This window comes from Chryseobacterium sp. MMS23-Vi53, assembly GCF_047651245.1.
Classification (GTDB): Bacteria; Bacteroidota; Bacteroidia; order Flavobacteriales; family Weeksellaceae; genus Chryseobacterium.
The window spans coordinates 2,074,384-2,131,932 of sequence record NZ_CP180265.1 but is presented as its reverse complement, the minus strand read 5'-3'; the positions used below and the strand labels follow the sequence as shown (position 1 = coordinate 2,131,932).

The following is a 57,549-nucleotide window of genomic DNA, read 5'->3' as shown; positions in this document are numbered from 1 at the left end:
CTCTATGGCTCTTTTATATCGTAAAAAATGAATATCCACCATGTCATATATGAATTTTGTAGGCGGTAAAATACTTTTCATCTTTTTGTAGAATAAATTCAAGGCAAGAGGACCATTAAGCCAAACAAAATCTACATTTTTAAAGGAAGATAAAAAATTGTAAATCGTTTTGTATTTATTATTTTCCACAAACACAATCACATTATGCTTCTGATAAAATTTTACATAAGAATCATCCTCAAACATATTTGGCGCAAACAAAATGCAGTTATATCCCAATCCTTTATAAATTAAAATAATTTCCTTAAGTCTGTTGGATCCGGAATCTTTATCATGACTAGGAAAATCTCTCGAAGCAAAAAGAATTGTTTTTTTTGAAGAATCATACAAACTGATGTTTACAATATCCTGTGTTTTCAGTTCTTTAAGTTTTTCTTTTCTTCTAAAGTGTTTTTTCAGTTTTTTTAAGATTCCCATTTGTTAGTTTTTATTACCAAGTTCAAAAACTTTGCTTACCCAACAGTCCAAAGTATAACTGTAATAGATTTCTTCCGGAATTTTTTCATAAGGTATTTCAAAAAAAGATTGATCCAGATTACTGCAAGTTTCATTCAAAACCAAGATGTTGTTCGGATTATAAAAATCATAAGTTTTAATAAATTCGTTGTCTGTGATAATCTTTTTTTCCAACGCCATTGCTTCAAAAACTCTAAAACTTAAACCGTATTGATTTTCGCGCGTAAGATCCAGCAAAGCTCTGGAATTTTTATAAAACTTAGGTAGTTTGTCATGATTTATTTTCTTGATACTGAAAATAATGTGAAGATTTTCAGGAACTGAAATGAAAATATTTTTAAGCTGATGTTTCCAGCCTTTTTTTCCAATTACAATAATTTGAAATTTTAAACTTAATTCAAGAAGCCTTTTTGTAAGCAATTTTATAAAAGCAACTCTTTTATTATCATAAGATGTAATATAAAAAAGATCCATTTTTTGATCTTGCTTAGTATTACAGAGGTGAGGTAAATAAATATAATTGGTTAATTTTTCAAAACCATATTTTTGAACATCAGCAATATCGAAGGAAAAAATTTTATCAAACAGCTTCAGCTTTTCTTTTTCAACGTGTAATCTGTCGAGACTGTCGTACAAATAAGTGATTAATCTATCAGAATATTTTTGGATTTTTTCCAGAGTAGACAAATCAAAAGTATCAGGGTTTAATACAAGAATCTGATCCTGATGTCCTAATTTCTCCAAAGAATCCAAAACAAATTTTTGTCTCTTTTCTGTTTTTAAGTTTTTATTGAGGAAGATCTTACTTACAGCATTGGTCGCCCTTTCACTAAAGTTTGAATGCGTAACATCCGCTAATTTAATATGATAAGCTTCAATGTTTTTGGAGCGCAACGTATCAACGATATGTTCATCATATCCCCAAAAATCGAAACTAATAACGCAAATCTTCATCCAACTAATTTTGCTCTTTTTTTAATGATTCATATGTTTCAAAAACGCTTAACGATTGCAGGTAAGAAAGCTGATATCCTTCTTTTCCGTCCAAAACACCAAGTCTCATTATATAAGCCTTAAAGAATTTAAATGCAGTTTTAATATATTGAATTAAAACATTGAACTTTTTACCCTTTGCAGCCAATTCCTTTCCTTTTAATACACCGTAATGAATCATCTTTTTACGATAAGATTCATAATCTGAAACGGAGTAATGCAACAGTTTATTTCTCAAAACTCCAATAGTTCCTTTCACGTCCAGTGTTTCATGTACTTTTTTATCGGCAATATATCTTGCCTTTGATTTTCGGAACAACCTGAAATTTTTATCAGCCTGAGTCCCCGAAAAATTAATCGGTTTGCCTGCAAAAAAGAATTTCCTGTAAAAATAGTAGGCATCTTTTTTTGTGGGGCTATTCAGTTCTTTTATAATCTCTTTTCGCAATTGCGGGGTTATTCTTTCGTCTCCGTCCAAAAATAACACCCAGTCGTTCTTCGCCGCATCTAAAGCCAGATTTCTCTGCTTTGTAAAATCTTCAAATTTGTGCTGAACAATTTTTACATTCGGAAACGTCTTGGCAATTTCTACGGTTCTGTCCGTACTGAAGGAATCCACCACAATTATCTCATCACAAAAATCAAAACAACTTAATACTTCTTGTATATTTTTTTCTTCATTTTGTGTTATGATTAAACCACTTATATCCATCATAACGTTTTCTTTGATTCAGATATTAAATCTAAAATATCTCTCTAAAACAGTTTTAATCTGCCAAAGATAAGTTTTAATTTGAATTTTATTAACGAATCTTTGCCTTTTATATCGATTCTACACAGCTCGAAAGGTTTTTGTGTAGGAATATAATTCACCTTATTCCCAATTCTTACTGCAAATTCGATTCCTAACTTCTCTAAAACTGAAAAAACTTTCATTTTCTCAGCTCTTTTCTTTGGAAATTTTCCGTATGGGTACGCCAAAACTTTAGAATATCCTATATTTTCGTTATCCAGAATCTGCATGTTGGTTTGAAGGTCATTTTCTATAAAATCGACCGAAATATTTCTGAAATTCTGATGATCGTGACTGTGAAGGGCAATCTCGAAATAATTTTTATCCAGATTTCTGATATCTTCAAAGTTCATCATCATATAATTTTTATATCCTTCCTGAATAAATTTAGTAGGAATAAAAATCGTTGCTTTCAGATCGTATTTCTCCAGCAAAGATGGTAAAAAATTAAAATTGTTTTTATATCCGTCGTCAAAGGTAAGAATAATGCTCTTTTTTCCCAACGGGTTGAGTTCAGAAAAAAACTTTGATTTGTAGTTTTTTTTTCTTAAATACTGGAACTGTTTTTCGAGGTTTTCCAAACTTACCGTAAGATCTTCATCGGTTTCTCTTTCCACCTGATGGTACATGAGAATGGGCAGTCTGTTTTTTGGAAAGAGAAAAAAATACAGCCTGAAATAAATTACAATGAAGATTATTAATGAAAATAGGAGCGAATATAAGATCATGTTACTTTAATGTTCTTTTTTTCAAGTTCTAGTAATCTGATTTTCTCTCTTAGCTTTATATATTTTAAAAATGTATAATAAGACATGGTCTTAGCAACATAGAATCCTGCAAAGCCGTCCAAAAATCCTAGTTTAAAGATAAAAACTTTTATAAATTCAAAGATAGGACTCACAATAATTTTAAAACGGTTGATTTTCTTACCTTTTTCAAACATTTTTTCTGCCATCATATCCGAATATTTATTGATTTTCGCAACATGATGCTGAATGCTTTTGTAGGTGTAATGATTTATCTTTCCGTTTAAAATTCCTGCTTTTTTATCATAAATTAAAAATTCATGAACATTATCATCAGAATATTTTACACAGTCTTTCCTGAAAAGTCTCTCACGGCAAACATTTCCCCATCCTCCGAATTTTATGAGATGTATCCCAAGGTGGTTATTAAACTTTACTTTGTAAACATTTTCTCCGGAGTTTTCTGATGTTATAATCTTTTTTATGGATTGTTTTAAATCTTCATCAGGAACTTCATCGGCATCAAGGAATAAAATCCAGTCGTGAGAGCATAAAGAAAGGGCATGGTTTTTTTGTTCACCATACCCGTTAAACTTTTTCTCAAAGAATTTTACCTGAGAATATTTTTGTGTACAAATCTCTTTTGTTTTATCGGTTGAAAAGCTATCAACGATAATAATTTCATCAACAGTGTCTGTAATTGAGTCTAAAAGCCTTACAATATTGTGTTCTTCATTGTAAGTAATGACTGCAAGGGAAAGGGGCATTTTTATTTAAATTCTTTTATTGTGTTTTCGATAATTCTAACGCAATCAATTAATTGCTCTTCAGATATTACCAAAGGGGGTGCCAATCTTATAATATTTCCGTGAGTCGGTTTTGCAAGAAGTCCGTTTTCTTTCAGTTTTAAACACAAATTCCACGCAGTTGAGCTGTCCGGAGTGTCGTTGATTAAAATTGCATTTAATAATCCTTTTCCTCTTACTTTTGTAATAAGATCTGTTTTTTCTATAATTTTTTCGATTTCAGAACGGAATAATTTTCCTAATTCTTCTGCTCTTTCAGAAAGTTTTTCTTCTTCAACAACATCCAAAGCAGCAACTGCAACCGCACAGGCGATAGGATTTCCTCCGAAAGTAGAACCGTGTTGTCCCGGTTTAATCACATTCATAATCTCATTGTTCGCCAAAACTGCTGAAACAGGATACATTCCACCGGAAAGCGCTTTTCCTAAAATCAAAATATCAGGCTGAACATCTTCGTGATGACAAGCAATTAATTTTCCGGTTCTTGCAATTCCGGTCTGAACTTCATCTGCAATGAAAAGAACGTTGTGTTTTTTACACAATTCTGAAGCGTTTTTCAGGAATCCGTCATTAGGAACGTAAACTCCGGCTTCACCCTGAATAGGCTCAACCAAAAAGGCTGCAATATTTTCTGCTTCTCTGTTTAAAACTTCTTCTAAAGCTGCAATATCGTTATATGGAATTTTGATAAATCCAGGTGTAAAAGGACCATAATTTTGGTTTGCATCAGGATCATTTGAGAAAGAAACAATGGTTGTTGTTCTTCCATGGAAGTTATTTTCGCAAACGATAATTTTTGCAGCATTTTCCGAAATGCCTTTCACTTCGTAACTCCATTTTCTGGCTAATTTTACCGCCGTTTCTACTGCTTCCGCGCCGGAGTTCATGGGCAAAACTTTATCAAAACCAAATAGGGTAGTGATCTTTTGCTCATATTCTCCCAATTTCGAGTTGTAGAAAGCTCTTGACGTTAAAGCTAATTTCTGAGCCTGCTCAACCAATGCTCCTACAATTTTCGGATGAGAATGACCTTGGTTTACAGCAGAATATGCTGAAAGAAAATCATAATATCTCTTGCCCTCTACGTCCCACACAAAAACGCCTTCTCCTTTGTCTAAAACAACCGGAAGGGGATGGTAGTTGTGAGCACCGTACTGGTCTTCAAGGTCAATGAAATACTGTGAATTTTTTACTGTTTCTACTGTTGACATAATTTAGGTTTTCCACAAATTTAAACATTATAAATGAGATGTATAAACAGAAATCCAGCACTGAAAAACGACCTGAACTAAGTACATTTTGAGGGTGATAAAAAGGGTTTTAGAAATTATTGCTTACACAAAATATATGTTGCAGGTATTATATCTTTAAAAAGATGAATTTTATTAATGTTAATTTAATGATAAATAAAAAAACCGCCTCCAAAAGAGACGGTTTAAAAATTTATTTAAATATAATCTTAGTGATTATCATATTTTCTGTCCATTACAAAATCCTCCATGAATTTTGTTGTATAATTTCCTGAAAGATAAGCTTCATTATCCATCAATTGTCTGTGGAAAGGAATTGTAGTTTTTACACCTTCAATATAGAATTCTTCCAAAGCTCTTCTCATTTTTGCGATCGCTTCTTCACGCGTCTGAGCTGTCGTGATAAGCTTAGCAATCATTGAGTCATAATTAGAAGGGATTGTATATCCTGCATAAACGTGAGTGTCAACTCTTACCCCGTGCCCACCAGGAATGTTTAGTCCTGTGATTTTACCAGGAGACGGTCTGAAATCCATGTATGGATTCTCAGCATTGATTCTACACTCGATTGAATGTAATTTTGGATAATAATTAATTCCTGAAATTGGTGTTCCTGCAGCCAAAAGAATCTGCTCTCTGATCAAATCATAATCAATAACCTGCTCAGTGATCGGGTGTTCTACCTGAATTCTCGTATTCATTTCCATGAAATAGAAATTTCTGTGCTTGTCTACAAGGAATTCAATCGTTCCAACTCCTTCGTATCCAATGAATTCCGCTGCTTTTACAGCTGCTTCACCCATTTTTTCACGAAGCTCGTCTGTCATGAAAGGAGATGGAGTTTCTTCCGTTAATTTTTGATTTCTTCTCTGAACTGAACAATCTCTTTCGGAAAGGTGACAAGCTTTACCAAATTGATCTCCTGCAACCTGAATTTCGATGTGTCTAGGCTCTTCAATCAGTTTTTCCATGTACATACCTCCGTTTCCGAATGCAGCCACAGCTTCCTGAATTGCAGATTCCCAGTGATCTTTAAGGTCTTCAGCTTTCCAAACAGCTCTCATTCCTTTTCCACCACCACCGGCAGTTGCTTTAATCATTACAGGGTATCCAGTTTCTTCAGCAACTTTTACAGCATGTTCGTAAGACTCGATCAAACCGTCGGAACCAGGTACACATGGTACACCTGCAGCCTTCATCGTAGCTTTAGCGTTGGCTTTATCTCCCATTTTTTCAATTTGCTCAGGAGAAGCACCGATAAATTTGATGCCGTTTTTCTGGCAGATTCTTGAGAAATTAGCATTTTCAGATAAGAAACCATAACCTGGGTGAATGGCGTCTGCGTTGGTAATTTCTGCAGCAGCAATAATGTTAGGGATTTTTAGGTATGAGTCTTTACTCATCGCAGGACCGATACAAACTGCTTCATCAGCAAATCTTACGTGAAGACTGTCTTTATCAGCAGTTGAATAAACCGCAACGGTTTTGATCCCCATTTCTTTACAAGTACGTAAAATACGCATTGCAATTTCGCCACGATTGGCTATTAATATTTTTTTGAACATCTTCTTCAATTTGAAAATTAGATAATTTGAAAATTAGATAATGTTATTTTAATGTAGAATTTAATCTAACATCTAATGTCTAACATCTAACTTCTAATTAAGATGGATCTACTAAGAATAAAGGTTGGTCGTATTCTACAGGAGTAGCATCATCAACTAAAATCTTAACGATTTTTCCGCTTACTTCAGACTCGATTTGGTTGAATAACTTCATTGCTTCGATTACACAAACCGTTTTACCGATAGAAACTTCGTCACCTACGTTTACGAATACGTCTTTATCTGGAGATGGCTTTCTGTAGAAAGTTCCGATCATTGGAGATTTAATAGTAACATACTTGCTGTCGTCAGAAGCAGCCTCAGCTTTTTCAGCAGGTGCAGCAGCAGGCGTTGCTACTTGTGCAGGAGCAGCTACTTGTTGTGGAGCAGTGTGGTAAACTGCAGGTTGAGCATAAGCAACTTCGCTTCCAGCTAATGGAGTTTTAATAGTGATTTCGAAATCTTTAGTCTTGTATTTCACTTCAGAAACCTCTGCCTTAGATACAAACTTGATAAGATTTTGTATGTCTTTAATGTCCATAAATTTGATATTTGATTTTGAGCCAAAGATACCAAAAAAACATAAAAAACAACAAAAAACCGCCAAATTTTATCAAAATTGGGCGGTTTTTGTATTAAAACGAGTGTTTTTCAGTGAAAAGCGACTCTTAGTTTTCTTCAGTAGTTGCTACTTCTTTTTCCAATACTACTTTTCCTCTGTAGTATAATTTTCCTTCATGCCAGTGAGCTCTATGGTATAGGTGAAGCTCTCCTGTTGCTGCATCTTTTGCTAATTGAGGAACTACAGCTTTGTAGTGAGTTCTTCTCTTATCTCTTCTTGTAGACGACTGTCTTCTCTTTGGATGTGCCATTTTGTAATAACTTTTTTAATTGATGAGCGATGAGATTCATCATCTCATCATTAAACTATTTAATTTTTATTCTTTAAATTTTTTAGTGCGTCCCATCTAGGATCGCTTTCGTGTTCTTCCTCTTCCTCAATTTCTTTCGGACTGAACTTATCAAGAATTGCCAGATCTTCTTCACTTACGTTGGGTGATATCTTTTTCATCGGAATGGAAAGAGCCACATTTTCGTAAATTAAATGAGAAATATTAAAAGCATGGTCGCTGGTTGGAATGGTGATTACATCTTCTTCGCTGTCATCGTATTCTTCGCCAAACTTTACCAATACTTTGATTTCATTTTCAATGGGATGATCGAAATTTTCGTTTGTAATATCACAAACCAATTCCACTGTCCCACTTACTTTGATCTCAAATTCTAAAAAAGTAGTGTGTTTATCAAGCAAAACATCTACTGCAATTCTAGGATTTGCAAATTCCTGTTCAGTGTCAAATAATTGAAAGAACTCTTTATCTATCTCAAACCTGAACTCGTGTTTCCCGGTTTTCAGTCCGGAAAAGCTAATATCATAGTTTCTTAACTTGTCCATAAAATGAGTGTGCAAAAATATGCAATTTTTTTATAATAACAAATAAATTCTCTAACAAATTAATTTAAAATTTGATTTAAAAAATTAACCCTCAGTTTCCTCAGGCAGATCTTCGTCGATTCCGTTATCCACTGCCATTTTTCTGGGCTGAAGGCGGTTGCTCATCAAATCGTTGTACTCGCTTCTGTTTTTGTAAACTTTAATCGCAGTGAAAATAGCTTCCATAAAACTCTGTTCATCGGCAATATTTTTCCCTGCGATATCATAAGCAACACCGTGATCGGGAGACGTTCTGATGAAAGGAAGTCCCGCTGTGTAATTCACACCTTCTTCATAAGCTAAAGTTTTAAACGGAGCCAAACCTTGATCGTGATACATTGCTAAAACCGCATCGAAACTTCTATATTTGCTCGGCTGGAAGAAACTATCGGCAGGGAAAGGGCCAAAAGCCAGAATCCCGTTGTCTGATAATTCTTTAATTGCCGGAGCAATGATTTCGATTTCTTCGTTTCCGATGACTCCGCCGTCTCCTGCGTGTGGATTTAAACCTAAAACAGCAATTTTTGGTTTAGAAATATTAAAATCTTCAATCAAAGTTTGATTTAAAACCCGAATCTGCTTTTTAATTTTCTCTTTAGAAATATTTTCGGCAACCTGAGCGATCGGAATGTGGTGTGTAGAAACTGCTACTTTCAGATCTTCCGTTACCAAAAACATCAATCCTTTTTTATTAAATTTCTCTTCAAAATATCCTGTGTGACCAGCGTGTTTGAAACCCATTTTCACCATCTCATCTTTATTGATCGGTGCAGTTACCAAAACATCGATCTCTCCTTTGATTAAGGCTTCTGTCGCTGCTTCCAAAGAATCGATTGCCATTTTTGTGGATTCTTCCGTTGGAGTTCCCAATTCTACCATCGAATTTTCTTTCACAAGGTTTACCATATTCAGTTTTCCTGCCTGTGCCTGTGAAGCCTCGTTGATGTAGTTGAAGTTTAAATTTAATTTAAAAATATTTTTCTGATAAGTAAATAATTTCCCCGAACCAAAAATCACTGGCGTGAAAAAATCCGTAATGGTTTTATCTGCAAGGGATTTCATGATGATTTCGGGACCGATGCCATTGAAATCTCCGATTGAAATTCCTACTCGTACTTTATGGTTTTTTGGGCTCATTTTGATTATCTTTGAAGATTATAATTTACAAATTTAGCAAAAAATAATATGTTCACAGGAATAATTGAAGCAGTTGGAGTAATTGAGAAGATCGAAGAAAATGGAAGCAACATTGATTTTACTTTAACCTGCCCTTTCACAAATGAATTAAAAATAGATCAAAGCTTGGCTCATAACGGCTGTTGCCTTACGGTTGTAAAGATCGACGGAAACCAATATGTCGTTACAGCAATCAACGAAACACTGGAAAAAACAAACCTTGGAAAATGGGAAGTGGGAACGGTCGTAAATCTTGAACGCTGCATGAAAATGGACGGAAGATTAGACGGGCACATTGTACAAGGTCACGTTGATAAAACGGGTGAAGTGGTAAGCATCGAAAATAAAGACGGAAGTTATTTTATTACCATGAAGTATGAGGATAACGCAAATTTTGTAACAGTTCCTCAAGGTTCTATCACGGTAAACGGAATTAGTTTGACGGTTGCAAAAAGCGAAGACACTCAGTTTTCGGTAGCAATTATTCCATATACTTGGGAGTTTACAAACATGAAATATTTAAAGGCAGGAGATAAAGTTAATTTAGAATTTGATATAATTGGTAAGTATATTGCTAGGTTAATTAATAAACAGAATGTCAATTAATATATACAAAGGATATAGCTTAAGAAATAGGGTCTTTTTCGGCTTCTTATTGGTTTGCCTTTTAAGTGTTGTTGCTTCTTCGTTGGTGCCATACTTTGTTTTAAAGCAAAATTACGAGAAACAAAGCGAAATCGATATGCAGACCAAAACAGGTGCTGTAATGGGCTATTTGGATTATGCACTGAGCAGCACCCGCGTAAAAACAGAGGATCTGAAAAAGGTTTTGGAAAGTAAAATTTTCGAGGTTGCCGACATCAATCATCATGATATTTTTCTTTATGATCTTAAAGGGAATTATCTCTTGTCGAATAGGGAAGAGAGTCTTGTAGAGCAAAAGAAAGTACCCATTAATATTGTTAATAAAATTTTATCAACCAATGCAAGAGTTGATACAAAGGGTTACGATCCTACGAAAGATGCAGTTCTTACTTCGTCTTATTTGTTGTTGAAAAATAATGATTTAGAGCCGGTTGCGATTGTTTATATTCCACTTTATTATGATGAAGGAGCTTATTTTGATGTTTTAAATACGTATATAAAATATATTGTTTTAGTTGATATTTTATTGATTTTATTCAGTATTTGGTTCAGTTGGGTGATGTCTAACAGTTTAGCAAAAACCATAACTAAATTCTCTGACATGATTACGCGTATCACCTTGTTTGAGAATGAAATGCGCCCAATTAGATATTATAAAAACGATGAATTAAATGCTTTGGCGAGAGCTTACAACAGGATGATTCTCCAAATTCAGGATCAAAAGGAAAGGCTTCGCTTTAAAGCATCTGAAGAAGCTTGGCGTGAAATGGCAAAACAGGTTGCCCATGAGGTGAAAAATCCTTTGACGCCAATGAAATTGACGATTCAAAATTTTGAAAGAAAATTCGATCCGGAAGATCCAAATATCCGAGACAGAGTAAAACAGATGAGCAAAACAATGGTGGATCAGATCGATCTTATTGCAACGGTTGCTTCTGCTTTCTCCGAATTTGCCAAACTTCCGGAAAAAAATAATGAAGTCATCAATCTGAATAATGAAGTTGAAGATATTCTTCGTGTCTTTAATGATGATAGTATTTTTATGCATTGCAATAAGAATAATATCATGATCAATATGGATAGAATTTATCTCTCCAGAATTATCACAAATCTTGTTACCAATGCGAAGCAGGCGGAAAGTGAGGAAAGGAAACTCATCATCAATGTCGATGTCGAGCAGCATCAAAGAAGGGTTATGATTTCTATTCAGGATAACGGAATCGGTATTGCTGAAAATATGTATGAAAGAATTTTCGAACCCAATTTTACCTCTAAAAACAGCGGGATGGGACTTGGTTTATCCATGGTCAGAAAGATGATTGAAGATTATAAAGGAGAAATTACCGTGAAATCTGAATTGGGTAAAGGTTCAACGTTTACTATCACTTTACCGACCAATTTATAGTGAAGCCTTTTACGTTTAAACAATTTGAAATTCAGCAATCAAAAAATGTCTTCCGTGTTGGGACAGACGGTGTTTTGTTGGGTGCTTTAGCAAGTGTAGATGATGCTTCTGAAGTCTTAGAAATCGGAACAGGAACGGGCTTGATTTCATTAATGTTGGCTCAAAGAAATCCTAATGCAGAGTTTTTAGGAATTGATATTAATGAAGAAGCGGTTAATCTTACAAAACAGAATTTTGAAAATTCACCTTTTCATTCAAGGTTAAAAAATATTCTTCAAGATTTTAAAACGTTTCAAGTTGATAGTCAATTTGATTTAATTGTTTCAAATCCACCTTATTTTGAAATTTCGGATTCTGTTAAAGATAAAATTGCGAGACAAACGGTTGAATTAAATTTCAGTCAGTTGATTTCCAAATCATCAAAATTACTTTCCAAAAATGGAATTTTCTCTGTGATAATTCCTGTTGAAGCCGGAAATGATTTTATTAAACTGACTCAGGAAAATCAATTATTTTTAATTCGAAAAATCAATATAAAAGGTATTGAAACTGCCTATACAAAAAGGCTTATTCTTGAATTTTCTTTAACTGACAAAGATCTAAAAGAGTCTGAGTTTGTGATAGAAAAAAGTCCGAGACAATACTCGGACCAATATCTTGAACTCACTAAAGAGTTTCATGTTTTTCGTAAATAAATTATATTTTTAAACCATTAAGTTAATTATTAAGGAATTAAGAATATTAAGTCTAGCTTTGCTTTAAAAATTAAAAATCTATTTGATTTTTGCTTAAAGAAACTTAACTTCTTAAATGTTCTTAATGGTTAAAAATTATTTACTCAAATAATTCCGCAGTATCCAAAACAGAAACTTTTCCATCCTCACATCTGATTGCTTCCCCAGGGAAATTCTGGATCATGTGATAATCGTGAGTTGCCATTACCACAGCTGCGCCATTTTCAAGGGCAACCTGCTTCAATAATGTCATAATTTCGTTGGAAGTTTCAGGGTCAAGATTTCCTGTAGGCTCATCCGCTAAAATTAAGTCAGGATGATTTAATAAAGCTCTTGCAATGGCCACACGCTGTTGCTCTCCACCAGAAAGTTCGTGAGGCATTTTGTGCTTTTTGCTCTTCATGTTTACGCTTCCCAAAACCTCGTTGATTCGGTCTTCTATTTTTACTTTATCGCTCCAGCCTGTTGCTTCCAAAACGAATCTTAAATTCTTTTCAACTGTTCTGTCAGAAAGCAATTGGAAATCCTGGAAAACAATTCCTAGTTTTCTTCTAAGATTCGGGATATCTGAAGTTTTCATTTTTTCAAGATCAAAACCTACAACCGCTCCGTGTCCTGAAGCCAAAGGAATATGTCCGTACAAAGTCTTTAAAAGTGAACTTTTTCCTGAACCTGTTTTCCCGATAAGATAGCAAAATCTGCCTTTTTTGATGTTAAGATTAACATCAGAAAGAACAGTGAAGTTTTTTTGCGCAATCTTTGCGTTTTGCAAACTTATGATATTATCTCCGGCGATATTTGTATGTGGCATAATTCAATGTTAAAGTGCTGTTTTTAAAAATATTTTTCAACTTTTAAAAATAGTAAAAAGAACTGTAAGGAAGGTAAATTTTAGTAAATTTTAACAACAAAAAATGCCTGAAAAAGTTCTTTTCAAGCATGATTTGTATATGATAATAAAAAGATTATCTCTTAGCGCGTGATGCACTTACAGTTAAGCTCTTTCTGCCTTTAGCTCTTCTCGCAGCCAAAACTCTTCTTCCATTTGGCGTAGACATTCTTTCTCTGAAACCGTGTTTGTTTCTTCTTTTTCTTTCTGATGGCTGGAATGTTCTTTTACTCATTACTATATGTTTAAATCGTAATTATCTATTAATTTTCAGGTTGCAAATATATGCATTTTTTTAAAGGTTGCAAACTTTCCATACCTTTTTTTGTGAAATTTAATCTGTTTTTTTATCTAAATATTTGGAAAGCCCGATGGGAAAACGACTTCCGCGATATTCAAAAATAATGTTAAATGATTTATTTAAAAGCTCTATCTTTGGAAACTCAAATTTAAAGAAAAAATAAACATCATGATGTTTACACCCGCTGAACTTTTAGAAATCAATACATTACTGAATCCAGAAAACAAAATTGTAATCCTTACCCACTACAATCCGGATGGGGATGCTATTGGTTCCAGCCTTGGTTTAAAACATTATTTAAAAGCAAAAGGGATTTTTGCTGAGGTTATCGTTCCCAACGATTTTCCTAAATTCCTGAAGTGGATGCCGGAATCTAAAAAGGCTCTGATTGCCGAATACAAAAGAAAAGTTGCTTTTGAATTGATAAATGAAGCGGATGTTATCTTCTGCCTTGATTTTAATTCTCCTTCAAGAATCGGTCTATTGGGAGATTGGCTGACGAATGCAAAAGCTAAAAAAATTCTTATCGATCACCATCAACAGCCGGAAAAGTTTGATTTCGTTTATTCTGATACGATCATTCCTGCTACCTGTCAGATGATTTATCATTTTATTGAAGCGATGGGTGACGAAAATTTGGTGAATCAGGATATTGCAGAATGCCTTTATACAGGAGTCATGACCGATACAGGAGGTTTTCGTTTCCGTTCTACAAGCGCAACGACGCATAGAATCATTGCTAATTTAATCGAGCATGGAGCAGATCCTGCAATGATTACTTCCAATACTTGGGATACAAATACGGTTTCTCGTCTTCAATTATTGGCTTTAATTTTAGGTAGGATTGAAGTGGTGAAAGATGGTAAGGTTGCCGTTCTTTATCTTACAAGAAACGAATTGAAAGAATATGGCTTCCAAAAAGGTGATACAGAAGGTTTCGTGAATTACGGACTAAGTATCTTAGGCGTAAAAATGGCAGCATTTTTCATGGAAGATTTATATGAAGATTTTATTAAAATTTCTTTCAGAAGTAAAGATGATATGGATGTGAACCAGTTTTCAAGAAAATATTTTAATGGAGGAGGGCACATCAATGCAGCCGGCGGAAAATCTTTTGAAACGCTACAAGGAACTATTGAGACTTTTAAAACTAAGATAGAAGGGGAGGAAAGTCTGTAATTTAGGTTGAAGCTAAGATTCAGATTAGTTTGAGGTAATAGTATTTGGTTGTCATTCAGAACGAAACGAGAAGAATCTACATAAAAGTTTTATGAATAATACTGTTAAGATTCTCACGGAATGACAAACTGTATGTTTATACAAAAAGAGAAGAGATTGCTTCGTTTTTGGTAATGACACAAAAAACACTCAAACACTAATACATTCCAACTCTCAAACGCAAAAACTCTACAACGCAAATCGCGAATATCCTTTGTTTTCCAACTCTTTGCAGGTATATTCGTAAACTTCCTGAAACATCGTATCCAGAAATTTTTTATTAAATAAACTGAATTTCGTCATCTTTGGAGGATCTAAGAAAATATCACACGATTTTACTTTAGAATAGACAGATTTTGCGATGGCTAGGTGTAAAATTCTGTCAAATTCTTTCATTAAGCTCATGTTTTCAAGGCTGTCGAAGCTGATGGAGTTTACATGAGAAGCAATTAAAAAATCACATTTATCCACTATCGGCTCGATCGGTAAATTGTCTAAAACTCCGCCATCAACATAAATTTTTTCACCCATTCTTACAGGTGGCAGAATAAAAGGAACGCTCGAAGAAGCAAGTAATGGTGCGAAAAGTTCGCCTTCCGAAAAGAAATCTACAATTCCATGAGTCATTTCTGTGGCAGCAACGTAAACCGGAATTTTTAAAATTTTAAAATCATCTTCAGGAAAATGATCGGTAAATAATTTAACAATAAATTTCGAACTGAAAATTCCATTTTTGGAAAGCTTTAAAAACGATCTCGAAAAAAATGTGGTTTGTCTTACAATTTCCATCATTTCATCGGGAGATTTTCCGAAAGAATAAAAAGCTCCAACGATCGACCCTGCGCTGGTTCCGGAAATAATATCCGGTTTTAAATTATATTCTTCAAGAGCCTTTAAAACAGCAATGTGGGCGATTCCGCGCATTCCTCCGCCTGAAAGAGTCAGGCCGATGATTGGTTTCTTTTTTTTGAAATTGAAAATCCCCATTCAGATTGTTATGCTTTACTAAGATACAAGTTTTTTCGAGAAAATTTTACTAAGGTTCGTCGCATTCTGAATCTATTTTAATGAAAAGTGATTCAAATTTTTTATACATATTTTCATCAGCTGCATCTTTGCCGATTTTATCATTCACGCAGTTCCCCCAACCGAAAGTAATGAGATCAATAGTGGCATAATCGTTTTTGTCGGATGAATTTAAATGGCTTTCAAACTCGCTCATAATTCTTTGCGGATCGCTGTTTCTTTTGCTCATTTCCTCACGAAGTTTTCTCCATGTTTCTACCATGTAAGCATTGTTGGAATTTAAAGCTTTAGCGTAATTTTCGCAACCTTTCGAAAGTTTATGATTCATTAAAATAGATGGATCTGAAAATGCCAGAATTTCAGTTTTCTTGAGCTCATATTCATCTTTCAATTCTTGCAATTTGTTGGTTCTGAGATTTTCCCAATAAGGATCTTTTACCACTTTTAAATTTTCTAAAATCTTTTTAGTTTCAGAGAAATCTTTATCAAGCTGAGATAAAATTTTATCTTTTTCAGTTCTTACTTTTTGAAGACTGTTCAAATTAAAGACGGAAGGTGAACTCAACATTGTACCACGCATGTGAAACCAAAGCTTAAAAGTGCCTTCTAATTCTTCTTTTGAGTATTTATTGGCATCAAAATGACCTTTATTGTTACAAAGTTCCGTCTCGAAATTGAAAATTTCTTCCTTGATTTGTTGAGGAGCTGCAGAAGAATCTGCCTTAATATTTTTAACAAAAACTTTCGCAGAATCTTTTGGTTGAGACGCTGAAGTTGTATTTTCTTTTTTACAGCCTAAAACAGATAAAAATAAAGCACAAAAAATCCAGTTTTTCATAAATTCAATTTAAAAAACCAAATGTTTTGGCATATTGTGAAGAAGTTCTGTATTAATAATTTCCGCGCAAATGCTCGGTTTTTCCCAATGCCCGTTGTGTCCGCAATCGAGAATATAAGATTTGATATTGGTTTTATCCGGAAGATTTTTAATCAATAATTCTGTTTTCACAGCATTGTCGTGTTTTCCGGCAATGACTAAAATTTTGGCATCCAGATTTTCCAAAATATGCTTTTTATCGGTTCTTTCTACCATTCCTTTTACTGAAGCTAAAGCTCCAAGATTGTTGGTGGAAAGGGCAACTTCCAAAGCGGTTTCTATTTTTCCTTCGAGAATATCTCTTTCATTGGGGTTGAAAAGATTCGGAACTCCGGCTCTTACGTAATGCGCGAAAGCGTCTTTAATAATTCTGTAACTTTTAATTCGTTGCGCTTTTTTCTCGGCATCATCGGGAAAATAAGTAGAGAAAAATAAGGTTAAGCTTTTCAGGTATTCAGGATATTTTTCAGCAAATCCAAGAGAAATATAGCCTCCCATTGAGTGTCCTAACAAATGAACTTTCTCTAGTTTTTGGTCGTCTAAAACTTTTTTTACTTCTTCTGCTATCAAATCCATTGTTTGAACTTCCGCGATAATATCCGACTGTCCGTGACCCGGAAGATCGATTTTCAACAATGAAAAATTTTCAGAAAGATGCGGTTCCATATCGCTCCAGATGGAAAGATTCTCCATAAAGCCGTGGAGCAGAACCAAAGTTTCCTTTCCGGTTCCTTTTTTCTCGAAGTTTAACATGATTTTAAAATTAAAAGTGGATATCAATATATTCAACAAATCCCGAACCATTTACCATATCCTGAAGTCTGTACGATTTTCCGCCGTCTTTGGACATGAAGGTTTTTGTTCCATTTCTTGTATAAAGTTTTCCGTTGTCGTTGGCAGAAATACTTTCTGTAATTTCTCCTGTAAAATTCATATGCTTGTCGGAAACTACAGCCATAAACCCTTTAATTTCTACTGTATTTTTACCGGATTTAATACTTCCTGAAACATCGTAATGATCTCTTTCTCCTTCAATTTTTTTGAATACAACAGATCCTGAATTGTTAATCGAATTGTGTGTGAATTTATGGATTCCGTTAAAATCTTTAAAATGATTTTTAGACTTAATGCTATCATTTATTTTTGTTCTCGCGGCATTGATGGAATCAACGATTTTCGTACTGTCTGTCTGTGTTGATGTAGAAGTCGTTTCCTTTTTAGAGCAGGAAATAAGCAAAGCTGTAACAGCAAAAGCGGTTAAAAAGTTTTTCATTAATGAATAAAATTATACTCAAAAGTAAATAAAAAAGAGCATTTTGAAAATGCCCTTTATGATTTATTTAGTTAATTCTTCGTAAACTTTCTTTTCCCAAGGTTTGATGTCGGTAACTCCGTATCGTTCTTTTTTGGAAATGGCGATATTATCCAGAACATCTACAAAGTTTTTATAATTTGCATCATCTGTTGGTTTTATAATGATTGTAAACTTATCTTTTGCAGCAGCGTTATTATAAGCTTCAGAAATAACTTTTGAAATATTAATTCCACTAAAGCTGGTTTCTTTTAAATTATTTTGATTTAGATCTTCCGCAGATTGTTGATGATAAAATACTCTATTATCCTTACCTAAGATGAATGTCACTTGATTTTTTGTGTTTATTACTGCATCATCAATTATTGGATGTGGATTGTGATCTTTCGCCGGCAATCCTAAATCCATCACATTGGGTTTTGTAAAGTTTGTGGTAAACATAAAGAATGTGATCAATAAAAATCCTAAGTCTACCATTGGAGTCATGTCTACTCTGATGAGTTTTTTTCTTTGTTTGCTTCCTCCTTGCTTCTCTTGTGCAATTACTTCAGCCATAATTAATAGTTTTTAAAATGTTAAACGGTATTCATGAAAAGTGAAAATTCACTATTTATTTGTTGGAAACTATACAAAGTTTATACCTAAAATTTGAAAATGATATTAATTTAACATTTTAATTATTGGTTTAAATTTAAAAAGGTTTAAAATCAATGCATTAAAAAAGCCCTATCCACAAAAAACGTTGATAGGGCGACTATTAGTCAAAGATTGAATTTTGCCGGATTTAATAATTATCTATATAAATCCTGTTTTTCAGAAATCTTGCATGGGTTTTAGGATAAATATTTAATTAAATTATAATTGATTGATTTTCAATGATTTTTTTTGTTGTGATGGACTTGATTTAAAATCAAAGCATAAAAAAAGCCTCGTGAAGTTTTATTTTCATAAGGCTTTTTGATATTTTAATATTGAATATTTATTTCTTGATTATCAGTTTTTCAGAAAGAACGGTTTTTCCTTTATTCTCTACTCGAATAATGTAAGTTCCTTCTATAAGCTGAGACGTATTTATGGTAATATTTTTCTCGTTATATTTCTGACCGGATAATTTTTTTCCTGATATATCGATAATACTGACAACCGATTCTGCAGGAATATTTTTTAAATTAACAAAATCTTTTGCAGGATTCGGATATACCGTAAGTTTAGCAGATAATTCTTTTTCTGATGTATTTAGAGTTGATGAATTTAGCTTTATAATCCAGGCATCATCATTATTGTCTGTTGTGAAGGATTGTGTACTCCCTGCAATAATATATCCGTTGTCCGAAGTTTGATGAACAGCTCTTGCAATATCATCTTGCGCTCCTCCGAATGTTTCCTGCCATTGAACATCACCCGTTGAAGTTATTTTTGTAATCCAATAGTCATGACGTTCGGTAGTAGGGCTTATCATAGTACCCCAAATTCCTAATACTGCATAACCTCCGTCTGAAGTTTGGCAGATATCGTAGCAATAGTCATTATTAGCTCCTCCATAGGATTTTTGCCATAGGATATTTCCTGTAGCATCTATTTTTACGATCCATGCATCGTATCCTCCATGGTTACCTGTAATCTGTCCATTTGTGGATTGCGAATGCCCGGCAATAATATATCCGTTGTCTGTAGTTTGCAGGATCTTTGATGGATTTTCAGTTGCACTTCCGCCATAAGATTTTTGCCATTGAATAAAACCTGATTGATCGAGTTTTATAACCCAATAATCGCCACCTCCAAATGATTGGGTAATCTGCCCATTGGTAGAAATAGTATTTCCACAGGCAATATAACCTCCATCGCTGGTTTGCTGAATAGATGAAATATTATCTGTACTGCTTCCACCATACGTTTTTTGCCATTGAATATTTCCGGAAGCATCTGTTTTTATGATCCACCCGTCGCCACCTCCATATGTGATGGTGACATCGCCGTTTAAAGAAAGGGTTCTTCCGGCAATAATATATCCACCGTCGGTAGTTTGTCTTATTTCACTTACACCTTCTGTGCTACTTCCTCCGTATGTTTTCTGCCATTGAATATTTCCAGATTGATCGAGCTTTATAACCCAAATGTCAGATACCCCTCCATGATAACCTGAAACGTCACCATCTACAGAACTTGTTGAACCTGCAACAATATACCCACCGTCAGCGGTTTGTTGAATTGAGTTAGCTGCTTCTGTGCTACTTCCTCCATATGATTTCTGCCACTGAATATTTCCTAATGCCGACATTTTTACGATCCATACATCATTTCCTCCATGATTCGTCGTAACATCTCCATTAGAAGAAAAAGTATTTCCTGCAATAATATATCCTCCGTCGGAAGTTTTTTGTAAGTCGCTGGCTCCATCGGTATTACTTCCTCCTATTCTTTTTTGCCACTCAATGGAAGGTCCTTGAGCGAATAGTAATGAACTTCCAAGCGAAATTAAAAATGCTTTCGCCAGTAAAAATTTTTTCATGGTTATTTAATTAAATATTTTTTAGTCAGTCATAAAAAACTCACACCTTTCAGTATGAGTTTTTTTATAATTTTTTGAATTTTTATTTATTCTTTTTAAAATAATCTACACCACATTCCAGGAATTTTTTAAATTTTTCTTTTTCCATATACCCTGAAACCGGAGTATTGATTACTTTTCCATCCGGTGTTAATAAAACATAATGAGGTTGAGAATTATTATTAAAATTAACCTGTTGGAACAAGCTCCATCTGTCACCGATTGTCTTTACTTTTTTCACTTGTCCATCACCCAAATCGATTTTTGTTTTCTGATCTTCAGGAAGCTCTTCTTTGTCATCTACATAAAGAGAAGCCAAAACAACATCGTTTTGAAGGATCGGTAAAATATCCGGTTCACTCCAAACAAATTCCTCCATTTTTCGACAGTTTTCACAACCATAGCCTGTGAAGTCAATTAAGATGGGCTTGTTTTCTTTTTTCGCTATTTCAATAGCTTTAAAGAAATCATGTTCTGGATGCATTCCCAAAATTCCATCTTTTTCGTCATGGAAATAACTTACATTTAATGGAGGTAAGATTCCGCTTAATAATTGTAGTTTCGGACGATCGGATGGCATTAATCCTTGAACCAAATATACTACAAAACCAATTCCTAAAACTCCTAAAAGTTTTCTTGCAATTGAGATTTTCGGTTTTTTATCATCATGCGGGAACTTAATTAATCCAAATAAATATATCGCCAAACCTATCGCAACCACGATCCAGATTCCGATGAAAAGTTCTCTTTTAATTAAAAAAGTTTTAGAAACTAAATCTGCTTTTGATAAGAATTTTAATGCTAAAGCCAGTTCCACGAAACCTAGAACTACTTTCACTGTATTCATCCAGCCTCCTGATTTTGGAAGACTTTGCAATGCTTGCGGAAATAAAGCCAGCAATCCGAAAACAATCGCCCAAGCCAATCCGAAACCAGCCAAAGCAAATGTCAACAACATCGGAACGTTTGCCGAACCTGTAATTGCGCTTCCCAATAAGCTTCCCAAAATAGGACCTGTACAAGAGAAAGAAACGATCACCAAAGTCAGTGCCATGAAGAAAATACCGATAATTCCACCTGCTTCTTCCGCCTTTGAAGATTTATTGGCAATTGAGCTAGGCAAAGTGATATCGTAATATCCAAAAAAGCTTCCAGCAAAGAAAATAAAGATGATGAAGAAAGCGATATTCAGCCAGACATTGGTAGAAATCTGGTTAAAAATATTTCCTGCAATTCCATCAATTAAATGGAAAGGAACACTTAATAAAACAAAAATTAAAAGGATGAAAAATCCATAAATTAATGCATCTCTTTTTCCTTTTGCCGGGTTTTTATTTCCTTTTGTAAAAAACGAAACTGTCAACGGAATCATCGGGAAAACGCATGGAGTCAATAATGCGATTAAACCTCCGATAAATCCTAATAAAAGATAAGTCCAATAATTTTCATCAATTTTTGAAGATCCTGTTCCGCAGTCCGTTAAAGGTTTTTGGAAATCAATCGATGCAATTTTTAAATTTTTCGGATCTAGTTTTGCCGTTTCAGTTACGGTGATTTCTCCTTTTGCGGGGTTTTCAACAACAGTTTCAGTCGTAGCCGGAACTATGGCAGAATCTTTAGCCGTTTCTGGTTTGTCATCTGTTTTTGTTTCTTCAGTTGCACCTTTTGGAGTAACCTGCTTGTTGAATTCTAATGTATTCGGTGCAAGACAAACTCTGTCATCACAAGTCTGATATGTAATTTCAGCAACAACATCTCCCGGTTTTGTTCCGTCTTTTAGTTTAAATTTTTGTTTAAAACCTGCCGAATTGGAATAAAAAATAATCTTTCCACCAAAAGCTTCAGAAAATTCTTCGTGCTTTTTACCAACTTCGGTAAATTTCCCAATCAATTCGATATTTTTTCCTGAAACTTTATATTCGGTCGGAATTCCTGTATCTTCCGGAATATCTTTGGAATAAATATGCCAACCGCTTTCCATGGTTGCATTCAATACAGCTTCGTATTGATTGTCGCCTAATTCGTTGATTGTAAATTTAAATTTTACAGGATTTTTGATTTGTGCATTAATTCCTGTCGCTAAAAACAGCAGAATTAATAAAAACCAGTTTCTAAATTTCATCTTACTTTTCATTAATAATTTTGAGAATTTTACTTGACTTCTCATCCCTCGCATATCGTCTATCTTGTCTGAAAGGAACAACCCCAAGAACGGAATTTTCACTATCAGTTAATATCCATATTTTTTGCCTCGCTAAAATAGATAATTTTTCGTCCCTAAAAAACTTAGAAACTTTCTTTTTCCCCGAAAAACCTGACGGATAAAATTCATCACCGTCCTGTTGTCTTCTCAACCGCAGTGGATAGTGGAGTTTCTGGGCATCAAAATCCCATTCGAGACTTTTATTGATTTCGTCGATTTCTCCTATTATATTTTCGAGATTGATGGTAATTTGGTTTTCTGAAAAGTCAAATTTTTCAATTAAAAAAACTTCATCCAATTTTTCCCCATCATTATTAAACTTCCATCCTCTATCTTCCATCTTCCCACTCAAAATCAATTCATCATAATTAACCGTCAATTGATAATCTTTTGAAAAAAATGTACTTCCATTTTCAGCTTTAAAAATTTTCGAAATTTCTTCTTCCTGATTAAAGCCATACTTTTTTAAAATCTCAAACTTCACAAAATCGCTTTCCTGACTGAGCTTTTCTTTGGATAAAATTTTGTGGTACTTGTTAAATATTGTGATGCGATTTTCTATTTCCTGAATTTGCTGTTGAACAAAATCTTTGGTCTGATTGAGATAAGAACTGCTCTTTTTAAAATTATTTAAAAAATTTTCGTTTGTTTCCAATAATTTAGGAACAATTTCATTTCTGATTTTATTTCTCAGATAATCATTTTTTTTATTGGAAATATCTTCGCGGTATTGAATGTTATTTTCTTTTGCGAAGGTGTAAATTTCTTCTTTTGTGAAGTCTAAAAGTGGTCGCAAAATATTGTTGTTATTTGCAGGGATTCCACTCAAACCATTGATTCCCGACGCTTTAGAAAGGTTAATGATAAACGTTTCCAGTTGATCATTCAAATGATGTGCGGTTACCAAAAATTCCAGATTTTCCTCTTTTTGAATTTGTTTAAAAAAAGAATATCTCAATTCTCTAGCCCAAAGCTGAACTGAATTTTCAGGCTTTTTGTCTTTATCAGAAACTTCATATAAATGAAATTTAATATGATTTTTTTCACAGAAATCCTGTACGACCTTTTGATCGAGATCAGAATCTTCACCACGAAGTTTATAATTAATATGAGCAACCTGAAAACTGTATCCCGAATCGCGTAACTCATTAAACAGATGCATTAAAACCATGGAGTCTGCACCGCCACTCACGGCCAGAAGATAGCTGTGGCTTCCCGGTGAATGAACGAGATTTTTCAATTGTTTTTTTAAATTTAGTTTTCCGGGCATCTATGTGAAGAATTTCTTTTATACAAAGATAATTCATATAATTAAAATGAATTTTCTACCTTTGGTTCGTCTAAAAATGATTATTTATGAAAATTTTTAAAATCTTAGCAGTCTCTGCGATGGTATTGGGACTTACGTCTTGTATCAGCAAAAAGCAGTATGATGCGCTAAGCTCGAATTACAAGCAGTGTATTGAAAACGTAGGGGAAAGACAAAGAGAAATTCAGGATCTGAAGTCTCAGAATTCTGCTTTAGCAAGTGAAAATAATTTACTAAAAAGCCAACATGATGCTTTAAAATCTTCACTTGATGCTTGTTTGTCAAATACAGGAAAAAGCTCTGCAAATATTGATAAATTAGTAGGGGAGATCAATGCGTCCAATTCTTACATCAAGCAATTGATTTCAAACAATGCTAAAAACGATAGTTTAAATTTAGCATTATCAAACAAATTAAAAAGATCTTTGGATAATGTAACTGATGCAGATGTTCAGGTAAAAGTATTGAAAGGAGTGGTAATGATTTCACTTTCAGACAAAATGTTATACAAAGTGGGAGATTACAACGTTTTACCGGCTGCTCAGGAAGTGCTGGGAAAAGTTGCTAAAGTAATCAACGATTACGACAAATATTCTGTATTGATCGAGGGTAACACAGATAACTCACCATTGGCTTCTGCAAATTTACCAAAAGACAACTGGGATCTTTCTGCTTTGAGAGGTACTGCGGTTGCTAAAGTTTTACAGACTCAATTTGGTGTAGATCCTGCAAGAATTACGGCAGGTGGACGTTCTGAGTATAATCCTAAAGCGACAAATATGAGCGTTTCAGGAAGAGCGGAAAACAGAAGAACAGAAATCATCATTATGCCTAAGCTGGATGAATTTATGAAACTGATGGATATCGCGCCAAAGAAATAATTCAAGAATACAGTCATTCAATCAATAAAAAATAAATCCCGAAGCAATTCGGGATTTATTTTTTAATCAAATTAATTCTTCTTTTTTCAATAATGAAATAATTCGCTGAAAAAATGAATTGGATATTTCCGGCTTAGTTTTTTTCAACGAAGAATCCGCTTTACGTTTCTGTATAGCGGCCTTCTGATTCTCTTGGTTAGTTTGTTTTTCCTCTACATTCATTTTATTTCTCTTAGTGTTCTTACCCTTCTCTGCAAAGGTAGAGTTATTATGATATAAAAACATCCGTGTTTTTACGGTAATTGATATGGGGATTTTCCCATGTCTCAGAATCTTTAGGATTGTTCATGCTTTTTGTTTATATTTAAGTAAATTTGAACGAACTAAAATTTGTAGAATGAGCTTTTTTGAAGAAAAGAATCCTGAAATGGACAGGTATCTGGAAACACACGCTTCCTCAGAGCCTGAAATTCTGAGAAAACTGAGAAGGGAAACATACCAGAAAACCACGCAGCCACACATGATTTCTGGTTATCAGCAAGGGAGATTATTAACTATAATTTCTCAAATGATGAAGCCGAAAAATATTCTTGAAATCGGAACTTTTACAGGATATGCCACACTTTGCCTTACAACAGGCATGGCAAAAGATGGAAAAATTATAACACTGGATGTGAATGAAGATTTAGCTTATTTACCAAAAAAATATTTTGCAGAAAGTGAATATTCAGTTCAGATTGATTTTAGACTTCAGGATGCAAAAGAGTTTTTAAGAGAAACCGAAGAAATTTTTGATCTTGTTTTTATTGATGCAGATAAAGAAAATTATGCGGAATACTTCAGATTAATCAAGCCAAGAACAAAATCAGGATCGGTTGTGATGTTTGATAATGTGCTTTGGTATGGGAAAGTTCTTGAAGAAAATCCGAAGCAAAAATCTACACAGGTTATCAAAGAACTCAATGATTTGATCGCAAAAGATGACGATTTTGAAAATCTTATTTTACCTTTGCGAGACGGTGTAAATTTTTTACGCAGAAAATAGAATAAGGCTGAGTTTAAGGTTAAGATTTATTGCAAAATTTATCAGCCTGAACCTCAATCTAAACCTTTAATATAAGTTAATGAATAAAGGAATCTGTATTGTTACAGTAGCGCCCGTTCGTGCAGAAGGGTCTGACAGAGCGGAAATTGTTACGGAAATATTGTTTGGCGAAAGTGCAGATATTTTGGAAGTCAATAAAAACTGGACCAAGATAAAAATGCACTACGACGGCTATGAAGGATGGATGGACACAAAACAATTGAGACCTGTAACAGACGAAGATCTGGCAAAACGAAAAGTTACGGTCGTAACTGAAGATTTTTCGTCAGTTTTGATGAATGACGGAAAAACGTTGCTTTCGATGGGGTCGGAAGTAGAGTTTCCTGTGGTTGCATCAAGAAGAAGTCACGATGTACGGGAAAGTATTGCTTTGACGGCTAGAGAATTTATCAATGTACCGTATTTATGGGGTGGTAAAAGCTTTTTTGCGGTTGACTGTTCGGGTTTTACACAGTTGGTTTATAAAATTCATGATATAAAATTACCAAGAGATGCTTCGCAACAGGTAGAAGTCGGTGAATCGTTAACTTTTGTTGAGGAAAGTCAGCCTGGAGATCTGGCATTTTTTGAAAATCCTGAAGGGAAAATTGTTCATGTAGGAATTATGCTGGACAATCAGAGAATTATTCATGCTTCCGGAAAAGTGAGAATCGATACGCTTGATTCTACAGGGATTTTCAATAAAGAAATGAATAAGCATACGCATAAACTTAGAGTGATAAAAAGCATTTTGTAATGTTAAGATTAATCTGAAATGGAAAATATTTTATTTATAATTTTTGATGTTTTAAATTTCGGATTGCTTATCTTTTTATGGTGGTTTACTGTTAAACATTATAAAACTTTACCCCAAACAATTCCTATTCATTTTGACTTTGACGGAAAGGCGGATAATTTCGGAAGTAAAAAATATGCATTTTTAATGCCGGTTATGTTGGTAGCGCTGTACTTTTTATTTGCCTATATTGTTAGAACTCCGGAATCTTCCAACTATCCTGTAAAAATTACAGCAGAAAATGAGGAAGCGCAATTTCTCATCATGAAAATTTTCATAAGATGGTTGTTTTTATTGATATCACTCATATTTTTAAACAGTCAGGATTATATGTTCAGATATTCGTTTGATGAAAATGCAAAGCCTAAAGTTGCGATGTCTACATCAATCATGTCTGTCATTGGAAGTTTGATTATTTTATTCATTTTTGTAGGTCTTTTCAAATGATAAAATCTAAAAATAATTCCGAGCATTATATTTGGGGAAACGGCTGTGATAGCTGGATTCTGAAGGATTCTCAAAACCTTTCGATTAAACAGGAAGTAATGCCTTCGGGAACCGCTGAAAAGTTACATTTTCACAATAGTGCAGAACAGTTTTTTTACGTTTTAAAAGGTGAAGCTGTTTTCTACATTGATGATGAAAAATTTTCATTAAAACCAGGTGAAAGTATTTCTGTTTTACCGAAATCAAAACATTATATTTCTAATGAATCTGAAAACGATTTGGAATTTTTAGTCATTTCAAATCCTTCAACGAATAATGATAGAATTGAAGTTTAAAACTTAGTTAAGATGGCTTTTCTTTACAACATATTTATCCATTTGCTGATCTTCGGAATGAAGGTTTTTTCGTTGTTTAATGATAAAACTAAAAAAGGCGTTGAAGGCAGAAAAGAATCTCTGCAAAAAGTGAAATCAGGATTTTCAAAGTCAGATAAAGTGATTTGGATGCACGCTGCAAGTTTGGGAGAATATGAGCAGGGATTGCCGGTTTTAGAACAATTGAAAAATCAGTTTTCGGATCATAAAATTTTGGTGACTTTCTTTTCTCCATCGGGATATGATAACGTTGTGAAGAAAAAAAATATTGCAGATATAGTCTGTTATTTGCCGTTCGATAGAAAGTCTGATGTTAAAGAATTTATTGCTCAGTTTAATGTTCAACTATTTTTTACGGTGAAGTATGATTATTGGTATAATCTGTTGCAGGAATTAAAAAATAAAGGAGTAAAAACCTATGTGATTTCTGCTTTATTTTACGAAAGCCAGTCATTCTTTACTTCGTACGGAAAATGGTTTGTAAAGCAGTTGCAAAAAAATATCGACTGGTTTTTTCATCAGACAGATATGTCTTTTGCGTTGGCAAAAAGCGTTGGATTGTCGAAATCTTCTGTTACAGGAGATACTAGGTTTGACAGGGTGAAACAATTGAGAAACCGCAACAACCACGTAGACTTTATCAAAGATTTTATAGGCGAAGATAAAACGGTTGTTTTTGGAAGTTCCTGGCAGGCGGAAGAGAAAATAGCTTCAGAGGTTTCGCAGGGAAATCCTTACGCGAAACTGATTATTGCACCACATGATTTGAAGAGGGTTCAACATTTAAAACAGATATTTACCGATGCTATTCTATATAGCGAAATCAAAGATTCTGTTAAAAATTTTCAGTCCAGCATTTTAATAATTGACAGCATTGGTTTGCTTTCAAAATTATATTCTTATGCAGATATTGCTGTTGTCGGCGGTGGCTTCCATGATGCGGGACTGCACAATATTTTGGAAGCGGCAACTTGTGGTGTTCCGGTAATTTTTGGAAATCATTACAGGAAAAATCCGGAAGCAGATGAGTTGATTTCTGTTGATGGAGGACGATCTTTTGAAAATACAGGTTTAGCTGCTGATTTTGTGATGTTTTTAATTAATAATGAAGATTCGCTTCAGGCAATGTCCGAGAATGCAGAGAAATTTGTTTCAGATAAGCCGAATTCTACGGAATTAATTATCAAAAAAATTCTATCGTAAAAATCCCTGATTTTTAATGTCTTTAACGACCTGATCAAAATTTTGTGGAATTTTATCACTTGTCAGCCAATTAAGATCGATTCCATTGTTGGTGAAAAGCTTCGATAAATAATGATTTTGCTGAATTTTTTCCTTTAGGCTATCTAAATGTTCATCAATTTCCATCCAATAATCTACGTCTAGTTTTTGGGTAAGAATTAATGCTTTTGTAGTTTTATTAATGATATAAATGTAAAGTTTGTAAACATTGTCAAATCTTTGTCGACTAAGATCTTCGTTATATTCTAAAATCTTATTAATCAACAATAAATTAAGTGAAACCTCTCCGAATTTATCGGTTGTAATTTTCACATGCTCGGTAATTTCGGCACTTATTTTTCGAATAATTCCCAAAAAATATTTTTGATTACTGATATATTTTGAGGCAAGTAGAACTTTTTCGGATACAATTTCTTCCATCGCATCTCGCTTGTTGTCGGTTGTTTCGGGATCAATCAGCTCAAAATAAAGTTTTTTAGAAAGCAGTTTATCCTTTTTCAGAAGTCTGAAAATAAGACGATCTTTTTCTATATTGGAAAATGCGCTTAGGGCGGCTTTAAACTCTTTTGAATATTCCATAATTTAAATTTAATTAAAAATTTTAGAATATTTTAAAAATCCGTTCACTGCCCAATTTGCGGTGTAATACAGAGATTTTAAGGTGGAAAATCCCATGAAATCCTTGTACACCAAATATTGATCCTTGATGATGTTTTTCTTCTTTCTTGAGACACTGTTTTGGCGCATTCTGTATTTTGCCATCGTTTTTTTTACGGGATAACCTTTCGGAATTACTTTCAATAAATTCAGCCACATGACATGATCTTCCCGTTTGCTTTTTACCGGAAAGAAAAATTTACCGACTCTTTTGGTGTCGTAAATGGTAGAAACCGGGGCGAGTCTGCACGTTTTAAGCAAATTAGAAAAAGTAACGATTTTATCTGCTTCAAAATCTTTTAAAATCGGCTCCATCGTATGCTCGTCGCATCTTGAATAGTTGCAGTAAGCGAGTTCGGCATTATTTTCCTGAAGAAAATTAATCATGGTTTCCAGATATTCAGGATACCATAAATCATCGGAGTCCAGAAAGGCAATGTATCTTCCCTGTGCTCTTTCAAGGCTGTTGTTTCGCGCATTTCCTGCACCTCCGTTTTGCTCGAGAACCTGTACTTTTATTCTTGGATCGTTGTATTTTTTTAGAATTTCAACGGTATTGTCTTTGGATAAATCATCGGTGATTAGCCATTCCCAGTTTTCATAGGTCTGATGCAGTACAGACTGTATCGTTTCTTCGATGAATTCTGCGGAGTTGTATGATGGAGTGATGATGGAAACAAGATCTTTCATTTGTGTCTTTAAATTTAATTATAAAAATTTTTTCTCATAAAAATGCCATGAGCTTACACCTACTGCAATCACCACCAACATACATACCAAAGCCATTGCATAAGGATTGTAATCTTCAAACAAGCCTAAAGTCTGAAAAGTTCGGATGATAGGAAAGTGGAAAATGTAAATTCCGTACGTGAAATCTCCGTATTTGCCGAAATTATTTAAGAATTTGAATGAATATGCAATATAAAGTACAATAATGCCGATCATTGCGGGAGAGAATAAAACAAATCCTGTAATTAAATCTATCCAAACCGTAAGAATAGCAATGATAAAAAGAATGTTTTTATGTTTAATGAATTGATCAAAATTAAAATAAATCAACATGCCCGGAATGAAATAAGATAAAGTTCCCGGAAGCTGTTTTGCGATTGAGATTTTACCCAAATGTTCAAAGTAATTAAGGTAAACCAAAGACAGGAAATAGATAATAATTAAACTGATATTTCGGTACTTATTGTTCTTTCCGAAAAGCAAAAACAATAATGGAACAGCAAAATAATAACACATTTCTATTTTAAGCGTCCAGAGAGCGCCATTTACAGCCTGATTTCCGAATACTCCGGGAAGCCAGGGTGCTTTAAAATTCAAAAATAAAGAGTTCCAGAAAAGATATTTGTAAACCTGTGTATTGCCGAAATATTCTGCGAAAGAATAGGTGCTTACAAGACTTAATAAAATTGCGCACAAAAAGACAACCAATAAATAAGCGGGAACAATTCTCTTAATTCTCTTTTTTAAATAACTTTTCAAGCTCGAAGATCTGTCATAACTTCTTGCAATAAGAAATCCGCTAACGATAAAGAATCCGAAAACAGCAATTTCTATCGGGCTGTTTTCAAGAATTTTAAGGTCCGGCGAAGCGCTGAGCGTTCCAAGATGTCCGAGGAAGACGATAAAAGCGAGGAGAACACGTAAAAAGTCAAAATTATTTTTCGTTATGTCTTGCATCTGCATTTGCATTGTTTTGTGCAAAAATAGGTTTTTTCGCAGAACCGGGGTTATTTGCGTTCATGAATCTTTGTTAAATAAGGACAATCGATAAGCTTCAAAACAGCAATAAACAAGAAATCGTAAATTTTAATAATATTTTTCTAAAAAAATTGTTTAATAATATAAATAAATCATAATTTTAGCGCTTGAAAAATTTGATATATGAAGAAATTAGCATTATTATTTGCAGGTTTATCATTATTTGTAGCTACGGGATGTAATAACGACGACGATGCAGCGCCAGAAGTGCCTCTTACAGGCGTTTGGCAGCCCATCAAAGAGGTACAGACTGTTGTTCCTGTAGGAGGAACTCCTGTTTCAGATGAAATTACTTACACTACTTGTGAGAAAGATTCCAGATGGAGATTCAATACAGAAACTTCAGGAAAAGTAACTTGGTGGCAAGATTCAGCTTTGAATCCTGGAACTTGTGAAATTGCTGAAGACCGTAACTTTACCTATACTTATGATAAAGGCACTAAAGCTATTCAAATAAAATATCAAGGAATTGTAGAACCGGATAAAGGAAAAATTACAAGACTCGACGATACTACGTTGAACCTTACGATCGAAGATACTACAGATCCTACAGAATATCAATCTGTAACATATACAATGAAAAGAGTCGTACAGCAATAATCGAAATTTTTCATGTACCCTATAAAGATCTCATCTTCGGATGGGATTTTTTTGTTTTTAATATTTAATTCAAAATTAAAATTTCCATTTCTTTTAAATTCATTATTTTTGTGAAAATTAGAATTGGATTTTAATAAATCTAACATCTAATGTCTAACATCTAATATCTATAAAAAAGTGTTTTACGATCATCAGCAGATAGAAAAAAAGTGGCAGAAATACTGGGAAGACAATCAAACGTACAAAACTTCCAATAACACAGACAAACCAAAATTTTATGTTCTCGATATGTTTCCGTATCCATCTGGTGCAGGGCTTCACGTAGGTCACCCGCTTGGATATATTGCTTCCGACATTTATGCGAGATACAAAAGACATCAGGGTTTCAATGTGCTCCACCCGGTTGGCTACGACAGTTTCGGACTTCCTGCTGAACAGTATGCCATTCAGACAGGGCAACATCCGGCGATTACTACTGAGCAAAACATTACAAGATACGAAGAGCAGTTAAGAAAAATCGGTTTCTCATTCGATTGGAGCAGAGAAGTAAGAACTTCGGACGCTTCTTATTATAAGTGGACACAATGGATTTTTATTGAATTGTTCCATTCCTGGTATAATAAGGATACGGATAAGGCAGAATCTATTTCTACTTTAATTAAACATTTTGAAGAAAAAGGAACGGAAGATTTAAATGCCAATCAAAATGATGAATTACATTTCACAGCAGAAGAATGGAAATCTGCTTCTGAAATGGATAAAGAAGATATTCTTTTAAATTATCGTTTAGCCTACAGAGCGGAAACGACTGTAAACTGGTGTCCGGCATTAGGAACGGTTTTAGCAAACGATGAGGTAAAAGACGGAAAATCCGAAAGAGGAGGTTTCCCTGTGTTCCAAAAGAAAATGATGCAGTGGAGCATGAGAATTTCTGCTTACTCTGAAAGATTATTACAAGGTCTTAAAACTTTAGACTGGCCACAGCCTTTGAAAGATTCTCAGGAATACTGGATTGGGAAATCTCAGGGAGCACAGGTGAGATTTAATGTTGAAGGTCATGACGAAATCGTTGAGGTTTTCACAACAAGACCTGACACTATCTTTGGAGCAACTTTTATGGTGTTGGCTCCGGAAAATCCTTTAGTGGAAACTATTACTACAGCCGAACAAAAAGCTGAGGTAGATACTTATATTGAAGAAACTTCCAAAAAATCTGAAAGAGACAGAATGTCTGACGTGAAAAACGTTTCAGGTGCTTTCACGGGAAGTTATGCGGTGAATCCGTTCAGCAATGAGCAAATGCCGATTTATATTTCAGATTATGTTTTGATGGGTTACGGAACGGGAGCTGTAATGGCTGTTCCTGCACATGATGAGCGCGATCACAGATTTGCAAAGAAATTTAATCTAGAAATTAAAAAAGTTGTAGAAACAGAAGAAGACGTTCAGGAAAAATCTTTTGATTCTAAAACCAGCGTTTGTGTAAATTCTGATTTCTTAAATGGTTTAAGCTACGACGAAGCAAAAGCTTTAGTAATTTCTGCTATAGAAAAAAGAGGAATCGGTCACGGAACGACGAATTACAGACAGCGTGATGCTATTTTCTCAAGACAAAGATATTGGGGAGAACCAGTTCCTATATATTATAAGGATGGAATGCCTTACACGTTGCCGACTTCTGCATTGCCTTTGGAACTTCCTGAAGTTGAAAAATATTTACCCACTGAAGACGGAGATCCACCATTAGGAAATGCAAAAACTTTTGCTTGGGATGAAGCGAATCAGAAAGTTGTTGATACTAATTTAATTGACGAAAAAACTGTTTTCCCATTAGAATTATCTACAATGCCAGGTTGGGCGGGGAGCTCATGGTATTTCCTTAGATATATGGATCCTGAAAATGAAGAAGTTTTCACAAACAAAGAACTTTCAGATTATTGGGGACAGGTTGATTTATATATCGGAGGTAGCGAACACGCAACTGGTCACCTGTTATATTCCCGTTTTTGGAATATGTTCTTAAAAGACAGAGGATATATTAATCATGATGAACCTTTCCAAAAGTTGATTAATCAGGGGATGATTTTGGGGATGAGTGCTTTTGTATATAGAATTGACGGGACTAATCAATATGTATCCAAGAATTTAGCAAAAGATTATACGACTCAGGCAATTCACGTTGATGTATCTTTATTAAAAGGAACAACTGATGAATTAGATACTGAAGCTTTCAAAGCTTGGAGGCCAGATTATGCAGATGCTGAATTTATTTTAGAAGACGGAAAATACATCACAGGTCGTGAAGTAGAAAAAATGTCTAAGTCTAAATATAATGTTGTAAACCCAGATGATATCTGTGAAGAATATGGAGCAGACGGTTTAAGATTGTATGAAATGTTCTTAGGTCCATTGGAACAATCCAAGCCGTGGAACACTCAAGGTCTAAGCGGAGTTTATGGTTTCTTGAAAAAATTCTGGAATTTATATTTCAACGGAGAAACTTTTGAAGTTTCAGACGAAGAGCCAACAAAAGCTGAATATAAAGTATTACATACATTAATAAAGAAGGTAGTTTACGACATCGAAAACTTCTCCTTCAATACGTCTGTATCTTCATTTATGATCGCTGTAAATGAATTGCAAAAAATAAAATGTAACAAACGCAATATTTTAGAACCTCTTGCCGTTATCATTTCTCCGTACGCTCCACACATTTGCGAAGAGCTTTGGAGTTTATTAGGTCACAACGAGTCTATCGAATTTGAGAAATTCCCTGTATTGAACGAGGATTACTTAGTAGAAGATGAAATTGAATATCCGGTAAGTGTAAACGGTAAAATGAAGTTTAAATTATCCCTATCTGCTCAACTTTCTGCTAAAGAAGTGGAAGATTTGGTACTTTCGGACGACAAAATGGTTCAAATTTTGGAAGGCAAAACACCGAAAAAAATCATTGTGGTGCCTCACAGAATTGTGAATATTGTAATTTAAAAAAAAATTAACATTGGCAAATTAAAAAAAATGAGGGCTTAAATTTTTTGATTTTTTAACGTAAATGTTAAATTTGAGGATTATTGCCAAAAAAAGAGAAAATAATTATAATATCGAAAGTGTATTAAAATTTCCTTGTCAAAAAAAAGGCAAATGTTTATTTAAGACTCTTGCATTTTAATTATTTTTGCCTTTAATTTACACCCTGTAAAATTTTAAAACAATATAATTTAGTTAAATATGGAAATGAATGTTTCAAAAAATGATGAGCAAGTAGTTGCTAGAAAAGCAGGAGGTCTAAACCCGGCTGTTATTATTCCTATTCTATTTTTAATAGGAGTTGCTATTTATTTATTCGTTCTTGGTAATCCAGGAAATTTCAAAGACGCAGATAAACTAGGTGGTGGTTCTGTAGCTTTTTCAAGTGTTGAAGGGAAAGACATTCACCCAGAATCGTTCTTAGGTATTATCTACAAAGGAGGGGTTATCGTACCAATCTTGATTACTTTCATGATTACTGTAATCGTATTCTCTTTTGAAAGATATTTCGTTTTAGGTAAAGCTGCTGGAAAAGGAAACTTAGACAACTTCGTTGTACAAGTAAGAAGCTTACTAAACCAAAACAAAGTTGATGAAGCTTTAGAAGAGTGCGACAGACAGCAAGGTTCTGTTGGAAACGTAGTAAAAGAAGGTCTTACTACTTACAAAGCTTTATCTCACGATACTACTCTAAACAAAGAGCAAAAAATGGTAGCGCTTAACAAAGCGATCGAAGAGGCTACAACTCTTGAGATGCCAATGCTAGAGAAAAACATGATGATCCTTTCTACTTTAGGTACTGTTGCAACATTAGTAGCACTATTAGGTACGGTAATCGGGATGATCAAGGCGTTCTTCGCATTAGGTTCTGGAGGTGGTACTCCTGACGCGGCTGCACTTTCTACTGGTATCTCTGAAGCCTTGATCAACACGGCATTAGGTATTGGTACTTCAGCTATCGCTATCATCCTTTATAACTTCTTTACTTCTAAAATTGACGGATTAACTTACAAGATCGACGAGATCGCAATGAGCATCCAACAATCTTTTGCTGAATTCAACTAAGAATTAGCAAGGAATTTGCATTAAGTAAAAAGAAGTTTAATTAAAAATCATTAATAATAATGGCGAGAGTCAAACCAAAAAGACATGGAGTAGTGACGGATATGACGGCAATGTGTGACGTTGCTTTCCTACTACTTACGTTCTTTATCTTGACCACTCAGTTTAAAAAACCTGACGTGGAGCAGATCAAACCGCCATCTTCAATATCAGAGAAGTTACTTCCTGATGCAAGTTTGATGACTATCAACGCTACGCCGGACGGAAAATTTTATTTCCAGCCAGTAGAAAATGCATCTGAGAGATTACAGCTTTTAGACAACATGGGTAAAAAGTACGGTGTTACTTTTGACAATAATGAAAAAGCTGCATTCCAAAAAGTACAAGCAATTGGGGTTCCTATGAACCAGCTAAAAAGCTATCTTGATTTGTCAGATGACGAGCAGAAGAATTTCAAGAGTCCTACAGGGATTCCTATGGATAGTACAAATAAGCAATTAGTGGACTGGGTAAAAGAAAGTTTAGCCGTAAATCCTGATTACAAACTGGCAATCAAGGGTGACGTTACAACTGAATATCCAAAAGTTAAAAGTCTATTTGAAGGTTTAAGAGATATTGATTTTCTTAAATTTTGGTTGATTACATCACAAGAAGGTAAACCTAACGAATAATATCGATTAGAAATGGCAGAAGTACAAGTACAGGAAAAAGGCGCCAAGGGTGGCAAAGTCCGTTCCAAGAAGCAGAGTACCAGAGTCGACATGACTCCGATGGTGGACTTAGGGTTTCTATTGATTACCTTCTTTATGTTCACAACTACATTCTCTAAACCGAATGTAATGGATTTGGGTCTTCCGGCAAAACCGAAAGATGAAACAAAAAAACCACCTCCAACAGAAATTAAACTTTCTAACTCTATATCTTTATTATTAGGTAAGGACAATAAGATATTTTGGCATCAGCAGGACAATACGTCTTTGACTGACCAGAATCTTAATGAAACTTCTTTTGATAGAGAAGGAATTAGAAAAGTAATTGAGCAGGCAAAAGCAAACGCGGCAGATAAATCTAAATTTACTGTGATTATCAAACCGACTGACGATGCTGTATATAAAAACTTCGTAGATATTCTGGACGAAATGGCAATCACAAAGAGTGAGCAGTACGGTGTTACTGATCTTAAGCCTTGGGAAAAAGCTATTTACGATAGAAAAGTAGGTAACTCTGGAGCAGCAGCTCCTGCAGCACCGGCTACTAAGTAATTGTAAACCATAAATATTGTAAATCTATGGCAAATGAAAATGCGTACAATCCAAATCTTACTTTAGACGAGATTGTATTTGAAAATAGAAACAAGGAATATGGTGCTTATGATCTGAGACATCAGTATCCTAGGCTTCTGACAAAATCTTTTATTGTCGGTACAGCATTATTCCTTATCGCGGCTTTGTCTCCTTTCATTTATCTTACAATTAAGAGACTTACTGAACCACCTAAACAAGAAGTAAAGGCGGAATTAGTAGATGTTCTTCAGGAAGATAAAATTATCGAGCAGCCAAAAGAAGAAGAACCACCTCCACCACCTCCACCTCCAAAAGAGGAAGAGAAAATTGAAATTATTCAGAATGTGGTTCCTGAGCCTGTAAAAGCTCCGAAAATTGAAACTCCACCTCCACCAATTTCTAAGCAATTAGAAACGACAACTGGTTTGGTAAATCAGGAAGGGGTAAAAGCTCCGGCTTATACACCACCTCCACCACCGCCATCAACTGGGACGAAAGCTTCAACTGCTGAAGTTAAGCCTCAAGTTAATGAAAATCAGGTTTATACCGAGGTAGAGCAAACTGCAGAATTCCCAGGAGGTATTAATGCCTTCAGAAACAAAGTATCTAGTAACTTTGACGGATCTGCTATGAACGGAGATGAAGGTACAGTAAAAACTGAAATCACTTTCGTTGTTGAAAGAGATGGAAGTATTACAGACGTTAAAGCTAATGGTGGTAACTCAGACTTCAATGCTGAAGCTGTGAGAACGATCAAGTCTATTAAAAACAAATGGACTCCGGCTAAAATTAACGGACAATCTGTACGTTATAGATTCAGATTACCTCTGACGATGAATTTTGAAGGATAATACTACATTATCTTTAAATAATAATTAAAAAAGAGAAGCTTATGCTTCTCTTTTTATTTTTTTTGGTATTTTTGTTACATGATGTTCAATTGGTTATCCCTAGTTACGGGATTGTTTTATATCGTTTTAGGAGGTGTAGTTATTGTCTACAAATTCTTTTTTACAATTCTTGAACCTGGGGTAGCGTATGCTTTAGGTGCGCTTCTTATTCTTTACGGTATATTTAGAATTTATAGAGCTATTTCTAAAATTAAAGATTCAGGAAATGAAAAATAGTGTGAAAATTGTAGTACTATTTTTCCTTAGTATTATAGCAGTTAGCTGCAAAAATGAAGACAAATCTCCATCTTATCACAAAGGTGAAATGACGATTCTTACAGATGAAGCTTTTAAAAGTGTTACAGAAGCTTTAGCAGAAGGATATATGATTAATTATCCCGAGACAAAAATCAAAGTGGTTACGAAGAAAGAAGACCTTGGTTTTGTTGATTTATTGAATGATAAGGCTAGAATTGCTGTCATGTCAAGAGATCTTACTCCGGAAGAGGTTAAAACGTACGAAGAGCATGTTGACTTAAAGATTTTACCAGCCAGATTCGCTGCAGATGCAGTAGTTTTTATCGTTCCAAAAGACTCTCCAAAAGAAAGTATTTCAATGGATGAGATCACGAAAGGAATGCAGTCTGAAAACAAAGAATTTATCTTTGGAGGAACAAATTCAAGTGATTTAAATTTTGTGGCTCAAAAACTTAAAAAGCAGCCTAAAGATTTAAAATTCTCCATTATTTCTGGAAGTAAAAATATTATTGAAGAATTAAATAAATACCCAGATAAAATCGGTGTAATCGGTCTTAATACCTTCAGCCGCCCTTACGACAAAGAAGCTGAACAATTAAGAAATATGGTGAAAATTCTTCCAGTTGAAAGCAATGGAAAATTATACAATACAGATTTTGAAAACCTTCGTAAAATGAATTATCCTTTTACAAGAGTATTATACTTTTTAACAAACGAAGGAAACTTTAACATTGCGAACGGATTTATAAGATATTCATGCACCCAGTTAGGTCAAATGATCGTACAGAAAGAGGGATTGCAACCCTATAATTTGTACAGAAGAGAAGTGCAAATGCGTTAAAAAGTATTAAATTAACCTTTTATCCAAAATAATTCTACTATTTTGGTCTGAAAATTGTGTACAATATAATTCGATTGAGATTAGAAAATATAAAATGAAAGATATAATGAATATGAATGTAAATAAGATTGCTTTTGGAGCAGCTGTGGTGTTTTTTGCCAACTTTGCCAATGCACAAACGGTACAGGATGGTATCAACAGTATAGACAGCGATAAATTTGCTCAAGCAAAAACTAATTTTACGAACATGATTGGTACGGCACCAACTGCTGAAAATTATTTCTACTTAGGAAATACTTATTTGAAGCAAGGAGAGCCGGACTTTGCCGCTGCAACAGACAATTTCAATAAAGGTCTTGCTGCGGATTCTAAAAGCTATTTGAACAAGCTTGGTTTAGCTACCGTAAAACTTGGAAAAGGTGATAAAAACGCAATCGCTGAAATTCAGAAGATTGTAACCGATTCTAAAGAGAAAGATGCAGAAGTATTGTTCAGAGCTGCAGAAGCTTTAACATTATTTGAAAAAAATAACTCTCCTGACTTAGCAATCCAATTCCTGAATAAAGCAATTGAAAGAGCTGAGAAAAAAGGAGTTCCTGCTCATTACTATTATACTTTAGGTGATGCCTACAGATTGAAAAGAATGCCTGGAGATGCGATGACAGCTTATGATAAAGCACTTCCTTTAGCAAAAAATAAAGCTTCGGTTTATACAAGAATCGGTACACTTTGGATGGCTGCCCAACAATGGCAACAAGCCAAAACAAGCATTGAAAAAGCAATCGCAACTGATGCTACTTACGCACCTGCTTACAAAGCAATGGCTGCCTACGACATCAGATATCAGCAAAATGCAAAAGCAACTCAAGACCTTATCAACTATACAAAATATGCTGACGAGGATCCATATACTCAATTAGAAATTGCTAAGCTTTATTTTACAAACGAAGATTACGCAAACTCTAAGCAAGTTTTAGATAAGATTTTTGATAAAATTAATGATCCAATTAAATTTAAATTAAGAGCTTATCAATTATATGCTGACGGAAATTACGCTGAAGCAAAACAAAATATGGATAACTTCGTTTCTCAGGCTGAAAAGTCAAGAGTACAACCTGCAGATCAAGGTTTACAAGGTTTGATTGCTGCTGGTTTGGCTAAAAAAGAAGCTGATGCTGCTAAGAAAACTGCTTTAATGACAGAAGCTCAACAAAAAGTAGCTATCGCAAAAGCGGCTAAAGATGAAACAATGAAGTGGGATATGGAATTGGCTAAAATCGCTGGTGGAGGTGCTACTTCTCAGGCTGATATTGATGCAGGACCTACAAACCCTACAATTGAAGGCTTAAAGCAAAAAGTTGCGGCTAATTCTCAGGATACAGATTCGCTATTTAAGTTAGCTACAGCTTATCAGGATGCTAAAAACTGGGGTGGTGCAACACAAACTTGGCAGAAAATGAATGCACTTCTTCCTGATTGGGCTCCTGGATATTATAGTTTAGGATATTCTTATCAGCAAGCTGGAAACAATGATGCTGCAAAAATTGCTTACGAGAAATTTATCAGTACTGTAAAACCGGCTGAACAGGAAGCGAACAAACAAACTTTGGCTTATGCGTATTTCGCAGTAGCTTACATGAGCAAAGATTCTGATGTGGCTAAAGCTAAAGATTATGTTGCTAAGTCTGTACAATTGGATCCAACTTACCAAGATGCAGTAAAATTAAATGCAGAAATCAACAAGTAATTTAAAATTTAAATTATAAATATTAGAACTTCCCATTCGTAATGTTTGGGAAGTTTTTGTTTTAAATCTTATCTTTGAAAATATGAAACGTCTAGGATTAAAACTCTTAAAATAGGGTAATAATTATTGGACTTTCTATCTGACAGATTTAAAATTAAGAAAGAACAGATGAAAACAGATATACTTGCATTTGGTGCTCATCCTGATGATGTTGAATTGGGTTGTGGCGGTACAATTGCCAAAATGGTTTCGGAAGGAAAAATATGCGCTATCGTAGATCTTACGAAGGGTGAGCTTGGAACAAGAGGAACCGATGAAACGCGAAAAGTTGAAGCAGGAGACGCTGCAAAAATTCTTGGTGTAGTCGCAAGAGAGAATCTTGGAATGAAGGATGGTTTTTTGGAGAATTCCGAAGAATACCAAATGAGGATTGTAAAAATGATTCGCAAATACCGACCAGAAATCGTGTTAGCCAATGCAATTGATGATAGACATCCAGATCATGCAAAAGGAGCGAAATTAGTATCGGATGCGTGCTTTTTAGCTGGATTAAGAAAAATTGAAACTGTTTTGGACGGAGAGAACCAAGAAGTGTGGAGACCGAAACATGTTTTTCATTATATTCAGTGGAAAAATATCACTCCGGAATTTTGCATTGATATTTCTGAGCACTTAGATAAAAAAATTGCTGCTTGTATGGCTTTCAAAACTCAATTTTATGATCCGACTTCGAAGGAACCTGAAACTCCGATTACATCAAAAGACTTTTATGAAAGCTTAACTTACCGAGCTCAGGATTTAGGGCGTTTATCGGGAGTTGCTTACGCTGAGGGCTTTACGTCTGAAAAGTTAATTTCTTTGAAAAATTTTGATGGAATAGTTTGGTAATTAAAAAATCTTCTCTATATTTGCACTCACAAAACGGTGATTGTAGCTCAGTTGGTTAGAGCGTCGGATTGTGGTTCCGAAGGTCGTGGGTTCGAGACCCATCATTCACCCAATAAAAGTACACTTTTTGAAAAGTGTACTTTTTTATTTTATATCAATTCTGGTTTCAATATATTTCAATTTTTTAGACAAATTTCATTATTAAAATTTTATTTCGTCAATATTTTTTGTGTAAATGCATAAATATGGGGAAAATTGAAATTAAAATATGCTTCTAAACCAAATTTATCCTTAAACACATATAACTTACTGTAGTTATAAAATGGCTGCAATCGATTAAATTTTCGTTAACCTTTTGATAGTCCATTAGAAAACTATACTTTTGCATTCCGCAACATCAAATCATAGTCATGAGAATGTTGTCATTTAAAAACTAAACCTAATCTTAAAACCATGAAAATCAAAACAACTACATTACATTTTATTCAGATCTACTAATTCATTAGTACTAATTGTGTTCGACAATATAGCACAATGTAAATCTTAAAATTTATTAAAAACCACAGGTTATGCTTGATACATGACGTGTGATCTTATCTCTATGGAGTTCAGAAACCATTTAAACGAAGCGAAACCGAAAAGCTATACGAGTAGGAAAACATCTAAAAACTAAGCATGAAGAGAATTCTTTATTTATTACTGTTGCTAATCAGCATACAGTCGTTTGCCCAATGCTGGAAAAGTATAAGTACCGGATCTTACCATTCGGTAGGGATAAAAACAGACGGAACACTTTGGGCATGGGGAAATAATGGTAGCGGTCAATTAGGAGACGGCACAAGCATGAGTAAAAGTACACCAGTTCAAATAGGAACAGGAAATAACTGGCTCACAGTTTCTACCGGCAGTGCATCTACAGTCGCTATTAAAACCGATGGAACGCTTTGGGCGTGGGGAATGAACATCTATGGACAAGTAGGTGACGGTACAACTTCAAATAGATATTCACCTAAGCAAATAGGTACAGATACAAACTGGAAAAGCATTAGCGCTGAAGGTCCACACGTAATGGCTATAAAAACAAATGGAACTCTTTGGGCTTGGGGCCGTAATCTCTTCGGAGAATTAGGTGCTGGAGTTATAGGTAATAACGTAACGTCTCCTATTCAAGTAGGTACAGATACTAACTGGCGAAGTGTTTCACTGGGAAGTGCTCATACTTTAGCTACAAAAACAAACGGAACACTGTGGACATGGGGACTCAACAGCAGTGGTGAATTGGGTGACGGAACAACTGTTACTAAAACGTCTCCTGTTCAGATGGGAACGGCAAATGATTGGAAAGATGTTGCTGCAGGTAATGGACATTCTTTAGCAACTAAAACAAATAGTGTACTGTATACATGGGGGAGAAACGATGTTGGACAATTGGGAACGGGTACTTCTATACAATATAGTTCGACACCTATAGTAATTTATCAGGGGGTACAGAGTATTGCAGCAAATTCCATCCACTCCGCTTTTATTTCGTCCAATGGCTCTCTTTATACATTTGGATATAATGAAAAAGGGGAATTAGGAGACGGTACAACAACAAATAGAAATGTACCGACACTTATTGGAACAGCTACTGACAGAAAAACTGTTGGATTAGGAATATCAAATACAATGGTCATCAATGTAGATGGGTTTTTGTCAATTTGTGGAGACAATACGGTAGGACAAATAGGCGATGGTACTACAATTCAGAGAAATACACTTACTCAGGTTAATTGTTCGATGGTTTGTAATCCTCCAAGCCAGTTGTATACATCAAATATTACTTCTACAACTGCTACTCTTAACTGGACGGGCTCAGTAACTGCACCTACCGGAGGATATGTTTACGCTTATGGAACTTCTCCAACTATGGGGGCAGCTAATGGAAATACAATTTCAACAACGGCCAGTGCAAACAACTTGTTGCCTAATACCACTTATTACTGGTGGGTAATGTCTAATTGCGGATCTAATCAAAGCGCTTGGATTCCGGGAGGATCTTTTACGACACTTCCTCCTGCGGGTTGTTGGCAAAAAATTAGCGCAGGTAGCACCCATTCTTTGGGAGTAAAAATAGATGGAACACTTTGGGCATGGGGAAGTAACCAGTTTGGCCAGTTAGGTGATGGGACAGCTGTTGATAAAAATACTCCAACTCAGATAGGAACTGCCAATAATTGGAGAAAAGTTGTTGCAGGTGCTCTATATTCAATTGCAATAAAAACAGATGGAACACTTTGGGCTTGGGGCTACAACTGGTCAGGTCAACTCGGAGACGGAACTACGATCAACAGAAATATCCCGACACAAATAGGATTCGCGACTGACTGGACTGAGGTTGATATAGCAAGCAATCATACATTAGCAATAAAAACCAACGGAACACTTTGGGCTTGGGGATATAATAATAATGGACAATTAGGAGACGGTACTACCGTGACTAGACTTTTACCTACACAAATAGGAACAGCAACTAATTGGCGAAGTATAGCAACTGGTATTGAGTTTTCTCTAGCAATAAAAACCAATGGAACACTTTGGGCTTGGGGAGCTAATGGATCTGGTCAATTGGGTGATGGTACGACAGTAAATAAAACATCACCTGTACAAATAGGAACTAGTACGAATTGGGCAAATATTGCAGCGGGAGCTTATCATTCTGTAGCAAGCAATGCAAATGGAGCTCTCTATACTTGGGGAAGAAATACCGAAGGACAACTTGGTGATGGTACATTTAACAATCGATCTACACCAACTTTAGTATTTGATCAGATTAAAAGTATTGATGCAGGATGGTATTATACGGTAGGTACTATAATTCCCGGAAATATGTTTTTTTGCGGGCAAAACGATTATGGACAGCTGGGTAATGGTACAACCAATAATGGTTCAAACTCAATTTCTGTAAGTAATGCTAATGACTTTAACATCATTTCTGCAGGTGCATATCATACTTTAGCTTTAGATAATGATGCTTTTTTAAAAGCTACTGGAAATAACGAATCAGGACGATTAGGAGACGGTACTACAGTAAATAAAACTTCATTCACCTCCGTCACTTGTCCGGTGTCGGCAACTTGTAATCCTCCAAGCCAGTTATATACATCTAATATAACTTCTTCATCAGCTACTCTTAATTGGGTAGCACCAACATCGGCTCCTGGCAGTGGTTATCAGTATCTTTACAGTACAAGTTCAACGATTGGCGGTATAGATGGAAGTACGTATTCCACAACGGCAAATTTGACGAATTTATTACCTAATACCATTTATTATTGGTGGGTAAGTTCTAATTGTGGACCAAGTGGTCAGGTCAATTGGATTCCTGGAGGATCATTTACTACACTTACTACATCTACAACAGGTTGTTGGCAAAACTTTAGTCCGGGAGATACTTATTCACTAGGAATAAAGACCGATGGAACATTATGGGCTTGGGGAGGCAACAACTATGGACAGTTAGGAGATGGTACGACAGTTACTAAAACTACTCCAACACAAATTGGATTAGCAAGTAATTGGTCAAAAGTATCTGCCGGTAAGTTTCACTCTATAGGATTAAAAACCGATGGAACATTATGGTCTTGGGGTTATAACAATAATGGACAGTTAGGTGATGGAACTTTAGTAAATAAATCTACTCCGACACAGATAGGAACTGCAAATGATTGGACAAGTATTGCAACTGGAGACAATTACACAATGGCAATAAAATCCAATGGAACTCTTTGGGCTTGGGGACTTAATGATAATGGACAGTTAGGAGACGGAACAGCAGTAAACAAAGTTACTCCAACGCAAATAGGAACAGCAAATGATTGGAAAACTGTCGCACCAGGAGTATTACATACAGTTGCTATCAAGGCTAATGGAACATTATGGGCTTGGGGACTTAATAGTAGCGGACAATTAGGTGATGGAACTACAGTTCCTAAAAATACACCAACACAAATTGGAACAGATACAAATTGGAAAAACATTATTGGTGGGCTTAATTATTCATTAGCAATAAAAACCGATGGAACATTATGGGGTTGGGGATTAAACAATTATGGACAATTAGGTGACGGAACCACAACCAATAAAATAAGCCCTACTCAAATAGGATCATCAACAAATTGGCAGAGTATTGATGCTAACAATTTTTATACTTCTTTAGGAATAAAAGCAGATGGAACACTTTGGACATGGGGATATAATGATGTCGGTCAATTGGGGGACGGAACTACAATTAGTAAAATTATTCCAACACAAATAGGGACATCAACGAACAGACAGACCGTAATTGGAGGTTCTTTTAATACGTTTGTAATAGACAACAGCGGGTTTTTATCCGGCTGTGGAAATAACAGCTCTGGTCAAATAGGAGATGGTACATTTGTTCAAAAGAAAATTTTCGTTCCTGTTGGCTGTCCGGTAAGTACATTAGCAGTGGATGAAACTTCAACAAGATCAAATAATGACAGCTTAAAAGTTTTCCCAAATCCGGTACAGGATTATCTAAATATTTCTAACAATGAAAAGATTGTTTCGGTAACAGTTTACAGTGCGGCGGGACAGTTGGTAACAACTAAAATTATTAATGATACAAAAGGAACAGTTGATTTTTCTGCTTTTGCATCGGGAGTTTATCTTGTTCAGGTAAATACAGGCAATAATAAGATGAAGACGGTAAAAGTTATCAAACGATAAATTTTTAAGAAAAACTTTGATGTAATTATTACATTTTAAGTTCAGCAATAATAATCGGCGTATACAATCTTGTGTACGCCGATTTTATTTTAATAATGCGGTAAAAATGATTGAATTCAATTAAATGAATATCACACTTCAAAAATTAAAGAAACAAGATTATTTCTATCTTAAATACATCAAATACAACCGAAAAGTAAAGGCACAAAAAAAGCACCTTTTTCAGATGCTTGTGTTTTTAATTATCCTTTTTTTAAACTTCGTCGTCAGAATCTATTGTGTAAGATTTGCTTTTGAAGTCTTTGTCATGTTTTTCTGAAATTACATCCTCACCCTTTTCGTTAATGATGAAATCTGTGGACTCATTAAACATCTCCTGAAAACTTTTAAAATCTTCCTTGTAAAGGTAAATTTTGTGTTTCTCGAATGTAGCTTCTCCATTCTCTCCGAAATTCTTCTTACTTTCTGTAATCGTAAGATAATAATCTCCTGCTTTTGTCTCGCGCACATCAAAGAAATAAGTTCTTCTCCCTGCTTTTAACACCTTTGTGAAAATTTCATTTTCATGGCGCTCCTTGTATTCACTCATTGTTAGATATTTTTTAATCTTGTTAAGAACAAATATAAAAGTTTTCTTTTAATCACAAAATTTTTTTTATGATTTATTTAACATTTGTGAACGAATCTGCTATGCGGTTACGGAATTGGTAATTTCTGTTAAGTTAAGGATTTTATCTGCTCTCTGAGCGCTAGACTCTCTGTGTGTGATGATTATGGATGTTGCGTTATGAATTTTTCTATCGATATTTTCAAGAATATTTTGCTCGGTTTCGGTGTCTAAAGCCGACAGAGAATCATCAAAAATAATGATATTTGGGTCTTTAATTAAAGCTCTTGCAATGCAAATTCTCTGTTTCTGACCTCCCGAAAGCATCACTCCACGTTCACCAACCATGGTTTTATACTGTTCTTTAAATTCAACAATATTTTTATCTACGTCGGCGATTTTTGCATATTCTACCATTTTTTCGTGAGTAGGCTTGTCGATAGCAAAACCAATGTTGTTTTCAATAGAATCTGAGAAAAGATAGCTTTCCTGAGGAATATATCCGATGAAGTTTCTATAATTTTCTAAGTTATGTTCTTTTAAATTTTTACCATCAATTAAAATTTCACCTTCAGTCGGATCAATCAAACGGCAGAGTAAAAGGGCAATTGTAGATTTTCCGCTTCCGGTTTTACCCATGATGGCTAAAGATTCTCCGGCTTTTAAGGTAAAGCTAAGATTTTCTAATGCCTTAATTCCAGTATTCGGATACACGTAAGAAACATTTCTGAATTCAATATCTCCTTTAATTTCGTATGTGTCAAAGTTTTTATTGATGATCTCAGATTTTTTATCCATAAATTCATTAATTCTCTGCATTGAAGCTTCTGCTCTTTGGTTTACAGAAGTTACCCAACCCACCATTGAGAAAGGGAAAATCAAAGTATTAATGTACATGAAGAAATCGGCAATTTTACCAATGCTTAATTCCCCAGCAATATATTTTTGTCCGCCAATCCAGATGATAGCAACATTTAATAATCCGATTACGAATAAAATAATGGTAAAGAAATATGCTTCAGTTTTTGCTAAATCTAATGCTTTGTCCTGATAATCGGTAACTTTTACACCGTAATTTTTCTTGATGTAATTTTCTCTTGCAAAAAATTTCACTACACGAATTCCAGAAAAACTATCCTGTACAAAAGTGGAAATCGCAGACTGACTTTTCTGCATAATTTTCGACTTTTGATTAATAATTGAACTTACCTTATAGATTGCGTAAGATAAAATCGGCAACGGCAACAAAGTCCAAAGCGTCATCGAAACATCTGTAGTCAGCATATAAATTGCGGTTATAATTACCAAAACGATCAGGTTCGCAACATACATAACTCCGGGACCTAAATACATTCTAACAGCAACAACATCTTCACTTAATCGGTTCATTAGATCTCCGATGGTTGTTTGTTTATAATCCGTTAAAGATAAATCCTGATAATGTCTATAGATTTTGTTTTTCAGTTCATATTCGATTCTTCTTGATGCAACGATGATGGTTTGGCGCATCATGAATGTGAAAAATCCAGTCAGTAAAGAACAGCCGACAATAATGGCAACATAGATTAAAACCTGTTTGTTGAAACCTAAATTCCCGTTTTTGGTAAGCTCATCCACAGATTTTCCTACGAACTGAACTTTATATATGTTGAAAAAATTACTGGCAATGATAAATAATACCCCCCAAAATAGCAATATTTTGTGTTTCCAGAAGTAAGGGTTCAGAGTTTTTAACGCTTTCATATAGTTTTACAAAATTACAAAAATGTCATGAGACTTAGAATTTCATCAATTTTAAATTTTGTATCTTTGCACCCATAAAAAAGCTCTTTGAATGTTAGGAAGACGACAAATCCGTGAAAAAGTAGTACAGACTGTGTATTCATACTACCAGAATCCTGTAAAGTTTGATGTATTAGAGAAAAACATGTTTGCCGGAATAGAGAAAATCTATCATCTCTATATCTACCAGCTCAACTTCTTGGTTTCTCTGAAAGAATTGGCTGAAAACCAAATCGAGATTGGAAAAAACAAATACATTAAAACTGATGCTGATATCAATCCTAACCAAAAATTCATCAACAATCAAGTTTTAATTAAATTGGAAGAAAATCCTGAGAGATTATTTTTCACAGGACAGCACAAGCAATTGAAGTGGGACTTGCATGATGATCTGTTGGTTAAAACTTTCCAAAGAATTACAGCGGGAAAGCGTTATCAGGATTTTATGAAGGAAGAAGGATATTCTTTTGAAGACGATCAGAAATTTATTGGTAAATTATTTTTAAGATATATTGCCGAAAATGATGATTTCCATGATTATCTTGGTGATAAAGAACTTTCTTGGTATGATGATATTCACATCGCCAACTCGATGGTTCAGAAAACAATTGGTTTCCTGAAAGAAGATGAAGAAAGCAGAACTTTAATTAAAATGATTAAAGATGATGAAGATAAATCTTTCGCCATGAAACTATTGAGAAATACTTTGGATAGCTGGGAAGCCAATGAAAAGAAATTGGAAGAAAGACTGGAAAACTGGGATTTGGAAAGAGTTTCTTTGATGGATAAAGTGATTTTATCAACTGCTATTTCGGAACTTGATAATTTTCCTTTTACCCCTTCAAGAGTTATTATTAATGAATATATTGAGATTGCAAAAGTATTTGCGACAGACCGTTCGAATATCTTCATTAATGGAATTTTAGATAAATATTGTAAAGATTTAAATAGAATATAAATTTTAAAAATATGAAAAAGACGTTATCAATTATCGCCTTATCAATCATAGGTTTTGGTTTGGTTTCTTGTAAAAAAGAAAATAAAGAAGCTGCAAGCACAGAAACTGCTACAACAGATTCTACGGCTGCTGCACCTGCAACTCCTGGAGATTCTGCTGCTGTTGCACCTGTTTCTGGTGAAACTGCAACTACTGCGCCTGCTTCAAACCAACCATTAACAACAATTGCTCTTGCTCAAAGCAACTACGATTTTGGAAATGTAAAAAAAGGAGACAAAGTAGAGCATGTATATGAAGTTACAAATACAGGAACAAATCCGTTGGTAATTTCTGAGGTGAAGCCAGGATGTGGATGTACTGCCGGAGATTTTACGAAAGAGCCTATCTTACCGGGTAAAAAAGGAAAAATCACGTTGCATTTTGATTCTACAAATTTCGACGGGAACGTAAGCAAGTATGCTGATGTTTTTGCTAATGTAGAAAAAGCGCCTATTAAATTAACGTTCACTGCGAATATTCAACCATAACATAATGAATACATTATCAATCTTTTTACAGGCACAGCCACAAGGCGGAGGATCTATGATGATGATCATGATGGGTGTGATGATCGTAGGTTTTTACTTTTTGATGGTATTGCCACAGCAAAAGAAGGCAAAAAAGAAAAAGCATTTCTTGAAAACCTTAAAGTAGGAACCAGAGTTGTCCTTACTTCTGGTCTTCACGGAAGAATTGCTCAGATTCAGGATGATGGTTTTGTAATCGAAACATTATCAGGAAAACTGAAATTCGAAAAAGCGGCAATTTCAAGAGAATTTACAGAAAATCGTTTTGGAGACAAAGCGACTTCATCTGATAAATCTGCTGACAAAAAAGAAATCGAAACTGAAAAGAAATAATCCTTTTTTAGTTTTAAAATATTCGTTTCGGCGGGGTGAGCAAAGCTCACCCCGCCGAAACTTTTTTATATTATCTTCTCAAATAAAATATACGAAAATCTGTCATGAAGAACATAAACTGTCTACGAGCATAGTTGAGAAGCGAAATGAAGAATCTAGCTTAAAAAATCTTAACCCCCTTAATTAAACTTAATGGTTTTAAAACAGATTTTTCCTAACGTCGAAATGACAGAATGAATGCACAGTTTTAGTGTTATAGGTGAAAAACATTAGTGAAATTTGTGGTTAATAAAATATCTTTGTCCCATGAATCAAAACACAAACAAAACCGTTCTCATTTTAGGCGCAAATTCGGATGTTGGAAAACAAGCGATCAGGCAATATGTTCAAAAAGGGTTTTCAGTGATTGCAGCGTCCAGAAATACCCAATCTTTAGATGAATTTGTTCAACAGAATAATATCAATGCAAAAGTCAAGGTTTTATCTTTTGATTCAGTTGATTTTGATTCTCATCAAAAATTTTACAATGAACTTCCCATAAAACCTCATATCGTGGTCTACGCAGCCGGATTTTTAGTAGACAATGGAAAAGCATTGACAGACTTTAGAGGAACTCAACAAATGATGTTGGTGAATTATATGGGAGCTGTTTCTATTTTAAATATTATCGCGACAGATAAAAGCAATAAAAATTTGGAAAGAATCATCGGGTTGTCTTCACTTTCGGGTGTGAGAGGAAGAAAAAGTAATTTCGTGTATGGAAGTACCAAGGCTGCTTTTACGACTTATCTGGCTGGATTGAGACAGGAATTGGCATCAAGAAATATCAAAGTTAATGCTTTGATAATTGGCTACATCCGAACCAAAATAAATGAAGGTTTACAATTGAATGAATCTTTAATTATGGAACCTGATTACGTTGCAAAATTCATTGTCAATGCCGGAAATTCTTTTACCATCGTTCCGAATTTTAAATGGAAAATGATTTATTTGATTTTGAAAATGTTGCCGGAGAGCTTGGTGGCGAAATTGCCTTAAAAAATTAATACGCATCGCGTATCCAAAAGAAATCTTCTTCTTTTTTACTAGTTTTAAGTTTTTTAAGTGTCAACTTAAATTTATCAATTTGCTTTTGATTAAGATGTTTATATTTTTTATAAAATATACTTAATCGTTCTATTTCGCTGTCATAGAAATCACTTTGATCTTTGCTGTTGAGATAGCCAAATTCATTAAAATATGTATCCATATCACACATGAATTCGTTGAGCCTTTTTTCAAGTTCGTCAGATAGATAAAATTCTTCTATGGTAAATTGGCAATAATACGGTTTGTCCTTCCTGTCTTTAGGAGGCTTTTGTCCATTAATGTAAGAATTGACATAGTCTTTGTTGAAATATATTTCCTTTTTCTCATTAGAGATATTCAGTAAATCTACTAAATTGAAAATAACTTCTCCTTTACCATTAAACATCATCAATTTTACAATAATATTATTAGTAGGTAAATTCGCACTGTCCAAGCCGAACATTGTTTTTAAAAGAAAATTATTCATTTTAGAATAATCATGATTATCATTATCTTCAGTACAATAAATCATGATGTAGCTATCACTTCCATCTTTATAAAAGCCCTTATAAGCTATACAATTTTTAAAAGAGTCTATATCATAAAGGTTTTCATCTTTTACAAGATTTATTTCTAATAAAGGGCTTAAAGTTGTACTACCGTGTTGATTTAGGAACTTATTATTCAGTAAATCACCGTTTAGATGATTGTTGGAATGTTGCCAATCGAAATGTTTTTTGTAACTAATATCCCAACTTTCACCGTAGCTTATTATCAAATTATCAGTTGGAATTTGATTAGTATAAATGGTAAAGTTGTTATTTTCTTTGATGCTGTAATTGAATGACCTATCGTAAGATAATTTCGTTATTTGGGCATTAAAAGTTGTAAATAAAAAGAGAAATAAGATGAAATAATTTTTTTTATTCAGCATAAATATTATCTGTGTTTATGCTCCCAAAATTACAAAAAAAATGTAAATATTTTTTTATGTACTTAACAATTCCAACCCCTTCATCATATCAATTCCCTTTCCCAAAACGGGCTTAAACAAATCTCCCTTCTCTTTAATTCTTTCTAACGCATTATGAATATTAAAATCCGTTGGCTTTAAACCTTTTTTTAATTCTTCCCATTCCAAAGGCATTGAGACAGAAGCGCCTTCTTTTGGACGCAAACTGTAAGCGCTTGCCAAAGTCTGTCCTGTTCTGTTTTGAAGATAATCGAGATAAATTTTCTTATCATCTCTTTTTTGTAAGCTTCGTTCTAGCGTTGTCAATTTCGGTAATTTTTCATTGACTTGCTTCATCAAAATATGCGCAAAATCTTTCACCTGGTCAAAATCATACTTTCCACCCATTGGAATATAAACGTGAATTCCAGTGCTTCCGGAAGTTTTGCAATAGCCTTTAATTTTAATGGATGTTAAAACTTCATTCACCTGCAAAGCGGTTTCGATCACATCATCAAATGTATTTTTCTTCGACGGATCAAGGTCTAAAACCAGAAAATCGGGATGCTCTAAATCGGGAAGCGAAGAATTCCACGGATTCATGTCGATACAGCCAAGATTATTTAAATAAGCCAAAGTTGCTTTGTCATTACAGTAAATATAATCGATGTATTTATCATTCGATTCCGAATAAACCTGCGTCGTTTTTATCCAATCCGGAATATTGTCACTCGCATCCTTCTGATAAAAACTCTGCTCTTGAATTCCGTTGGGAAATCGGTTCAGAGAAAGCGGTCGGTTTTTTAAATGTGGCAGAATATATTCGGCAACGGATTGATAATATTCAATCACATCACCCTTTGTGATATCATCTTTCGGGAAGTAAATTTTATCCTGATTGGTCAATTTTACTTGATGTTTATTCAGTGTAATTTCCTTTTCTTTTTCAGAATTTTCTGTTTTTTTTGATGAAGTTTTAGCTTTCATTTCTTTTGGTTTTACATTTACATCTTCAGGATTTTTATCTTCACGAATCGCGACAAATACAGGATGTCGGAAGATTCCGTCTTTGGTGATTTCAGAATATTTTATTTCGCAGACCAATTCTGGCTTTGTCCAAGTTACAGGCATATTTGTTTTCGGAATATTTTCAAACGGAGAAGTTTTTATGATTAATTTTTTTAATCTCTCCAACACTTCATGAATCAGATCTCGATTAAATCCGGTTCCTGTGTGTCCGGCATAAATTAGTTTTCCATCAATATATTTCCCTAAAATCAGCGCTCCGAAGCCTTCGCGAGAGCCTCGAGGTTCAGTAAATCCGCAAATAATGACTTCTTCCGTGTTGGTAAATTTTATTTTCAGCCAGTCTGAAGTCCGGTGATTTTCCACATAAAGGCTGTCTGCTTTCTTAGCAATCATTCCTTCCAACTGCATTTTTTTCATTTGATTAAAAAAGTCAATACCTTTTTCTTGAATATGATCGCAGAATTTAATAACATCTGTTTCAACCAACGCTTCTTTTAAAAGCTCTTTCCGTTGAATTAAAGGAATATTTTCAGTTGAGTGACCATTCAGCCATAAAATATCAAAAACCTGATAAACTAAGGCTAAATTTGGATTATCTCCAATCTGCTGTAATAACTGAAAATTTGGTCTTCCGTTTTCATCGTAGGCAACAATTTCGCCATCCAAAATCATTTTGTGTTTCTGATTGGTGAAATCCTGCGAAACTTTTTCAAATTTTGATAGGAAAGAAATCCCGTTTCTGGAATAGAAAAGTGGATTTTTTTTACTGAGATCCGCAACAGCGCGGTAACCGTCCCATTTTATTTCAAAGATCCATTCCTCATCATCAAATGCTTTATCGTGAGGTTTTGCCAACATTGGCTTAATGAAATTCTTTAATTTTTTTTCGTCAACTAAAGAATTAAATCGCTGAAATTTTGGCTTGGTATCGGAAGTTATTACTTCTTTTTGCTGTTTTTTAGGCTTTTTTTTCCTCTAAGAATTTTGTAACTTGAGAATTCTTGGCTGTATTTTCTTCGGCATCATAATGTTCTTCAGCAAATTTATCGTTGTGTTTAATGAGCAGCCATGCATTATTTTCTGCATTTTTCATTTTAACCAAAGCAAATTCTCCTCTTAATTTTTTTCCGTGTAAAACGAATTTTAACGAACCTGCTTTTAGTTCTTTCAACAATTCTTTTTCGTCTGAAAGTTTTGAATTTTGGTCTAAAGGTTCGTATGTTCCGCTATCCCAGACTTCCACTTGTCCGGCTCCGTAATTTCCCTCGGGAATATTTCCTTCAAAATCTTTGTAATCGTAAGGATGATCTTCTACCATCATCGCGAGACGTTTGTCTTTCGGGTCTAGTGACGGACCTTTCGGCACCGCCCAGCTTTTCAGTACGCCTTCCATTTCCAGTCTGAAATCATAATGAAGTCGCGAAGCTGCATGTCTCTGAATCACAAAAATAAGCTGTTCTTTGCTTTTTTTAGTTTTTCCCTTAGGTTCGCTGGTTTCGTCGAACTTCCGTTTTGCGTTATAATCTTTGAGAGCCATTACGATGCATTTTTGGATTTTGGAGTCTGTAAACTGGCTTTTAGCTGAGCCATTAAGTCAATCACTTTGCCTTCTTTGGCAGGTTCTGCTTTTTTAGCTTTTATGCCTTTTCCTTTCGCTTTCTGCTTAATTATTTTCATTAAAGATTCGGAATAGGTGTCTTTGTACATTTCAGGATCAAATTCTTGCGAAAGTTGTTCGATCAAGCTCACCGCCATTTTTAATTCAGCTGGCTTTGGAGCTTTTTTAGCAGGAATTTTTAAATCTTTATAATCTCGAATTTCCTGAGCAAATCTTAATCGGTTTAAAACCAGAACATCATCATTGTATGGTCGAATCATTCCGATGGCTTCACTTTCACGAAGAACAAAAGTTCCGACACCAACCATTTTTGTTTTAGCTAAAGCATTTAACAGCAATCGGTAAGCATTTTCACCATTTTTTTGAGGTTCCAAAAAGTAGGGATTTTCAAAATAAACGGAATCGACTTCCTCTTCTTTTACAAACTGGTCAATAGAAAGAATTTTAGATTTTTCTGGACTTGCCGCCTCGTAATCTTCTTCATCAAGAATGATGTATTTGTCGTCCATGAGATAACCTTTTACAATGTTTTCCCATTTTACTTCTTTGCCTGTTTTTTCGTTTACTCGTTTGAATTTAATATTCGAAAAATCGGATTTATCAAGCATATCCAAATCCAACTTGCTGGTTTCTGTGGCGGAATAAATCTTTACAGGAATATTGACTAATCCAAAGCCAATGGCGCCGTTCCAAATTGCTTTCATTGTACTTTATTTTGTGTAAAACGTACAATGATTGTGCCGTGCGAAAAATATTCGCTAAATGTGGTATTTAATTTTAATTTTTAAACTTTCTTTAAATTGATTTGATGCTCTGAGTTTTTATTCAAATCAATATCAATTAAAAATTCTAAATCGAGATAATAATTGCTAGGAATATATTTATCAAAATAAACTTTTGTTGAAGAATGTTTTTGAAAAATCTCTTTTAACGTAAATTTATCAATGTTGGTAAATGCTGTAAGTGTTGGTAAAGATTTATTGTAATATTCAATAGTAATTTTAGTTTTTACAAATTCAATATCACTTTTATGATAGAAAATATTAGCATAATCATTTTGATCTTTGCCTACGCCAAAAACATGACTTTCTATAACAGCACGACTCAAGTCTACATCTTCGCAGATCTTATGACGCTTTATATCCTCAACAACAATATCTTTATGAAAGTTTTCAATCGGAAATCCTTTTTCGCTTTCAATAATCGAACGGATATACATATAAATTGGAGCAACGATAAGAATTCCTATTACAAAATAACCACCCTTAAAATCAAAAGTTCCACTACTTTTTGAATAGCCAATTCCATAAAAGAGTATAAACAATCCTGCATACCAAAGAATACCAATTGGAATTTGCCAGTCTTTCCATTTTTCTTTTTCCTTCATCATTAAAATATTAAAATTTGTGTTTTAAAATAAAAAAGCGGAGAAAAAATTCCCCGCTTCAGATTTATGCTTTTAAATTTAATTGTAATTCCAATTCATCAAGTTGTTCATTTGCAATGGCTGCAGGCGCATCAATCATCACATCACGACCTGAATTATTCTTAGGGAATGCGATATAATCTCTGATCACTTCGTTTCCATCAAGAATAGCGACCAATCGGTCAAACCCGAAAGCCAAACCACCGTGAGGCGGAGCTCCGTATTTGAAGGCGTTCATCAGGAATCCGAACTGGGCTTCTGCTTCTTCTTTTGAGAAACCTAACAAGTCAAACATTCTTGATTGAAGGTCTTTATCAAAAATTCTGATAGAACCTCCACCGATTTCGTTTCCGTTTAAAACCATATCGTAAGCGTTGGCTCTTGCTTTTCCGGGATCTGTTTCCAATAAATGAATATCTTCAGGTTTTGGAGACGTGAAAGGGTGGTGCATGGCGTGGTAACGTCCGCTTTCTTCATCAAATTCCAACAATGGGAAGTCTACAACCCAAAGTGGTGCGAATACGTCTCCTTTTCTTAATCCTAAACGGTTTCCAAGCTCCATTCTCAAAGCAGAAAGCTGAGTTCTTACCTTGTGCTCGTTTCCGGAAAGAATCAACATTAAATCACCTTCTTTTGCTCCGAATTTTTCAATGATTTTTGATAAATCTTCTTCGTTGTAGAATTTATTCACAGAAGAAGTTTTTACCCCATCATTCTGGAATTTAGCCCAAACCATTCCCGAAGCTCCGATTTGTGGTCTTTTCACCCAATCAACAAGCTCATCGA

Annotated in this window: 56 protein-coding genes, 1 tRNA gene and 1 pseudogene (2 of these 58 cut by a window edge); 26 read left to right on the top strand and 32 right to left on the bottom strand. The window is 34.5% G+C overall.

Annotation, left to right across the window (positions count from 1 at the left end; all coding sequences use genetic code 11):
* From ACKX2A_RS09410 to pdxA, 11 genes are all read right to left on the bottom strand, one after another.
* Positions 1-477 carry the 5' end (the start) of a glycosyltransferase gene (locus ACKX2A_RS09410; protein ID WP_415329116.1) on the bottom strand. It extends 711 nt beyond the left edge of the window, so only the first 477 of its 1,188 coding nucleotides appear in the window; the start codon lies at positions 475-477; its stop codon lies off the left edge, out of view.
* A gap of 3 nt (positions 478-480) precedes the next feature.
* Positions 481-1,470, bottom strand: a complete 990-nt coding sequence (locus ACKX2A_RS09405; protein WP_415329114.1) for a hypothetical protein — start codon at positions 1,468-1,470, stop codon at positions 481-483.
* A 4-nt stretch (positions 1,471-1,474) separates the two neighbouring features.
* On the bottom strand, positions 1,475-2,224 hold the full coding sequence (locus ACKX2A_RS09400; protein ID WP_415329112.1) for a glycosyltransferase family 2 protein: 750 nt from the start codon (positions 2,222-2,224) through the stop codon (positions 1,475-1,477).
* 41 nt (positions 2,225-2,265) lie between these two features.
* Positions 2,266-2,931, bottom strand: coding sequence for a polysaccharide deacetylase family protein (locus tag ACKX2A_RS09395; RefSeq protein ID WP_415329111.1), 666 nt, complete (start codon positions 2,929-2,931; stop codon positions 2,266-2,268).
* 95 nt (positions 2,932-3,026) lie between these two features.
* On the bottom strand, positions 3,027-3,815 hold the full coding sequence (locus ACKX2A_RS09390; RefSeq protein WP_415329109.1) for a glycosyltransferase family 2 protein: 789 nt from the start codon (positions 3,813-3,815) through the stop codon (positions 3,027-3,029).
* A gap of 2 nt (positions 3,816-3,817) precedes the next feature.
* A complete protein-coding gene (gene rocD / locus ACKX2A_RS09385) occupies positions 3,818-5,065 on the bottom strand; it encodes an ornithine--oxo-acid transaminase (protein ID WP_415329107.1) in 1,248 nt (415 codons plus the stop codon).
* Positions 5,066-5,313: 248 nt separating this feature from the next.
* Positions 5,314-6,669, bottom strand: a complete 1,356-nt coding sequence (gene accC / locus ACKX2A_RS09380; RefSeq protein WP_415329105.1) for an acetyl-CoA carboxylase biotin carboxylase subunit — start codon at positions 6,667-6,669, stop codon at positions 5,314-5,316.
* Between the two features lie 97 nt (positions 6,670-6,766).
* Positions 6,767-7,249, bottom strand: a complete 483-nt coding sequence (gene accB, locus ACKX2A_RS09375) for an acetyl-CoA carboxylase biotin carboxyl carrier protein (RefSeq protein ID WP_415329103.1) — start codon at positions 7,247-7,249, stop codon at positions 6,767-6,769.
* Positions 7,250-7,376: 127 nt separating this feature from the next.
* Positions 7,377-7,580, bottom strand: coding sequence for a 50S ribosomal protein L32 (gene rpmF / locus ACKX2A_RS09370; protein ID WP_039365059.1), 204 nt, complete (start codon positions 7,578-7,580; stop codon positions 7,377-7,379).
* A gap of 59 nt (positions 7,581-7,639) precedes the next feature.
* A complete protein-coding gene (locus ACKX2A_RS09365; protein WP_415329101.1) occupies positions 7,640-8,164 on the bottom strand; it encodes a YceD family protein in 525 nt (174 codons plus the stop codon).
* A gap of 84 nt (positions 8,165-8,248) precedes the next feature.
* Entirely contained in the window at positions 8,249-9,340 is a 1,092-nt protein-coding gene (gene pdxA / locus ACKX2A_RS09360) for a 4-hydroxythreonine-4-phosphate dehydrogenase PdxA (protein ID WP_415329099.1), read from the bottom strand.
* Between the two features lie 48 nt (positions 9,341-9,388).
* On the opposite strand from pdxA, the gene ACKX2A_RS09355 reads away from it, so the two are divergent.
* The 3 genes from ACKX2A_RS09355 to ACKX2A_RS09345 are packed head-to-tail and all read left to right on the top strand — an operon-like array spanning position 9,389 to position 12,124.
* A complete protein-coding gene (locus tag ACKX2A_RS09355) occupies positions 9,389-9,985 on the top strand; it encodes a riboflavin synthase (protein ID WP_415329097.1) in 597 nt (198 codons plus the stop codon).
* Entirely contained in the window at positions 9,975-11,429 is a 1,455-nt protein-coding gene (locus ACKX2A_RS09350) for a sensor histidine kinase (protein WP_415329095.1), read from the top strand. The genes ACKX2A_RS09355 and ACKX2A_RS09350 overlap by 11 nt, the downstream gene beginning before the upstream one ends.
* Positions 11,429-12,124 (top strand): tRNA1(Val) (adenine(37)-N6)-methyltransferase, encoded by a 696-nt coding sequence (locus tag ACKX2A_RS09345; RefSeq protein WP_415329093.1) that lies wholly within the window; start codon positions 11,429-11,431, stop codon positions 12,122-12,124. Before ACKX2A_RS09350 ends, ACKX2A_RS09345 begins: the two co-directional genes overlap by 1 nt.
* A 139-nt stretch (positions 12,125-12,263) precedes the next feature.
* Here ACKX2A_RS09345 and ACKX2A_RS09340 read toward each other — a convergent pair whose 3' ends face one another.
* Both ACKX2A_RS09340 and rpmH read right to left on the bottom strand, forming a co-directional pair.
* A complete protein-coding gene (locus ACKX2A_RS09340) occupies positions 12,264-12,974 on the bottom strand; it encodes a cell division ATP-binding protein FtsE (RefSeq protein WP_415329091.1) in 711 nt (236 codons plus the stop codon).
* 154 nt (positions 12,975-13,128) lie between these two features.
* Positions 13,129-13,287 carry a 50S ribosomal protein L34 gene (gene rpmH / locus ACKX2A_RS09335; RefSeq protein WP_007843334.1) on the bottom strand — a complete coding sequence of 53 codons (159 nt, stop codon included), beginning with the start codon at positions 13,285-13,287 and terminating at the stop codon, positions 13,129-13,131.
* A gap of 237 nt (positions 13,288-13,524) precedes the next feature.
* Between rpmH and ACKX2A_RS09330 the strand changes: the two genes are divergently transcribed.
* Positions 13,525-14,532 (top strand): DHH family phosphoesterase, encoded by a 1,008-nt coding sequence (locus ACKX2A_RS09330; protein WP_415329444.1) that lies wholly within the window; start codon positions 13,525-13,527, stop codon positions 14,530-14,532.
* A 228-nt stretch (positions 14,533-14,760) separates the two neighbouring features.
* Here the strand turns inward: ACKX2A_RS09330 and ACKX2A_RS09325 are convergent, their stop codons facing one another.
* The 8 genes from ACKX2A_RS09325 to tilS form a co-directional block, all read right to left on the bottom strand.
* On the bottom strand, positions 14,761-15,558 hold the full coding sequence (locus ACKX2A_RS09325; RefSeq protein WP_415329090.1) for a patatin-like phospholipase family protein: 798 nt from the start codon (positions 15,556-15,558) through the stop codon (positions 14,761-14,763).
* A gap of 49 nt (positions 15,559-15,607) precedes the next feature.
* The gene (locus ACKX2A_RS09320) at positions 15,608-16,435 is read right to left on the bottom strand and encodes a hypothetical protein (protein WP_415329088.1); all 828 of its coding nucleotides are present in this window, start codon (positions 16,433-16,435) and stop codon (positions 15,608-15,610) included.
* A 9-nt stretch (positions 16,436-16,444) separates the two neighbouring features.
* Positions 16,445-17,227, bottom strand: coding sequence for an alpha/beta fold hydrolase (locus ACKX2A_RS09315; RefSeq protein ID WP_415329086.1), 783 nt, complete (start codon positions 17,225-17,227; stop codon positions 16,445-16,447).
* Positions 17,228-17,237: 10 nt separating this feature from the next.
* Positions 17,238-17,747, bottom strand: a complete 510-nt coding sequence (locus ACKX2A_RS09310; RefSeq protein ID WP_415329084.1) for a hypothetical protein — start codon at positions 17,745-17,747, stop codon at positions 17,238-17,240.
* Between the two features lie 63 nt (positions 17,748-17,810).
* A complete protein-coding gene (locus tag ACKX2A_RS09305) occupies positions 17,811-18,341 on the bottom strand; it encodes an ExbD/TolR family protein (RefSeq protein ID WP_415329083.1) in 531 nt (176 codons plus the stop codon).
* 424 nt (positions 18,342-18,765) lie between these two features.
* On the bottom strand, positions 18,766-20,295 hold the full coding sequence (locus ACKX2A_RS09300) for a T9SS type A sorting domain-containing protein (protein WP_415329081.1): 1,530 nt from the start codon (positions 20,293-20,295) through the stop codon (positions 18,766-18,768).
* Positions 20,296-20,377: 82 nt separating this feature from the next.
* Complete coding sequence (locus tag ACKX2A_RS09295; protein WP_415329443.1) at positions 20,378-22,456, bottom strand: cytochrome c biogenesis protein CcdA; 2,079 nt, start codon at positions 22,454-22,456, stop codon at positions 20,378-20,380.
* 1 nt (position 22,457) lies between these two features.
* On the bottom strand, positions 22,458-23,807 hold the full coding sequence (gene tilS / locus ACKX2A_RS09290) for a tRNA lysidine(34) synthetase TilS (protein ID WP_415329080.1): 1,350 nt from the start codon (positions 23,805-23,807) through the stop codon (positions 22,458-22,460).
* 86 nt (positions 23,808-23,893) lie between these two features.
* On the opposite strand from tilS, the gene ACKX2A_RS09285 reads away from it, so the two are divergent.
* From ACKX2A_RS09285 to ACKX2A_RS09260, 6 genes are all read left to right on the top strand, one after another.
* Complete coding sequence (locus tag ACKX2A_RS09285) at positions 23,894-24,727, top strand: OmpA family protein (RefSeq protein ID WP_415329078.1); 834 nt, start codon at positions 23,894-23,896, stop codon at positions 24,725-24,727.
* Positions 24,728-25,124: 397 nt separating this feature from the next.
* Positions 25,125-25,772, top strand: coding sequence for an O-methyltransferase (locus ACKX2A_RS09280; RefSeq protein WP_415329077.1), 648 nt, complete (start codon positions 25,125-25,127; stop codon positions 25,770-25,772).
* Between the two features lie 79 nt (positions 25,773-25,851).
* The gene (locus ACKX2A_RS09275) at positions 25,852-26,568 is read left to right on the top strand and encodes an NlpC/P60 family protein (RefSeq protein ID WP_415329075.1); all 717 of its coding nucleotides are present in this window, start codon (positions 25,852-25,854) and stop codon (positions 26,566-26,568) included.
* A gap of 18 nt (positions 26,569-26,586) precedes the next feature.
* The gene (locus ACKX2A_RS09270) at positions 26,587-27,054 is read left to right on the top strand and encodes a DUF1648 domain-containing protein (protein WP_415329073.1); all 468 of its coding nucleotides are present in this window, start codon (positions 26,587-26,589) and stop codon (positions 27,052-27,054) included.
* Positions 27,051-27,389 (top strand): cupin domain-containing protein, encoded by a 339-nt coding sequence (locus tag ACKX2A_RS09265; RefSeq protein WP_415329071.1) that lies wholly within the window; start codon positions 27,051-27,053, stop codon positions 27,387-27,389. The genes ACKX2A_RS09270 and ACKX2A_RS09265 overlap by 4 nt, the downstream gene beginning before the upstream one ends.
* 12 nt (positions 27,390-27,401) lie before the next feature.
* Positions 27,402-28,631: a 3-deoxy-D-manno-octulosonic acid transferase gene (locus tag ACKX2A_RS09260; RefSeq protein WP_415329070.1), complete on the top strand. Its 1,230-nt coding sequence runs from the start codon at positions 27,402-27,404 to the stop codon at positions 28,629-28,631.
* Here ACKX2A_RS09260 and ACKX2A_RS09255 read toward each other — a convergent pair.
* The 3 genes from ACKX2A_RS09255 to ACKX2A_RS09245 are packed head-to-tail and all read right to left on the bottom strand — an operon-like array spanning position 28,623 to position 31,019.
* On the bottom strand, positions 28,623-29,249 hold the full coding sequence (locus tag ACKX2A_RS09255; RefSeq protein WP_415329068.1) for a deoxyuridine 5'-triphosphate nucleotidohydrolase: 627 nt from the start codon (positions 29,247-29,249) through the stop codon (positions 28,623-28,625). The genes ACKX2A_RS09260 and ACKX2A_RS09255 overlap by 9 nt on opposite strands.
* Before the next feature lie 9 nt (positions 29,250-29,258).
* Positions 29,259-30,017, bottom strand: coding sequence for a glycosyltransferase family 2 protein (locus ACKX2A_RS09250; RefSeq protein ID WP_415329066.1), 759 nt, complete (start codon positions 30,015-30,017; stop codon positions 29,259-29,261).
* Positions 30,018-30,035: 18 nt separating this feature from the next.
* Complete coding sequence (locus ACKX2A_RS09245) at positions 30,036-31,019, bottom strand: acyltransferase family protein (protein WP_415329065.1); 984 nt, start codon at positions 31,017-31,019, stop codon at positions 30,036-30,038.
* A gap of 198 nt (positions 31,020-31,217) precedes the next feature.
* Here ACKX2A_RS09245 and ACKX2A_RS09240 point away from each other — a divergent pair, with 198 nt between their 5' ends.
* The 12 genes from ACKX2A_RS09240 (at position 31,218) to ACKX2A_RS09185 (ending at position 46,424) form a co-directional block, all read left to right on the top strand.
* Positions 31,218-31,694, top strand: coding sequence for a lipocalin family protein (locus ACKX2A_RS09240; protein WP_415329064.1), 477 nt, complete (start codon positions 31,218-31,220; stop codon positions 31,692-31,694).
* A gap of 177 nt (positions 31,695-31,871) precedes the next feature.
* A complete protein-coding gene (gene leuS / locus ACKX2A_RS09235) occupies positions 31,872-34,685 on the top strand; it encodes a leucine--tRNA ligase (RefSeq protein ID WP_415329063.1) in 2,814 nt (937 codons plus the stop codon).
* Positions 34,686-34,925: 240 nt separating this feature from the next.
* Positions 34,926-35,789, top strand: coding sequence for a MotA/TolQ/ExbB proton channel family protein (locus ACKX2A_RS09230; protein ID WP_259110324.1), 864 nt, complete (start codon positions 34,926-34,928; stop codon positions 35,787-35,789).
* A gap of 59 nt (positions 35,790-35,848) precedes the next feature.
* Positions 35,849-36,457: an ExbD/TolR family protein gene (locus ACKX2A_RS09225; RefSeq protein ID WP_415329062.1), complete on the top strand. Its 609-nt coding sequence runs from the start codon at positions 35,849-35,851 to the stop codon at positions 36,455-36,457.
* Positions 36,458-36,469: 12 nt separating this feature from the next.
* A complete protein-coding gene (locus tag ACKX2A_RS09220; protein ID WP_415329061.1) occupies positions 36,470-37,048 on the top strand; it encodes an ExbD/TolR family protein in 579 nt (192 codons plus the stop codon).
* Positions 37,049-37,074: 26 nt separating this feature from the next.
* Positions 37,075-37,920, top strand: a complete 846-nt coding sequence (locus ACKX2A_RS09215; RefSeq protein WP_415329060.1) for an energy transducer TonB — start codon at positions 37,075-37,077, stop codon at positions 37,918-37,920.
* A 78-nt stretch (positions 37,921-37,998) separates the two neighbouring features.
* Positions 37,999-38,196: a C4-dicarboxylate ABC transporter gene (locus ACKX2A_RS09210; protein WP_415329059.1), complete on the top strand. Its 198-nt coding sequence runs from the start codon at positions 37,999-38,001 to the stop codon at positions 38,194-38,196.
* The gene (locus tag ACKX2A_RS09205; RefSeq protein ID WP_415329058.1) at positions 38,186-39,058 is read left to right on the top strand and encodes a PstS family phosphate ABC transporter substrate-binding protein; all 873 of its coding nucleotides are present in this window, start codon (positions 38,186-38,188) and stop codon (positions 39,056-39,058) included. Before ACKX2A_RS09210 ends, ACKX2A_RS09205 begins: the two co-directional genes overlap by 11 nt.
* Positions 39,059-39,152: 94 nt before the next feature.
* Positions 39,153-40,805 carry a tetratricopeptide repeat protein gene (locus tag ACKX2A_RS09200; protein ID WP_415329057.1) on the top strand — a complete coding sequence of 551 codons (1,653 nt, stop codon included), beginning with the start codon at positions 39,153-39,155 and terminating at the stop codon, positions 40,803-40,805.
* A gap of 168 nt (positions 40,806-40,973) precedes the next feature.
* Positions 40,974-41,693, top strand: coding sequence for a bacillithiol biosynthesis deacetylase BshB1 (bshB1, locus tag ACKX2A_RS09195; RefSeq protein ID WP_415329056.1), 720 nt, complete (start codon positions 40,974-40,976; stop codon positions 41,691-41,693).
* A 35-nt stretch (positions 41,694-41,728) separates the two neighbouring features.
* Positions 41,729-41,804: transfer RNA gene (locus ACKX2A_RS09190), tRNA-His, on the top strand.
* A 564-nt stretch (positions 41,805-42,368) separates the two neighbouring features.
* Positions 42,369-46,424, top strand: coding sequence for a T9SS type A sorting domain-containing protein (locus ACKX2A_RS09185; protein ID WP_415329055.1), 4,056 nt, complete (start codon positions 42,369-42,371; stop codon positions 46,422-46,424).
* A 253-nt stretch (positions 46,425-46,677) separates the two neighbouring features.
* On the opposite strand, the gene ACKX2A_RS09180 is transcribed toward ACKX2A_RS09185, so the two are convergent.
* Together ACKX2A_RS09180 and ACKX2A_RS09175 are read right to left on the bottom strand one after the other, a co-directional pair.
* Positions 46,678-47,013 (bottom strand): DUF3276 family protein, encoded by a 336-nt coding sequence (locus ACKX2A_RS09180; RefSeq protein WP_034679055.1) that lies wholly within the window; start codon positions 47,011-47,013, stop codon positions 46,678-46,680.
* A 99-nt stretch (positions 47,014-47,112) separates the two neighbouring features.
* The gene (locus ACKX2A_RS09175; RefSeq protein WP_415329054.1) at positions 47,113-48,774 is read right to left on the bottom strand and encodes an ABC transporter ATP-binding protein; all 1,662 of its coding nucleotides are present in this window, start codon (positions 48,772-48,774) and stop codon (positions 47,113-47,115) included.
* 91 nt (positions 48,775-48,865) lie between these two features.
* Here ACKX2A_RS09175 and ACKX2A_RS09170 point away from each other — a divergent pair, with 91 nt between their 5' ends.
* From ACKX2A_RS09170 to ACKX2A_RS09155, 4 genes and pseudogenes are all read left to right on the top strand, one after another.
* The gene (locus ACKX2A_RS09170) at positions 48,866-49,771 is read left to right on the top strand and encodes a transcription antitermination protein NusB (protein WP_415329053.1); all 906 of its coding nucleotides are present in this window, start codon (positions 48,866-48,868) and stop codon (positions 49,769-49,771) included.
* A gap of 11 nt (positions 49,772-49,782) precedes the next feature.
* On the top strand, positions 49,783-50,298 hold the full coding sequence (locus ACKX2A_RS09165; RefSeq protein ID WP_415329052.1) for a DUF1573 domain-containing protein: 516 nt from the start codon (positions 49,783-49,785) through the stop codon (positions 50,296-50,298).
* 4 nt (positions 50,299-50,302) lie between these two features.
* Positions 50,303-50,670 (top strand): annotated as a pseudogene (gene yajC, locus ACKX2A_RS09160) (preprotein translocase subunit YajC).
* A 306-nt stretch (positions 50,671-50,976) separates the two neighbouring features.
* Complete coding sequence (locus ACKX2A_RS09155) at positions 50,977-51,708, top strand: SDR family NAD(P)-dependent oxidoreductase (protein ID WP_415329051.1); 732 nt, start codon at positions 50,977-50,979, stop codon at positions 51,706-51,708.
* 4 nt (positions 51,709-51,712) lie between these two features.
* Here ACKX2A_RS09155 and ACKX2A_RS09150 read toward each other — a convergent pair whose 3' ends face one another.
* The 6 genes from ACKX2A_RS09150 to aspS form a co-directional block, all read right to left on the bottom strand.
* A complete protein-coding gene (locus ACKX2A_RS09150; protein WP_415329050.1) occupies positions 51,713-52,672 on the bottom strand; it encodes a hypothetical protein in 960 nt (319 codons plus the stop codon).
* Positions 52,673-52,726: 54 nt separating this feature from the next.
* Positions 52,727-54,577 carry a DNA ligase D gene (gene ligD, locus ACKX2A_RS09145; protein WP_415329049.1) on the bottom strand — a complete coding sequence of 617 codons (1,851 nt, stop codon included), beginning with the start codon at positions 54,575-54,577 and terminating at the stop codon, positions 52,727-52,729.
* Between the two features lie 100 nt (positions 54,578-54,677).
* Positions 54,678-55,256: a DNA polymerase ligase N-terminal domain-containing protein gene (locus ACKX2A_RS09140; protein WP_415329048.1), complete on the bottom strand. Its 579-nt coding sequence runs from the start codon at positions 55,254-55,256 to the stop codon at positions 54,678-54,680.
* Positions 55,256-56,041, bottom strand: coding sequence for a Ku protein (locus ACKX2A_RS09135; RefSeq protein ID WP_415329047.1), 786 nt, complete (start codon positions 56,039-56,041; stop codon positions 55,256-55,258). Before ACKX2A_RS09135 ends, ACKX2A_RS09140 begins: the two co-directional genes overlap by 1 nt.
* Before the next feature lie 80 nt (positions 56,042-56,121).
* Positions 56,122-56,727 carry a hypothetical protein gene (locus tag ACKX2A_RS09130; protein ID WP_415329046.1) on the bottom strand — a complete coding sequence of 202 codons (606 nt, stop codon included), beginning with the start codon at positions 56,725-56,727 and terminating at the stop codon, positions 56,122-56,124.
* 61 nt (positions 56,728-56,788) lie between these two features.
* Positions 56,789-57,549, bottom strand: the end of a protein-coding gene (gene aspS / locus ACKX2A_RS09125) for an aspartate--tRNA ligase (protein WP_415329045.1). 994 nt of this gene lie beyond the right edge of the window; 761 of the gene's 1,755 nt are visible here — the last part of the coding sequence; the start codon falls outside the window, past its right edge; the stop codon is at positions 56,789-56,791.

What these genes read in the sequence shown, in the direction of transcription:
- ACKX2A_RS09225 (WP_415329062.1), top strand. Translation starts at nt 35,849, where the DNA reads ATGGCGAGAGTCAAACCAAAAAGACATGGAGTAGTGACGGATATGACG.
- bshB1 (WP_415329056.1), top strand. Translation starts at nt 40,974, where the DNA reads ATGAAAACAGATATACTTGCATTTGGTGCTCATCCTGATGATGTTGAA.
- ACKX2A_RS09215 (WP_415329060.1), top strand. Translation starts at nt 37,075, where the DNA reads ATGGCAAATGAAAATGCGTACAATCCAAATCTTACTTTAGACGAGATT.
- ACKX2A_RS09265 (WP_415329071.1), top strand. Translation starts at nt 27,051, where the DNA reads ATGATAAAATCTAAAAATAATTCCGAGCATTATATTTGGGGAAACGGC.
- ACKX2A_RS09250 (WP_415329066.1), bottom strand. Translation starts at nt 30,017, where the DNA reads ATGAAAGATCTTGTTTCCATCATCACTCCATCATACAACTCCGCAGAA.
- ACKX2A_RS09210 (WP_415329059.1), top strand. Translation starts at nt 37,999, where the DNA reads ATGATGTTCAATTGGTTATCCCTAGTTACGGGATTGTTTTATATCGTT.
- ACKX2A_RS09400 (WP_415329112.1), bottom strand. Translation starts at nt 2,224, where the DNA reads ATGATGGATATAAGTGGTTTAATCATAACACAAAATGAAGAAAAAAAT.
- ACKX2A_RS09315 (WP_415329086.1), bottom strand. Translation starts at nt 17,227, where the DNA reads ATGTTAAACTTCGAGAAAAAAGGAACCGGAAAGGAAACTTTGGTTCTG.
- ACKX2A_RS09310 (WP_415329084.1), bottom strand. Translation starts at nt 17,747, where the DNA reads ATGAAAAACTTTTTAACCGCTTTTGCTGTTACAGCTTTGCTTATTTCC.
- ACKX2A_RS09405 (WP_415329114.1), bottom strand. Translation starts at nt 1,470, where the DNA reads ATGAAGATTTGCGTTATTAGTTTCGATTTTTGGGGATATGATGAACAT.
- ACKX2A_RS09220 (WP_415329061.1), top strand. Translation starts at nt 36,470, where the DNA reads ATGGCAGAAGTACAAGTACAGGAAAAAGGCGCCAAGGGTGGCAAAGTC.
- ACKX2A_RS09165 (WP_415329052.1), top strand. Translation starts at nt 49,783, where the DNA reads ATGAAAAAGACGTTATCAATTATCGCCTTATCAATCATAGGTTTTGGT.
- ACKX2A_RS09395 (WP_415329111.1), bottom strand. Translation starts at nt 2,931, where the DNA reads ATGTACCATCAGGTGGAAAGAGAAACCGATGAAGATCTTACGGTAAGT.
- ACKX2A_RS09260 (WP_415329070.1), top strand. Translation starts at nt 27,402, where the DNA reads ATGGCTTTTCTTTACAACATATTTATCCATTTGCTGATCTTCGGAATG.
- ACKX2A_RS09275 (WP_415329075.1), top strand. Translation starts at nt 25,852, where the DNA reads ATGAATAAAGGAATCTGTATTGTTACAGTAGCGCCCGTTCGTGCAGAA.
- ACKX2A_RS09245 (WP_415329065.1), bottom strand. Translation starts at nt 31,019, where the DNA reads ATGCAGATGCAAGACATAACGAAAAATAATTTTGACTTTTTACGTGTT.
- tilS (WP_415329080.1), bottom strand. Translation starts at nt 23,807, where the DNA reads ATGCCCGGAAAACTAAATTTAAAAAAACAATTGAAAAATCTCGTTCAT.
- ligD (WP_415329049.1), bottom strand. Translation starts at nt 54,577, where the DNA reads ATGTTGGCAAAACCTCACGATAAAGCATTTGATGATGAGGAATGGATC.
- ACKX2A_RS09330 (WP_415329444.1), top strand. Translation starts at nt 13,525, where the DNA reads ATGTTTACACCCGCTGAACTTTTAGAAATCAATACATTACTGAATCCA.
- ACKX2A_RS09170 (WP_415329053.1), top strand. Translation starts at nt 48,866, where the DNA reads ATGTTAGGAAGACGACAAATCCGTGAAAAAGTAGTACAGACTGTGTAT.
- ACKX2A_RS09130 (WP_415329046.1), bottom strand. Translation starts at nt 56,727, where the DNA reads ATGATGAAGGAAAAAGAAAAATGGAAAGACTGGCAAATTCCAATTGGT.
- ACKX2A_RS09340 (WP_415329091.1), bottom strand. Translation starts at nt 12,974, where the DNA reads ATGCCACATACAAATATCGCCGGAGATAATATCATAAGTTTGCAAAAC.
- ACKX2A_RS09175 (WP_415329054.1), bottom strand. Translation starts at nt 48,774, where the DNA reads ATGAAAGCGTTAAAAACTCTGAACCCTTACTTCTGGAAACACAAAATA.
- ACKX2A_RS09305 (WP_415329083.1), bottom strand. Translation starts at nt 18,341, where the DNA reads ATGGCTGAAGTAATTGCACAAGAGAAGCAAGGAGGAAGCAAACAAAGA.
- rpmH (WP_007843334.1), bottom strand. Translation starts at nt 13,287, where the DNA reads ATGAGTAAAAGAACATTCCAGCCATCAGAAAGAAAAAGAAGAAACAAA.
- ACKX2A_RS09255 (WP_415329068.1), bottom strand. Translation starts at nt 29,249, where the DNA reads ATGGAATATTCAAAAGAGTTTAAAGCCGCCCTAAGCGCATTTTCCAAT.
- ACKX2A_RS09200 (WP_415329057.1), top strand. Translation starts at nt 39,153, where the DNA reads ATGAAAGATATAATGAATATGAATGTAAATAAGATTGCTTTTGGAGCA.
- ACKX2A_RS09205 (WP_415329058.1), top strand. Translation starts at nt 38,186, where the DNA reads ATGAAAAATAGTGTGAAAATTGTAGTACTATTTTTCCTTAGTATTATA.
- ACKX2A_RS09320 (WP_415329088.1), bottom strand. Translation starts at nt 16,435, where the DNA reads ATGAAAAACTGGATTTTTTGTGCTTTATTTTTATCTGTTTTAGGCTGT.
- ACKX2A_RS09140 (WP_415329048.1), bottom strand. Translation starts at nt 55,256, where the DNA reads ATGGCTCTCAAAGATTATAACGCAAAACGGAAGTTCGACGAAACCAGC.
- ACKX2A_RS09350 (WP_415329095.1), top strand. Translation starts at nt 9,975, where the DNA reads ATGTCAATTAATATATACAAAGGATATAGCTTAAGAAATAGGGTCTTT.
- ACKX2A_RS09270 (WP_415329073.1), top strand. Translation starts at nt 26,587, where the DNA reads ATGGAAAATATTTTATTTATAATTTTTGATGTTTTAAATTTCGGATTG.
- ACKX2A_RS09180 (WP_034679055.1), bottom strand. Translation starts at nt 47,013, where the DNA reads ATGAGTGAATACAAGGAGCGCCATGAAAATGAAATTTTCACAAAGGTG.
- ACKX2A_RS09300 (WP_415329081.1), bottom strand. Translation starts at nt 20,295, where the DNA reads ATGAAAAAATTTTTACTGGCGAAAGCATTTTTAATTTCGCTTGGAAGT.
- rpmF (WP_039365059.1), bottom strand. Translation starts at nt 7,580, where the DNA reads ATGGCACATCCAAAGAGAAGACAGTCGTCTACAAGAAGAGATAAGAGA.
- ACKX2A_RS09240 (WP_415329064.1), top strand. Translation starts at nt 31,218, where the DNA reads ATGAAGAAATTAGCATTATTATTTGCAGGTTTATCATTATTTGTAGCT.
- ACKX2A_RS09365 (WP_415329101.1), bottom strand. Translation starts at nt 8,164, where the DNA reads ATGGACAAGTTAAGAAACTATGATATTAGCTTTTCCGGACTGAAAACC.
- ACKX2A_RS09355 (WP_415329097.1), top strand. Translation starts at nt 9,389, where the DNA reads ATGTTCACAGGAATAATTGAAGCAGTTGGAGTAATTGAGAAGATCGAA.
- ACKX2A_RS09135 (WP_415329047.1), bottom strand. Translation starts at nt 56,041, where the DNA reads ATGAAAGCAATTTGGAACGGCGCCATTGGCTTTGGATTAGTCAATATT.
- accC (WP_415329105.1), bottom strand. Translation starts at nt 6,669, where the DNA reads ATGTTCAAAAAAATATTAATAGCCAATCGTGGCGAAATTGCAATGCGT.
- ACKX2A_RS09295 (WP_415329443.1), bottom strand. Translation starts at nt 22,456, where the DNA reads ATGAAATTTAGAAACTGGTTTTTATTAATTCTGCTGTTTTTAGCGACA.
- ACKX2A_RS09280 (WP_415329077.1), top strand. Translation starts at nt 25,125, where the DNA reads ATGAGCTTTTTTGAAGAAAAGAATCCTGAAATGGACAGGTATCTGGAA.
- ACKX2A_RS09155 (WP_415329051.1), top strand. Translation starts at nt 50,977, where the DNA reads ATGAATCAAAACACAAACAAAACCGTTCTCATTTTAGGCGCAAATTCG.
- accB (WP_415329103.1), bottom strand. Translation starts at nt 7,249, where the DNA reads ATGGACATTAAAGACATACAAAATCTTATCAAGTTTGTATCTAAGGCA.
- ACKX2A_RS09325 (WP_415329090.1), bottom strand. Translation starts at nt 15,558, where the DNA reads ATGGGGATTTTCAATTTCAAAAAAAAGAAACCAATCATCGGCCTGACT.
- ACKX2A_RS09185 (WP_415329055.1), top strand. Translation starts at nt 42,369, where the DNA reads ATGAAGAGAATTCTTTATTTATTACTGTTGCTAATCAGCATACAGTCG.
- ACKX2A_RS09390 (WP_415329109.1), bottom strand. Translation starts at nt 3,815, where the DNA reads ATGCCCCTTTCCCTTGCAGTCATTACTTACAATGAAGAACACAATATT.
- ACKX2A_RS09150 (WP_415329050.1), bottom strand. Translation starts at nt 52,672, where the DNA reads ATGCTGAATAAAAAAAATTATTTCATCTTATTTCTCTTTTTATTTACA.
- ACKX2A_RS09230 (WP_259110324.1), top strand. Translation starts at nt 34,926, where the DNA reads ATGGAAATGAATGTTTCAAAAAATGATGAGCAAGTAGTTGCTAGAAAA.
- ACKX2A_RS09285 (WP_415329078.1), top strand. Translation starts at nt 23,894, where the DNA reads ATGAAAATTTTTAAAATCTTAGCAGTCTCTGCGATGGTATTGGGACTT.
- pdxA (WP_415329099.1), bottom strand. Translation starts at nt 9,340, where the DNA reads ATGAGCCCAAAAAACCATAAAGTACGAGTAGGAATTTCAATCGGAGAT.
- rocD (WP_415329107.1), bottom strand. Translation starts at nt 5,065, where the DNA reads ATGTCAACAGTAGAAACAGTAAAAAATTCACAGTATTTCATTGACCTT.